Annotated in this window: 55 protein-coding genes, 2 tRNA genes and 1 other RNA gene (2 of these 58 cut by a window edge); 24 read left to right on the top strand and 34 right to left on the bottom strand. The window is 62.8% G+C overall.

Annotated features, from left to right (window positions below):
* Positions 1-1701: the 3' portion of a translation elongation factor 4 gene (gene lepA, locus ASE60_RS00850; RefSeq protein ID WP_057247851.1), read on the top strand. Its footprint begins 135 nt before the window's first position; the window shows 1701 of its 1836 coding nt (coding positions 136-1836); its start codon lies beyond the left edge, outside the window; it ends in the stop codon at positions 1699-1701.
* A gap of 77 nt (positions 1702-1778) precedes the next feature.
* On the opposite strand, the gene ASE60_RS00845 is transcribed toward lepA, so the two are convergent.
* Genes ASE60_RS00845 through ASE60_RS00830 form a run of 4 tightly spaced genes read right to left on the bottom strand, consistent with a single transcriptional unit; the run spans position 1779 to position 4116 of the window.
* A complete protein-coding gene (locus ASE60_RS00845; RefSeq protein ID WP_057247850.1) occupies positions 1779-2291 on the bottom strand; it encodes a GNAT family N-acetyltransferase in 513 nt (170 codons plus the stop codon).
* 33 nt (positions 2292-2324) lie between these two features.
* Positions 2325-2888: a sugar O-acetyltransferase gene (locus tag ASE60_RS00840; protein WP_057247849.1), complete on the bottom strand. Its 564-nt coding sequence runs from the start codon at positions 2886-2888 to the stop codon at positions 2325-2327.
* Positions 2885-3364, bottom strand: coding sequence for a GFA family protein (locus ASE60_RS00835; protein WP_057247848.1), 480 nt, complete (start codon positions 3362-3364; stop codon positions 2885-2887). The genes ASE60_RS00840 and ASE60_RS00835 overlap by 4 nt, the downstream gene beginning before the upstream one ends.
* Positions 3361-4116, bottom strand: coding sequence for a type 1 glutamine amidotransferase (locus ASE60_RS00830; RefSeq protein ID WP_057247847.1), 756 nt, complete (start codon positions 4114-4116; stop codon positions 3361-3363). Before ASE60_RS00830 ends, ASE60_RS00835 begins: the two co-directional genes overlap by 4 nt.
* Before the next feature lie 353 nt (positions 4117-4469).
* Here ASE60_RS00830 and rnk point away from each other — a divergent pair, with 353 nt between their 5' ends.
* A complete protein-coding gene (rnk, locus tag ASE60_RS00825; protein WP_057247846.1) occupies positions 4470-4883 on the top strand; it encodes a nucleoside diphosphate kinase regulator in 414 nt (137 codons plus the stop codon).
* Positions 4884-5012: 129 nt separating this feature from the next.
* Here rnk and ASE60_RS00820 read toward each other — a convergent pair whose 3' ends face one another.
* A complete protein-coding gene (locus ASE60_RS00820; RefSeq protein WP_057247845.1) occupies positions 5013-5468 on the bottom strand; it encodes a DoxX family protein in 456 nt (151 codons plus the stop codon).
* A gap of 220 nt (positions 5469-5688) precedes the next feature.
* On the opposite strand from ASE60_RS00820, the gene ASE60_RS00815 reads away from it, so the two are divergent.
* Positions 5689-5970, top strand: coding sequence for a SelT/SelW/SelH family protein (locus ASE60_RS00815; RefSeq protein WP_057247844.1), 282 nt, complete (start codon positions 5689-5691; stop codon positions 5968-5970).
* A 68-nt stretch (positions 5971-6038) separates the two neighbouring features.
* Positions 6039-6398 (top strand): YqaA family protein, encoded by a 360-nt coding sequence (locus tag ASE60_RS00810; protein WP_082615689.1) that lies wholly within the window; start codon positions 6039-6041, stop codon positions 6396-6398.
* Between the two features lie 35 nt (positions 6399-6433).
* On the opposite strand, the gene ASE60_RS00805 is transcribed toward ASE60_RS00810, so the two are convergent.
* On the bottom strand, positions 6434-7060 hold the full coding sequence (locus ASE60_RS00805) for a ribonuclease D (RefSeq protein WP_057248232.1): 627 nt from the start codon (positions 7058-7060) through the stop codon (positions 6434-6436).
* 108 nt (positions 7061-7168) lie between these two features.
* Here ASE60_RS00805 and ASE60_RS00800 point away from each other — a divergent pair, with 108 nt between their 5' ends.
* The 3 genes from ASE60_RS00800 (at position 7169) to ASE60_RS00790 (ending at position 10862) form a co-directional block, all read left to right on the top strand.
* A complete protein-coding gene (locus tag ASE60_RS00800; RefSeq protein ID WP_057247842.1) occupies positions 7169-7480 on the top strand; it encodes a hypothetical protein in 312 nt (103 codons plus the stop codon).
* Positions 7481-7677: 197 nt separating this feature from the next.
* Entirely contained in the window at positions 7678-8718 is a 1041-nt protein-coding gene (locus tag ASE60_RS00795; protein WP_057247841.1) for a hydroxyacid dehydrogenase, read from the top strand.
* A gap of 152 nt (positions 8719-8870) precedes the next feature.
* A complete protein-coding gene (locus tag ASE60_RS00790) occupies positions 8871-10862 on the top strand; it encodes an adenylate/guanylate cyclase domain-containing protein (RefSeq protein ID WP_057247840.1) in 1992 nt (663 codons plus the stop codon).
* Positions 10863-10868: 6 nt separating this feature from the next.
* Here the strand turns inward: ASE60_RS00790 and ASE60_RS00785 are convergent, their stop codons facing one another.
* The 3 genes from ASE60_RS00785 to ASE60_RS00775 all read right to left on the bottom strand — a co-directional run bounded on the left by ASE60_RS00785 (position 10869) and on the right by ASE60_RS00775 (position 13701).
* Entirely contained in the window at positions 10869-11825 is a 957-nt protein-coding gene (locus tag ASE60_RS00785; protein ID WP_057248231.1) for an adenylate/guanylate cyclase domain-containing protein, read from the bottom strand.
* A 278-nt stretch (positions 11826-12103) separates the two neighbouring features.
* Positions 12104-12190, bottom strand: a tRNA-Leu gene (locus ASE60_RS00780).
* A gap of 77 nt (positions 12191-12267) precedes the next feature.
* Positions 12268-13701, bottom strand: a complete 1434-nt coding sequence (locus ASE60_RS00775; RefSeq protein WP_057247839.1) for a phosphomannomutase — start codon at positions 13699-13701, stop codon at positions 12268-12270.
* A 214-nt stretch (positions 13702-13915) separates the two neighbouring features.
* Between ASE60_RS00775 and ASE60_RS00770 the strand changes: the two genes are divergently transcribed.
* Both ASE60_RS00770 and ASE60_RS00765 read left to right on the top strand, forming a co-directional pair.
* On the top strand, positions 13916-14470 hold the full coding sequence (locus ASE60_RS00770) for a BA14K family protein (protein WP_057247838.1): 555 nt from the start codon (positions 13916-13918) through the stop codon (positions 14468-14470).
* A 184-nt stretch (positions 14471-14654) separates the two neighbouring features.
* Positions 14655-15413, top strand: coding sequence for a hypothetical protein (locus ASE60_RS00765; protein WP_057247837.1), 759 nt, complete (start codon positions 14655-14657; stop codon positions 15411-15413).
* Here ASE60_RS00765 and ASE60_RS00760 read toward each other — a convergent pair whose 3' ends face one another.
* Positions 15414-15743: a DUF6665 family protein gene (locus ASE60_RS00760; RefSeq protein ID WP_057247836.1), complete on the bottom strand. Its 330-nt coding sequence runs from the start codon at positions 15741-15743 to the stop codon at positions 15414-15416.
* Positions 15744-16144: 401 nt separating this feature from the next.
* Between ASE60_RS00760 and ASE60_RS00755 the strand changes: the two genes are divergently transcribed.
* Complete coding sequence (locus ASE60_RS00755; protein WP_057247835.1) at positions 16145-17740, top strand: hypothetical protein; 1596 nt, start codon at positions 16145-16147, stop codon at positions 17738-17740.
* An 87-nt stretch (positions 17741-17827) separates the two neighbouring features.
* Here the strand turns inward: ASE60_RS00755 and rpsA are convergent, their stop codons facing one another.
* The 3 genes from rpsA to aroA all read right to left on the bottom strand — a co-directional run bounded on the left by rpsA (position 17828) and on the right by aroA (position 21832).
* Positions 17828-19552, bottom strand: a complete 1725-nt coding sequence (gene rpsA, locus ASE60_RS00750; RefSeq protein WP_082615707.1) for a 30S ribosomal protein S1 — start codon at positions 19550-19552, stop codon at positions 17828-17830.
* A gap of 147 nt (positions 19553-19699) precedes the next feature.
* Complete coding sequence (cmk, locus tag ASE60_RS00745) at positions 19700-20335, bottom strand: (d)CMP kinase (protein ID WP_057247833.1); 636 nt, start codon at positions 20333-20335, stop codon at positions 19700-19702.
* 150 nt (positions 20336-20485) lie between these two features.
* The gene (aroA, locus tag ASE60_RS00740) at positions 20486-21832 is read right to left on the bottom strand and encodes a 3-phosphoshikimate 1-carboxyvinyltransferase (protein ID WP_057247832.1); all 1347 of its coding nucleotides are present in this window, start codon (positions 21830-21832) and stop codon (positions 20486-20488) included.
* Between the two features lie 383 nt (positions 21833-22215).
* On the opposite strand from aroA, the gene ASE60_RS00735 reads away from it, so the two are divergent.
* Together ASE60_RS00735 and ASE60_RS00730 are read left to right on the top strand one after the other, a co-directional pair.
* Positions 22216-22605 (top strand): TIGR02300 family protein, encoded by a 390-nt coding sequence (locus tag ASE60_RS00735; protein WP_057247831.1) that lies wholly within the window; start codon positions 22216-22218, stop codon positions 22603-22605.
* Between the two features lie 200 nt (positions 22606-22805).
* Positions 22806-22881, top strand: a tRNA-Ala gene (locus ASE60_RS00730).
* Positions 22882-22913: 32 nt separating this feature from the next.
* Here the strand turns inward: ASE60_RS00730 and ASE60_RS00725 are convergent.
* Positions 22914-23228, bottom strand: a complete 315-nt coding sequence (locus tag ASE60_RS00725) for a hypothetical protein (RefSeq protein WP_057247830.1) — start codon at positions 23226-23228, stop codon at positions 22914-22916.
* Between the two features lie 202 nt (positions 23229-23430).
* Here ASE60_RS00725 and ASE60_RS00720 point away from each other — a divergent pair, with 202 nt between their 5' ends.
* Positions 23431-24222, top strand: a complete 792-nt coding sequence (locus ASE60_RS00720) for a YdcF family protein (protein WP_057247829.1) — start codon at positions 23431-23433, stop codon at positions 24220-24222.
* A gap of 67 nt (positions 24223-24289) precedes the next feature.
* Complete coding sequence (locus ASE60_RS00715; protein WP_057247828.1) at positions 24290-24925, top strand: trimeric intracellular cation channel family protein; 636 nt, start codon at positions 24290-24292, stop codon at positions 24923-24925.
* Between the two features lie 65 nt (positions 24926-24990).
* Here the strand turns inward: ASE60_RS00715 and irrA are convergent, their stop codons facing one another.
* On the bottom strand, positions 24991-25413 hold the full coding sequence (irrA, locus tag ASE60_RS00710; RefSeq protein WP_057247827.1) for an iron response transcriptional regulator IrrA: 423 nt from the start codon (positions 25411-25413) through the stop codon (positions 24991-24993).
* A 322-nt stretch (positions 25414-25735) separates the two neighbouring features.
* Here irrA and fabA point away from each other — a divergent pair, with 322 nt between their 5' ends.
* From fabA to fabI, 3 genes are read left to right on the top strand one after another with little or no spacing between them, the layout of a single operon-like run.
* The gene (gene fabA / locus ASE60_RS00705) at positions 25736-26251 is read left to right on the top strand and encodes a 3-hydroxyacyl-[acyl-carrier-protein] dehydratase FabA (RefSeq protein ID WP_029742379.1); all 516 of its coding nucleotides are present in this window, start codon (positions 25736-25738) and stop codon (positions 26249-26251) included.
* A gap of 45 nt (positions 26252-26296) precedes the next feature.
* Positions 26297-27520, top strand: coding sequence for a beta-ketoacyl-ACP synthase I (gene fabB, locus ASE60_RS00700; RefSeq protein ID WP_057247826.1), 1224 nt, complete (start codon positions 26297-26299; stop codon positions 27518-27520).
* A gap of 4 nt (positions 27521-27524) precedes the next feature.
* Positions 27525-28331 (top strand): enoyl-ACP reductase FabI, encoded by an 807-nt coding sequence (fabI, locus tag ASE60_RS00695; protein WP_057247825.1) that lies wholly within the window; start codon positions 27525-27527, stop codon positions 28329-28331.
* Positions 28332-28408: 77 nt separating this feature from the next.
* On the opposite strand, the gene ASE60_RS00690 is transcribed toward fabI, so the two are convergent.
* The 11 genes from ASE60_RS00690 to rimP all read right to left on the bottom strand — a co-directional run bounded on the left by ASE60_RS00690 (position 28409) and on the right by rimP (position 42145).
* A complete protein-coding gene (locus ASE60_RS00690) occupies positions 28409-28630 on the bottom strand; it encodes a hypothetical protein (protein ID WP_057247824.1) in 222 nt (73 codons plus the stop codon).
* Positions 28631-28894: 264 nt separating this feature from the next.
* The gene (locus tag ASE60_RS00685) at positions 28895-29911 is read right to left on the bottom strand and encodes a class I SAM-dependent methyltransferase (protein WP_057247823.1); all 1017 of its coding nucleotides are present in this window, start codon (positions 29909-29911) and stop codon (positions 28895-28897) included.
* A gap of 81 nt (positions 29912-29992) precedes the next feature.
* On the bottom strand, positions 29993-32143 hold the full coding sequence (gene pnp, locus ASE60_RS00680; RefSeq protein ID WP_057247822.1) for a polyribonucleotide nucleotidyltransferase: 2151 nt from the start codon (positions 32141-32143) through the stop codon (positions 29993-29995).
* A gap of 351 nt (positions 32144-32494) precedes the next feature.
* Entirely contained in the window at positions 32495-32764 is a 270-nt protein-coding gene (gene rpsO, locus ASE60_RS00675; RefSeq protein ID WP_029742369.1) for a 30S ribosomal protein S15, read from the bottom strand.
* Between the two features lie 260 nt (positions 32765-33024).
* Positions 33025-34725 (bottom strand): sensor histidine kinase, encoded by a 1701-nt coding sequence (locus ASE60_RS00670; RefSeq protein ID WP_244495497.1) that lies wholly within the window; start codon positions 34723-34725, stop codon positions 33025-33027.
* A gap of 192 nt (positions 34726-34917) precedes the next feature.
* Positions 34918-35853: a tRNA pseudouridine(55) synthase TruB gene (gene truB, locus ASE60_RS00665; RefSeq protein WP_057247820.1), complete on the bottom strand. Its 936-nt coding sequence runs from the start codon at positions 35851-35853 to the stop codon at positions 34918-34920.
* Between the two features lie 8 nt (positions 35854-35861).
* A complete protein-coding gene (gene rbfA, locus ASE60_RS00660) occupies positions 35862-36269 on the bottom strand; it encodes a 30S ribosome-binding factor RbfA (RefSeq protein ID WP_063893313.1) in 408 nt (135 codons plus the stop codon).
* 72 nt (positions 36270-36341) lie between these two features.
* A complete protein-coding gene (infB, locus tag ASE60_RS00655) occupies positions 36342-39041 on the bottom strand; it encodes a translation initiation factor IF-2 (RefSeq protein WP_057247818.1) in 2700 nt (899 codons plus the stop codon).
* Between the two features lie 105 nt (positions 39042-39146).
* The gene (locus ASE60_RS00650; RefSeq protein WP_057247817.1) at positions 39147-39854 is read right to left on the bottom strand and encodes an RNA-binding protein; all 708 of its coding nucleotides are present in this window, start codon (positions 39852-39854) and stop codon (positions 39147-39149) included.
* Between the two features lie 5 nt (positions 39855-39859).
* Positions 39860-41479 (bottom strand): transcription termination factor NusA, encoded by a 1620-nt coding sequence (gene nusA / locus ASE60_RS00645; protein WP_057247816.1) that lies wholly within the window; start codon positions 41477-41479, stop codon positions 39860-39862.
* 45 nt (positions 41480-41524) lie between these two features.
* Positions 41525-42145, bottom strand: a complete 621-nt coding sequence (rimP, locus tag ASE60_RS00640; protein ID WP_057247815.1) for a ribosome maturation factor RimP — start codon at positions 42143-42145, stop codon at positions 41525-41527.
* Between the two features lie 272 nt (positions 42146-42417).
* On the opposite strand from rimP, the gene ASE60_RS00635 reads away from it, so the two are divergent.
* Complete coding sequence (locus tag ASE60_RS00635) at positions 42418-44052, top strand: MFS transporter (RefSeq protein ID WP_057247814.1); 1635 nt, start codon at positions 42418-42420, stop codon at positions 44050-44052.
* 226 nt (positions 44053-44278) lie between these two features.
* Here ASE60_RS00635 and ASE60_RS00630 read toward each other — a convergent pair whose 3' ends face one another.
* Both ASE60_RS00630 and recR read right to left on the bottom strand, forming a co-directional pair.
* Entirely contained in the window at positions 44279-45517 is a 1239-nt protein-coding gene (locus ASE60_RS00630) for a lytic murein transglycosylase (protein WP_057247813.1), read from the bottom strand.
* Between the two features lie 42 nt (positions 45518-45559).
* Positions 45560-46165, bottom strand: coding sequence for a recombination mediator RecR (recR, locus tag ASE60_RS00625; RefSeq protein WP_057247812.1), 606 nt, complete (start codon positions 46163-46165; stop codon positions 45560-45562).
* 140 nt (positions 46166-46305) lie between these two features.
* Between recR and ASE60_RS00620 the strand changes: the two genes are divergently transcribed.
* The gene (locus tag ASE60_RS00620) at positions 46306-48132 is read left to right on the top strand and encodes a patatin-like phospholipase family protein (protein WP_057247811.1); all 1827 of its coding nucleotides are present in this window, start codon (positions 46306-46308) and stop codon (positions 48130-48132) included.
* Positions 48133-48196: 64 nt separating this feature from the next.
* Here ASE60_RS00620 and ASE60_RS00615 read toward each other — a convergent pair whose 3' ends face one another.
* The 3 genes from ASE60_RS00615 to ffs all read right to left on the bottom strand — a co-directional run bounded on the left by ASE60_RS00615 (position 48197) and on the right by ffs (position 50571).
* Complete coding sequence (locus tag ASE60_RS00615; protein WP_057247810.1) at positions 48197-48520, bottom strand: YbaB/EbfC family nucleoid-associated protein; 324 nt, start codon at positions 48518-48520, stop codon at positions 48197-48199.
* A gap of 39 nt (positions 48521-48559) precedes the next feature.
* Entirely contained in the window at positions 48560-50428 is a 1869-nt protein-coding gene (locus tag ASE60_RS00610; protein WP_057247809.1) for a DNA polymerase III subunit gamma/tau, read from the bottom strand.
* A 45-nt stretch (positions 50429-50473) separates the two neighbouring features.
* Positions 50474-50571: signal recognition particle sRNA small type (gene ffs, locus ASE60_RS33310), an RNA gene on the bottom strand.
* 64 nt (positions 50572-50635) lie between these two features.
* Here ffs and ASE60_RS00605 point away from each other — a divergent pair.
* From ASE60_RS00605 to ASE60_RS00590, 4 genes are all read left to right on the top strand, one after another.
* On the top strand, positions 50636-51085 hold the full coding sequence (locus tag ASE60_RS00605) for an HIT family protein (protein ID WP_057247808.1): 450 nt from the start codon (positions 50636-50638) through the stop codon (positions 51083-51085).
* Between the two features lie 2 nt (positions 51086-51087).
* Positions 51088-52068, top strand: coding sequence for an NAD(+) diphosphatase (gene nudC / locus ASE60_RS00600; protein ID WP_057247807.1), 981 nt, complete (start codon positions 51088-51090; stop codon positions 52066-52068).
* A 28-nt stretch (positions 52069-52096) separates the two neighbouring features.
* Positions 52097-52804, top strand: a complete 708-nt coding sequence (locus tag ASE60_RS00595) for a YafY family protein (RefSeq protein ID WP_057247806.1) — start codon at positions 52097-52099, stop codon at positions 52802-52804.
* 74 nt (positions 52805-52878) lie between these two features.
* The gene (locus ASE60_RS00590) at positions 52879-53247 is read left to right on the top strand and encodes a VOC family protein (RefSeq protein ID WP_057247805.1); all 369 of its coding nucleotides are present in this window, start codon (positions 52879-52881) and stop codon (positions 53245-53247) included.
* 162 nt (positions 53248-53409) lie between these two features.
* Here ASE60_RS00590 and ASE60_RS33305 read toward each other — a convergent pair whose 3' ends face one another.
* The gene (locus ASE60_RS33305) at positions 53410-53547 is read right to left on the bottom strand and encodes a DUF1127 domain-containing protein (protein WP_064817013.1); all 138 of its coding nucleotides are present in this window, start codon (positions 53545-53547) and stop codon (positions 53410-53412) included.
* Positions 53548-53787: 240 nt separating this feature from the next.
* Here ASE60_RS33305 and ASE60_RS00585 point away from each other — a divergent pair, with 240 nt between their 5' ends.
* Positions 53788-54024, top strand: a complete 237-nt coding sequence (locus ASE60_RS00585; RefSeq protein ID WP_057247804.1) for a hypothetical protein — start codon at positions 53788-53790, stop codon at positions 54022-54024.
* A gap of 8 nt (positions 54025-54032) precedes the next feature.
* Here ASE60_RS00585 and ASE60_RS00580 read toward each other — a convergent pair whose 3' ends face one another.
* On the bottom strand, positions 54033-54887 hold the full coding sequence (locus tag ASE60_RS00580; RefSeq protein ID WP_057247803.1) for a prephenate dehydratase: 855 nt from the start codon (positions 54885-54887) through the stop codon (positions 54033-54035).
* A 10-nt stretch (positions 54888-54897) separates the two neighbouring features.
* Positions 54898-55614, bottom strand: the 3' portion of a protein-coding gene (locus tag ASE60_RS00575; protein ID WP_057247802.1) for a 3-deoxy-manno-octulosonate cytidylyltransferase. The gene runs 42 nt beyond the window's last position; only the last 717 of its 759 coding nucleotides appear in the window; its start codon lies beyond the right edge, outside the window — the gene reads right to left on this strand; it ends in the stop codon at positions 54898-54900.

The raw sequence follows: 55614 nt of genomic DNA, 5'->3' as shown, positions 1-55614 counted from the left end.
CGCGAGATGTCCGAGCAGGTGCTCGACAGCATGGATATCGAACGCGAGCGCGGCATCACCATCAAGGCCCAGACGGTGCGTCTGCACTACAAGGCCAATGATGGCGAAACCTATGTGCTCAACCTGATCGACACGCCCGGCCACGTCGACTTCGCCTATGAAGTCTCGCGCTCGCTGTCGGCCTGCGAAGGCTCGTTGCTCGTCGTCGACGCCTCCCAGGGTGTGGAAGCCCAGACGCTCGCCAACGTCTACCAGGCGATAGACAACAACCACGAGCTCGTCACCGTGCTCAACAAGATCGACCTTCCCGCCGCCGAACCGGAGCGGATCAAGGAACAGATCGAGGAAGTGATCGGCATCGACGCGTCCGACGCCGTGCTGATTTCGGCCAAGACCGGCCTCGGCATTCCCGACGTGCTCGAAGCGATCGTCACCAAGCTGCCGGCGCCGAAGAGCGACGGCGGCGATGCGGCCCCCTTGAAGGCGCTGCTGGTCGACAGCTGGTACGACACCTATCTCGGCGTCATGGTTCTCGTGCGCATCATCGACGGCACGCTCAAGAAGGGCATGACCATCCGGATGATGGGCACCGACGCCAAGTACACGATCGAACGTGTCGGCGTGCTGACGCCGAAGATGGTCGCGATGGATGCGCTCGGCCCGGGCGAGATCGGCTTCATCACCGCCTCGATCAAGGAAGTGGCCGATACCCGCGTCGGCGACACCATCACCGAAGACAAGCGCCCGACCGCCAAGGCGCTGCCGGGCTTCAAGCCGGCACAGCCGGTGGTGTTCTGCGGCCTCTTCCCGGTTGACGCCGCCGATTTCGAGGACCTGCGTTCGGCCATGGGCAAGCTGCGCCTCAACGACGCGTCGTTCTCCTTCGAAATGGAATCGTCCGCAGCTCTCGGCTTCGGCTTCCGCTGCGGCTTCCTCGGTCTGCTGCACCTTGAAATCATCCAGGAACGGCTGGAGCGCGAGTTCGACCTCGACCTGATCGCGACGGCCCCTTCGGTCGTCTACAAGCTGTTCATGACCGACGGCTCGGAACGCGAGCTGCACAACCCGGCCGACATGCCCGACGTCGTCAAGATCGCCGAGATCCACGAGCCGTGGATCCGTGCGACGATCCTGACGCCCGACGACTATCTCGGTGGCATCCTGAAGCTCTGCCAGGACCGGCGCGGCATCCAGATCGAGCTGACCTATGTCGGCACCCGCGCGATGCTGACCTACGACCTGCCGCTCAACGAAGTCGTCTTCGACTTCTACGACCGCCTGAAATCGATCTCCAAGGGCTACGCCTCGTTCGACTACCAGATCACCGACCACAAGGAAGGCAACCTTGTGAAGATGTCGATCCTCGTCAACGGCGAGCCGGTCGACGCCCTGTCAATGATGGTACACCGGATGGCGGCGGAAAAGCGCGGTCGCGAGATGTGCGAGAAGCTCAAGGAACTGATCCCGAAGCACATGTTCAAGATCCCGATCCAGGCGGCAATCGGCGGCAATGTTATCGCCCGCGAAACCATCTCCGCGCTGCGCAAGGACGTGACGGCCAAGTGCTACGGCGGCGACGCCACCCGCAAGCGCAAGCTTCTGGAAAAGCAGAAGGCCGGCAAGAAGCGCATGCGCCAGTTCGGCAAGGTGGAGATCCCGCAGGAAGCGTTCATCGCCGCACTCAAGATGGGCGACGAGTAAGCGGCAGAACCGCATGCTTCTACGTTTGAAAAGGGCGGCCTCGGGTCGCCCTTTTTGGTTTGCCACTAAGACGCGCGTCAGTCCGCGTCGAGCAAATACCGCTTCGAAATCCGATCCACCAGCCGCCCGTCACTCAGCGGCACCGCCTTATCAATCTTGTAGTCTGTGAAGCCCATCCTGCCGTAATAGGTGAGGCCGCCCACGTTGTCGGCGCGGATGGTGGCGTTGAGCGCCTTGAAGCCGATGGAACGGGCGTGGTCGCGGGTGGCCTCGAAAAGCGCCGTGCCGGCGCCTTTGACCTTGTTGCCGGGGCGGGAGAAGGTGCCGATATCGGCCCAATCCTTGGGTATTCCGTCCGAGCGCTCCAGTCCCTGGAAAGCGCAAGGCTCACCATTCTCATCCTCCGCAACGAAGCAACTGACGAAGCCGGGACCTTCGAGATAGTGTTCCGCAAAGCTTTTTGGCGTGAACGGCGTCTGATGGGCGGTGGTGCCGCCGATCCGGATGATCTCGTTGAGGAAGGCGCACAGAACAGGCGCATCGTCCCGCCGCGCCGGGCGCACATGGATCGTTTTCGTCGCATCGACCATAAGAAAAACACTCCTTGAAAAGGTCTAAAGTATTCAGTTTCCTGCACGCGGCAGCGGGCGTGCCGGGTTTCCGGCGACGGTCGCCCCGGCGGGCACATCCTTCGTCACCACCGCGCCGGCGCCGACAATCGCACCATCGCCGATGGTCACACCGCCCAGGATGATGGCGCCGCCGCCGATCCAGACATCCGCGCCGATCGTCACCGGGCGGGCGACTTCGAGGCCCTGGCCACGCAGATCCGCGTCCTTGTGGTGCTCGGCACAATAGATCTGCACGCTCGGTCCCAGCATCGTGCCCTCGCCGATCGTCACCCGACCGCTGTCGAGGATCGTGCAGCCGGCGTTGAGATAGACGCGGGCGCCGAGACTTGTGTTGATGCCGTAGGAGCAATGGAACGGTGCTTCGATGAAGACGTCATCGGCAACCGCACCGAACAGTGCACGCAAAGCCGGCGCCATGCTTCCGCGCGCGGCCGGTGACATGGTGTTGTGCTGGTGGACCGCTTCGCGTGCCGTCAGCCGAAGCGCATCGAGCTCGGCATCGAGGCACGAGTACCATTCACCTGCGGCCATCTTGTCGCGTTCGCTGGCGGTCATGCTCTTGCCTTTGCTTCCGCCGCTTCGCGCCGGGCCAGGCTTTCGGCCGGCCACATCGTCTTCATGTCGTAATAGATCTCGAAGGCTGGAGCGCCGCCTTCGAGCGACAGCCACTCCACCTTGGAGCGAGTGAAAATGTGCGCATCCGGCGGGAAGTCCGAGGGACGGTCGAGGCTCGCAATGCGGAGGAAGGAGAGCCAGCTGCGCCGGCCATAGTCGCTCCAGAGCGCCGTCTGGCATTCGGCGCAGCGATAGACGTCGTGCGGGCGGCCGCTGTCGGTGGGGAGCGTGACGACGATGGGCTCGCCCTCGGTGAGCTCGATGTTTTCGCGCTCGATGACACCGTTGACGACGAAAGCGCTGCCGACCTGGCGCTGGCAATCGCTGCAATGGCAGCAATTGACGAACATCGGCGCGGCCTTCAGCCGGTATCGGATCCTGCCGCAGAAGCAACCGCCGTTTAGTGTCTCGCTCATCTGTCCATCTCCTCCAATACCGGATCCGCGATCGCGGCGGCGCCCACACGCCGACCGATCGTCGCCACCCAGGCGCGCGCCAGCGTCAGGCCGGCAGCATCGGCTTCCCGGCCATGGCGGGCGGCGTGCTCACGATAGCGGGCAAGCCAGGTGGGATCGAGCCGGTTGATCGTATCCGGGAACGCACGGTTCCAGTCCTCGACGAGATGGGTGTCCGCCTCGAAATGAAATTGGGTGCCATAGGCGGCGCGGCCGATGCGGAAGGCCTGATGGGTGGTGACGGCGTTTTCGGCGAGATGCACGGCGCCCTCGGGCAGGGTGAAGGTATCGCCGTGCCATTGGAAGATCGGGAAGCTCTCACCGACGCTGGACAGCACCGGGTCCTCAGCGCCTTCGCCGCGCACCTGGATCTGGCACCAGCCGAACTCTTTGGCGGCGCCCAGCAGATTTTCCCCGCCATAGGCGCGCGCAAGAAGCTGGCTTCCGAGGCAGATGCCAAGCACGGAGCGTCCGCTGTCCCCGAAGGCGCGCATCAGTGCGGCGAGTTCAGGCAAATAGGGATAGGTGGCATCGTCAAGCGCGCTCTGCTCGCCGCCAAGCACGACGAGCGCATCATAACCTTCGGGCGTTGCAGGAACGGTTTCGCCCAGATAGGCGCGGTGGATCTCGATCTGCGCCTTGACCTCGCGAAGCGCCGTGCCCACCTGGCCGAGCTCGGTCTTCGCCATGTTTTCAACCACCAATACCCGCATCGTCACCTTCCCTTCGCCGTCGCGAACCGAGATTGAACACGAGCGTGGCCGCTGTTCAAGAGGCGCGATGATCCGCCCTGCGCTTTGCGCTTCCGCCACGGGCCTTGACTTCCCGGTCAAACTTTCCGACCTTTGGGGCATCATGATGTCGACGATTTCTTCCTATCACTGCTTCCGGGTGTGCCCGATCGCAGGAACCTGACCCCAGCCCGGATGCTTGCGCTCTCCGGGTAAGGGGAGCCTTTCGCGTCGGCAGAAGAAATTTTAGACGCGGCTGAACGAGCGCCGAATTCCCAGAAAATTGATTCCGAGTGCGCCCGTGGGCGCCACGGCCGAACACGGCAGGTCACATCATGGCGGCATCCCGCAAGAAACTTCCCCCCATCATCATCAATGCCGACGATCACAAGCGGCTGACGGCGCTGGCGTCCTCCGCGCTCGACCGCGTGCCCGACGTGGCCGAAGCGCTGCTCTCAGAGCTCGACCGCGCCCGCATTGGCGCGCCAGAGGCGCTGCCTGCCGACAGCGTGCAGATGGGCTCCAGCGTTGCCTTCGAGGCGGACAACGGCTTTGCCAAGCAGGTGACGCTCGTCTACCCCGGCGAGGCCGATATCGAGACCGGACGCATCTCGGTGCTGACGCCTGTTGGAGCAGCCCTGATCGGTCTTTCCGTCGGCCAGTCGATCGACTGGCAGGACCGGTCGGGCAAGGTCCACCGCATGACCATTCGCAGCGTGACGCCCCAAGCAATTCCAGGAAAAGTGTGAAACGGTTTCCATCCGGAATCGCGTATTCTCTGAAGGCAGGCCGGCGGCGTGGGCGCTACGTGCCGCCAAACGAAAACGGGGAGGCCGGTCTTCACCGCCTCCCCGTTTCCCTAGTCAACGTTCGATCGATCAGAACTGCTTGCCGAGCTTTGCGTCGACCGACTGGCTGTTAGCGCCACGGATGGCGAAGAAGAACAGGATCGCTGCCCAGAGGATGGATTTCTCCGCGCCGAAGAGACCCTCGCCCTGCACGATGCCGTGGAAGTAGACTGTGACAAGCAGAACGATCATGCCGGCGAAAGCAGCCGGGCGCGTCAGCAGGCCGATCGCGATCAGGATGCCGCCGAAGAATTCGGTCGCAGCCAGCAGCGGTGACCAGAAGACACCGGGATAAAAGCCGAGGCCTTCAACCATGCCGATCGCGCCGAAGGGATCGGTGATCTTGCCGAAGCCGTGGACCGCGAGCAGGGCACCCGCCAGAACACGCAGCAGCGTCTCGGCTGATGTATCCAGCGGCAGATAAATTTTTTCCAGCGCCGGCAGGATGGTACGCGGGCGGGAACTGGAAGCGGTGACGTCGGTCATGAATGGCCTCTCCGGCGGTTGGGGTGCGACAATTTGTGCAATGCCGCATTGTCTCGCCGCGACGGCAGCGCAAAGCAAGCTATCCCCCGATAAAAACATGACTATATTTGTTGACAATTATGTGAGCAGGACGTGAGCATCTGAGGCGGAGCGACGCAGTTGTTTCCACCTGGCGCCGCCGGTATGGTCGCCGCCCCGACACACGTCAGAGACCAGGCCGATGGATCCGAAACCGCGTATCACCATCCTCTATTGCACCCAATGCAACTGGCTGCTGCGCGCCGGCTGGATGGCACAGGAACTGCTGCAGACCTTCGGGCAATCGCTCGGCGAAGTGGCGCTCATTCCCGGCACCGGCGGCAATTTCGAGATCCGCGTCGATGACGCGCTCGTCTGGGAACGCAAGCGCGACGGCGGCTTCCCCGGTCCCAAGGAACTGAAACAGCGCATCCGCGACATCATCGATCCGGAGCGCGATCTCGGCCATACGGACAGGAGCTGATCCTGGATTTCGGAATTCTTGCCGGCGTCTTTTCCGCTGCGTTCCTGTCGGCGACGCTGCTCTTTGGCATGTCGGAGGCTGCAGTCGTTGCTGCCGCCTTGCATGGAGAAACAAGCCGCCCTGCCCTGTTCGTTGCGGCAACGCTCGGCAACGTGCTCGGCGCCGTCGTCAACTTCGCGCTGGGGCGCTTCCTGATCCGCTTCGAAGGTCGACGCTGGTTTCCGGTTTCTCCGGCAAGCCGACAGAAGGCGGAGGCGCTCTTTGCCCGCTACGGCCAGCCGGTGCTGCTGCTTTCCTGGCTGCCCGTCATCGGCGACCCGCTGACGCTGGTCGCCGGCCTGTTGCGCATGAAGCTGCCGCTATTCCTGCTGTTCGTCGCCATCGGCAAGGCGGCACGTTATGCCGTCGTCCTGTACCTGACGCCCTGACGCCAAGCAAAGCGATCAGACGTTGCGATCACGGCTCAGCTGTGAGCGAAGATATCCGTCTCGTCCCAGCCCAGCAGATCAAGCTTGGAGCGCGTAGGCAGGAAGGCAAAGCAGGCGTCGGCATGCTCCATGCGGCCGTCGCGAAGCAGGCGGGCCGTCAGCTTGTCGCGCAGCGCATGCAGGTGCAGTACATCGGAAGCCGCATATTCGAGCTGCGCCGGCGAGAGGATGTCCGCCGCCCAATCGGACGACTGCTGCTGCTTGGAAATGTCGACGTCGAGCATTTCCTTGAGATTGTCCTTGAGGCCGTGGCGGTCGGTATAGGTCCGGGTCAGCCGCGAGGCGATCTTGGTGCAGAAAACCGGCGTCGTCGTCACTCCGAACGTGTGGAAGAGCACGGCGATATCGAAGCGGCCGAAGTGGAAAATCTTCTGGCGGGCCGGATCGGCGAGCATGGCGACGAGGTTCGGCGCTTGCCTCTGGCCGGCGGCGATGCGGATGACGTCGGCGGTGCCGTCGCCCGGCGAAAGCTGTACGACACAGAGACGGTCACGGCGGGGGATGAGACCAAGCGTTTCAGTGTCGATGGCGATCGCACCGGTATAGCGCGCAGCATCGGCTGCGGAAATGTCGCCTTCATGGACCCTTATTGCATTCGCCATCGAAAATCCCCAGATCAAACGAAGTGGTGTGGCCTATAGCGCAAGTTTGGCGCCGGCGATACCGTTACCGTATCCCGCCAGACGGTCGCCCGTTCGAAAGTCCTGACAATGACGTCTTTTCGCTCCGCTCTCGCCCTTTCGGCCCTCGCGCTGACTTTGGGGCTCTCCATCGTCCCGGCAACGGCACAGACCTACCGGGACCTGCCCGGCGTGCGCCAGATGGATCCGCTGAATGGCGGCGGAGACCATACCGTCTGCGAACAGACCTTCGTCGACCGCAACTATCCGTTCGAATCGACGGCCCGCGGCGGCCCCGTCTACGACACGATCTACAATTGCCGCCGCGGTGATGGACCGGTCTTCCAGGGCAGCGACCTGCCGCCGTCGCTCTATCGCCAGAAACGCGGCCTCGGCTATTGAAGCAGGCGTGCCTCGGCGCCCGTCGCGTTGCTCGCAAGCTTGCCTCCTCGACGACCACGCCGCTTGGCAAGGCGGGGATTTCTTCCTAGCCTGACGGTACGGAAGCGGGACTGCCTCCGCCTACAGCACTTTGAATTGCTGCATGTTTTCATCCTTGAATCGGTTACGATCAAAGGAAACATGCAGTGGGAGGAACCATGCCCGATATTATGGCCAACAATCGGCCGCTTGCCATCAGCGCGCCCGCTCCACGCACGCTTGACCTGATCTTCACGCCGCAGGCGCTGAAGGACCTGCACCAGCGTTACCGGATCGTCGAAGCCGAACCGGACGATATCGCCGGGCTTAGCGACGATATCCTGTCCGAAGCGCGCTACATCATCGGCCAGCCGCCGCTCGATCATGCAACGCTCCAGCGCATGGGACAACTCCGGGCGATCCTCAATGTCGAGAGCAACCTGATCAACAACATACCCTACGAGGTGCTGTTTGCGCGCGGCATCCATGTGGTGACCACCGGTCAGGTCTTTGCCGAACCGGTCGCCGAACTCGGCCTTGCCATGGCGCTCAACATCGCCCGCGGCATCGTCGACGCCGACCTTGCCTTCCGCGAAGGCCGTGAACTGTGGGGCGGCGACGGCAACCGATCGGCGCGGCTTCTCGCCGGCGCCGACATCGGCATCATCGGCTTCGGCGATCTCGGCAAGGCGCTGAACCGCGTGCTCTCCGGTTTCCGCGCCAGGATCCGCGTCTTCGATCCCTGGATGCCAGCCTCGATCCTGAGGGACAACGGCGTCGAGCCGGCATCGCTCGATACGGTCCTCGGCGACAGCGACTTCGTCTTCGTCGTCGCATCGGTCACCAGCGAGAACGAAGGCTTCCTCGGCGAAAAGGCCTTTGCCCGCATGCGCCCTGGCGCTGCCTTCATCCTCTTGAGCCGCGCCGGCGTCGTTGATTTCGATGCGCTGATGGCGGCGGTCGCACGCGGCCATATCGTGGCGGCCAGCGACGTCTTTCCGGAAGAGCCGCTACCGCTCGATCATCCGGTTCGCCGCCTGCCAGGTTTCCTGCGCTCCGCCCACCGCGCCGGCGCGCTCGACAGCGCCTTCAAGAAGATGGGCGACATGGTGCTCGAGGACATGGATCTGATGGACCGCAACCTGCCGCCGATGCGCTGCAAGCGGGCCGAGCGGGAAACCGTCGCGCGCATGCGCTCGAAACCGGTGACGGTGAACTGACCCAGCGATTTTTTGAGGCGGGTGTCGGCGGGGCGTGCATCCCGCCGGTTAACGTGTTTTATGGGAATCGCATTTAACTTTCCTTGCACATGCGACCATCCTTGCACGCTAAGGTCGTCGCCAGTTGATCGGTACGGAAGCAGAGAACCGCAATGGCAGACACGGCGTCCGGTGCTCGACAAGGCAGAACACGCGATGGCTGGAACAGCTCGCTGCGGTCGCTGTTCAGCCTGGTCATCGTCACCATGCTGATTGTCGTCTCGGCCACACTCGTCGGGCTCGATTATCATCGCTCGCGCAACGCCGCGATCGCCGACGCCGAGGCCAATATGCGCGGCTTCATGAACCGCCTCGTGGATCGACTGGGCGTGCTCTCGGGCGATACCTCGGCCCTCGTCAACCTCGTTTCCTCGGTCGCCAACTCCTTCCTCGTGCCGCCGCCGGAGCGCATGAACGACAAGGTGGCGGTGCTGCGCGAGGGCATCACCCGCTCGCCGCATATTGACGGGGTCTATGTCGGCTATCCCAACGGTGCTTTCTTTCAGGTGGTCGATCTCAAGCAGGTCGCCTGGCGCATGGCGCTGGACGCGCCACGTGGTGCTGCCATTGCCGTGCGCTCGATGGAAAAGGATGCGAGCGGCAAGTCTCTGCAGCGCGTGCTCTTCCTCGACAAGGACGGCACGCAGTTTTCCGAGCGGCGGCTGCCACCTACCGGCTTCGACCCGCGGACCAGGCCGTGGTATCGCGCGGCGGTCAACGGAAAGGCCGCGGTCTCGACCGGCCCTTATGAAAGTGCCACCACCGAAACGCTGGGCATGACGATCTCGCAAGCGCATCGGGGCAATCCGGAGATCGTCATCGGCGCGGACGTCATTCTCGATACGATCACCGATTTCCTGGCCCGCGAGCGGCTGACGGCCGGGTCCGTCTCCTTCATCCTCGATGCCGTCGGGCGTCCGATCATCCACTCGGACCTGGTGATGATGCGACGCATCATGGCGGCGAAGGACAAGGATAGCCCGATCGTGCAGGCCGAGAGCGATCCCTTGATCCAGAGCATCCGCCTCAATCCGCCTAAGCCCGGCAAGGCCGACTTCGTCGAGGTCGGAGACCGAACCTATCTCGTCATGGTGACGCCGCTCGAATCCGCGCTGCTTCTCTCCGGCAACCGCGCCGTGGTGGCGGCGCCGCTGGACGAACTGATGGCGGAGGCCAACCAGACGCTCGTGCAAGGGCTGGCGATTTCCGGATCGGTCGTGGCGCTCGCGGTGCTCGCTTCGCTGGTGCTTGCGCATTTGATCACCAAGGGGCTCAACCAGCTGACGGCCAGCGCCAACCGGCTGCAGGATCTCGACTTCACGACGCCCATCGACGTCTCGTCGCATGTCAGCGAGATCTCCACGCTCGGCGGGGCCATGAACCGGGCGCGAGACGCGATCTTCACCTTCGCGCTCTATGTGCCCAAGGAACTGGTGCGCAAGGGCATCGAGTCCGGTCAGTTCAGCGGACGCTCCGCCTGGCGACAGGAGGTGACGGCGCTCTTCACCGACATCTACGACTTCACCACGCTCAGCGAAAAATATCCGCCGGAAGATGTAGTGGCGATGCTGTCGGAGTATTTCGACATCTTCAGCGAGACCGTCGGAGAACACGACGGAACGATCATCCAGTTCCTCGGCGATTCGGTGTTCGCGATGTGGAACGCACCGGCGGCGGACGAAAAGCACGCAGAACATGCCTGTCGGTGCGCGCTGGCGGTCGAGGAACGCTTGCGTGTCTTCAACGAGGCGCAGCGTCAAAAGGGTCTTCCGGAGTTCCGCACCCGTTTCGGCATTCATACCGGCACCGCCGTCGTCGGCAATGTCGGCGCGAAGGAGCGACTGCAATATACGGCGATGGGCGATACGGTGAACGTCGCCTCCCGCCTGGAAGGCATGAACAAGAACTACGACACCACGATCATGGCGAGCGGCGCCGTCGTCGCCCATGCCGGCACCGCTATCCGCTTCCGGCCCCTCGGCTCGGCGCAGGCGAAGGGCCGCGCCTCTGCGTTGGAGATCTATGAGGTGCTGGGCGCAGAGCCGGCAGCCGCAGACATGCCGGCAACCAAGCCGGAAGGCACGCAAGGCGGGGAAAGCGTATAGGCGGCCTCAGTGACCAACACTGCGGCGCGATCGGGTGACCCAGCGGATACCGGCGACGACAGCAAAGGCGAGTAGCGGCCAGACGGCCCAGAACACTCCATGCCACGTCAGCACGTTGATCGTCAGGAGCACCAGCCCGGAAAGGGCCAGCACACCGATGCCGCGATCCACCCACGGGTTTGCCTTGAGCCACGCAAGGCCCGACAAAATGCCGAGCCCGAGCAATGGCCAAACGGACCAGAGCACCCCGTTCCAGGTGAGGAGGTTCAGCACGACCAGTCCTGCGGCGATGACGGCGAGCACGGGAAGAGATCCTCGCTTCGCCGCGGCGACCGCCCCGCCGCCCCCCTTTGCCTCAGCCCCTGATCGGCCGCCATTCCCGCTCGCTTGACCAGCGGAACGTCCGAAGCCTTGGATGCCGATTGCCGGGCGGGGATCGGCCGTGCCGATGCGCACGGCGTAGCTCGGAACACCACCATCGATGTTCTTCACCTCCAGCGGCCCCAGAAAATCGAACCCGACGGCGACCTTGTTGCGCACCTGGTCATAGACCGTATTCGAAATGACGATGCCACCGGCGGGTGCTGAAGCCTGCAGGCGCGCCGCGACATTGACGCCATCACCATAGAGGTCGTCGCCCTCGGCGATCACGTCGCCGAGATTGATGCCTATGCGAAACAGCATCTGCTCGTCCGAGGGGCATTTCTCGTTGCGACCGGCCAACTCGTTCTGCACGTCGATCGCCGCGCGCACGGCTTCGACGACGCTCGGAAACTCCGCGATGAGGCCATCGCCCCAGGTGTTGACGACACGGCCCTCATGCGCCTCGATGAGCCGTCCCATGGCATCGCGATAGCGCTTCAACGTGGCGAGCGTGCCCTCCTCGTCGGCACGCATCAGCCGGGTGTAGTCCTGAACATCCGCGGATAGGATAGTCGTCAGCTTGCGACGCGTCTCAGACATCGCCTCGTCCTCGCTCAGTTCCGCCGCCCCGGCGGACGATTGCATGGTGCCGCGTTCGTGCGGTCTGCACGCCACTTCGTTGCGAATAGAATATCAATGCTGCCGGTCAAAGCTTCAAGGCGCGTCGCGCGAAAATAACGGCGACGCGCAACCATATCGACGGAAAGAGCGCGCCGCGCGACAGGAAATCGCCTCGATTTGCGGGCAAACGCCAGAAACGAAAAAACCCCGGCTAACCGGGGTTTTTCAAAACCAAATCAAAGACTTGGTTGGGAATTTGGTGCCCAGAAGAGGACTCGAACCTCCACACCCTTGCGAGTACCAGCACCTGAAGCTGGCGCGTCTACCAATTCCGCCATCTGGGCGACGGGCTGGGGTGTAAAAGGCCCGAGCTGAAGTGTCAACAGGGTTTTTGAAGTTTTCGTGTCGGATTGCAAAAAACTCAGTTCGAAGCGGATTCTGCCCACCGGCGGATTGTGGATAGCCCCCTTGAGAGCAGCGCTTCGGCAGCCTCAGACGACTCCGCCTCGACGTAGCACCGCATCTCCGGCGCATTGCCCGAGGGTCGGAAATGGATGATCCGACCATCATCCAGCGTCACTCTCAGCCCATCGATGTCGCTCACCGCAGCGACGCCGCCGATCGGCGCCAGGAATTCCGCAAGATTTGCCTCGTCTCCGCGCAGATAGGCCATCAGCCGGGCGCTTGTTTCCACCGGGAAATTTTCGAGCCTATCGCTGAGCGCCACAGGCAACCGGTAGGAAGCGGCGAGCGCGGAAAGCGAAAGCTTGGCCTCAGCCGCCGCGGCCAGTGCCGCGACAATCGGCAGAAAGCTATCCCGGGTGGGTAGCGCTTCCAGCGTTGCGCCATTGATCTCAAAGGGGCTCGCGGTCAGCGTACCGCCATTGGCCTCGAAGCCGGCGACCTTCTGCGTACCCTCTTTCAGCGCCTGCTGCATGCCGGCGATCACGAAGGGCGAGCCGACGCGGGTGCGCAGGACGGAAAGCCCTTCCCTGCCCTCAAGGCCGGAATTCGACGTGACCGGAGTGACCGCAAGTCTGGCGCCGAGGAAACCGCAAGCCATCAGGCCCAGCAGGTCACCACGCAGGGGCAGCCCATTTTCGTCGGCGACGAGGGGCCGGTCGCCGTCCCCATCCGCCGACACGATCGCATCGAGGCGATGTTCGCGCGCCCAATCCTGAAGCCGCTCGATCGTCTCCGCCGAAACCGCCTCGGTATCAACAGGAATGAAGTGTTCCGAGCGCCCAAGGGCCACGACATCGGCACCAGAGTGGGTCAGCAGGTCGGCGATCAGGTCGCGGGCGACGGTGCTATGCTGGTAGACACCGACCTTGAGCCCGGACAGCGCCCCGGCCGCCAGCAATTGCCGGTTCCGTTCCATGAAGAGGGCGGCGGCCCTGGCCGCGTGGTCCTCACCGGTTCCGGCATCGGCGACCGGTGCGATCTGGTTTGCAATGCCGTCGGCGATGCGGCTGATCGCCACCTCGTCCGCCTTGTCGATCTCGCCATCCGGGCGATAAAACTTGATGCCGTTGCGATCGGCCGGAATATGGGAGCCGGTGATCATCAAGCCCGCTGCCCCGTTGGCGAGGCCGTAGAGCGCCAGTGCGGGCGTCGGCACCGTGCCGCAGTCAAAAACGCGCAGCCCCTCGCGCGACAGCGCCGCGGCGCAAACGGCCGCGATCTCCGGGCTCGAATCGCGAAAATCGCGGGCGATGAGGATGGGATCGCCAGGCTTGCTGTGCCCGGACTCCACAAGATGCCGGGCGAAGGCCGTCGCATAGCGGGCGGAGGGTTCGCCCTTCAGTTCCTCGGAGAGGCCGCGCAAACCACTGGTGCCAAACTTCAATTGCATCGTGTACCTCGCTGACGACGGGAAGGGACCGGACAAGAACCACAGTGACACGACCGACGGATAGGCGCATCGTACTGAAGAGAGCAACGGGCGGAAATCCAGTGGTTCCCGCAACCACACACAGCGTCCGGCGCCATGAATAAACCAAGAAAAACAAACGTAATACAGGCAGGGACACAAACGGAAGGCATGGCCTTCTGAAAGTGAGGATAAAATGACGGGATTTCGCAATTTCGTTATCGGCTGCAGCTTGGCCGCCACCTCCCTGATCACCCCCATCGGACCTGTCGAGGCAATGCCGATCCAGGCGCCCGATCTCCAGATCAAGGCACAGGGCGACGTCCAGAATGTGCAGTATTACCACCGGCGCTACGGCGGATATGGCGGGTACGGCTGGCGTCGCGGATGGGGTCCAGGATGGGGAGGAGGGCCTTACTACCGGCGAGGATGGGGTGGCCCATATTATGGTGGTTCGGGCCTGAGCTTCTACTTCGGCTCCGGCGGCTATTATGGCGGCGGCTACGGCAGCTACTATGGCGGTGGATACTATCCCCGTTACTATGGCGGCTACTATCCGCGTCGCTACTACGGTAACCGCTATTACGGTAATAGCTACTACGGTAATAACTACTATTATCGGGACCAGTATGTTCGCGGCGGCTCACATGTGAGCTGGTGCATGTCGCGCTACCGCTCCTACAATCCGGCGACCAACCGGTTCCTAAGCTACGGTGGTGCCTACAGGGTCTGCTACTCGCCTTACCGATAGGCGAGACTGACGCGCCGCCGCGCAAAGGCGATGCTGCCTCACGCATTTCTCCGTGCGCAATCGCGGAGCAGATGGCTTCGTCTGCCCGATCGGTCCCGATTTGTGGGAAACGTCGGTTAAGCCGGCATTAACCGCGACGACCTACCTTTTCGGAAAGCTCCACGATGCTGTCCGGGGATCATACATGCTGCTTCCGACCCAGCAATCGACCGCCACCGCAACGACCAGCCTGGTCGGCTCGATCCTCAAGGACATCGAAAAGCGGCAGGCGGAAGAAGAAGAAAAGGCCAAGGGCACCAAGGACGACAAGGTCCTGAAGGCGCAGGTCCAGTCCGACGATGCCCGTAGGGCGGCCAACGACAAGATCAACGCGCACTTCTTCGATCGCACCCAGAACGACCCCAACAGCAATCGCGCGGCTCTCGTTCGCCAAGTCGGAGCGTTCTTCGACCTCGACCGCGAGACGTTCACATCCGACGCCGCCTTCGCCAGAGCGCTCGAGAACCAGATCAAGGATCTGGATCCGAGCGATATCGCCAAGGTCGAGGAGCAGCTTGGGCTGGATAGACTCGGCCTCTCCCTCACCGAACTGGCTGAGGCACTCAAGAATCCGGGCGGGCGGGAAAACGAGACACTGAAGGCAGCGCTTGGAGAGACGAGCGGCAAGAGTTCTCAAAGCCAGGCACAGGCTGCCAAGGCGGTGGATCGGCTGAAGAGCACAGCGGAATCCGGTTGGCTCGAGGAAGCCCAAGTCGACAGCTTGCGCAGCGATCCCACGCGCAGAACCGACAAGCAGTCGCTGGTCGAACAAAACGAGCAGCTTCGTGCGCTCCAACTCAAGGACGAGATGGAAAATGTCGCCGAGCGCCGCGAAGCCGAGCTGCAAAACCTGGTCCGTTTCGACGAGAACGGCCTGTACAGCCTGACGGCGCAAAGCTTCTGATCATTTCCTCCGCACGATACCGAGCCTTGCCATGACCTCCTTGGGAATGCAGTAGCGGCGAACGGCATCGCGACTGTCACGCAGCCCGCAGATCTCGCGCTGGATGAAAAACGCCCAGACGGCATCGGCTGCTTCATCGAGAAGCCGCTCGCGCAAATCCGGGGCCGCCTCCGCCTTCAGTTCCGACAGTGCGGCAAGCGCCTTTTCCACCTTCAGCCCATGCCGGCCGAGCGCATCGGCCCGCTCGGACATGAGTTCATATTCGAGCACGTTGAAGGCGCCGGTGGTCGAGAAGGTCGGGCTCAGGGCTTTTGGGGGACGAACGCTCATCCGAAACTCCTCAGAAGTCCTGAAGATGGCGCTGTCGAAGCCCGCAGGCAAGGGCGGGCGGCTGCCGCAGCGATCGAAACTTGGTTAAGATTTCATAAACCTCTTTCACCTAGCCTCAGTGATCATGCCGATTCCCTTATCCGCGACCTGGTCGCGGCTGTCCGGCCATTGGACCCCTGCATGTTTCTTTAAAAAACATGCAGCAACTCAAAGTGCTACAGCGACCTTTGCGCGTCTCATAGACCCGCGGCGCTGTAGACGCGCATGAGGCGCCAACCCGTAAGTGACAAAGAAAACAGTTCGCACGCGAGCCGGAAATCGGTCCGTGTCCAAGCGTGCACTCGCGTTTCGTCGGTCAACGACGATTGGTCAACCTGAGGTCAAGCGAGATGGAGACCAGAATGCTGATACCCATCCAGACGGCCCGAGCCGCGGCCGCTACCGCAGAAGACACGAACACCAAAGCGCAGCAGCCGGCAGCGCTGTTGCCCGCCGGCCAACGCGGCGAAGCCATTCAAAAGATCCTGGACGCCCTGACCCGACACCTCTCGGGCCGGGAAATCCTCTCCAAGGACGCTTTGGTGCGGCTGATGGAGGATCTGGCGCGCATCCTGAAGTTCCCACCCCTGCCTCAGGAAGGCGGGCGCGATTTCGTTCGGCGCCTGGTGGCCTTCCTCGAAACGATGCCTGCATCCGATCGGCTGTTGCTCGAGCGCCAGCTCGGCGGGCGCAGCCTCGCCGTCCGGGTCGGCCTGCTTGCCGAACTGCCCGCGATCCGCAATGGCACGAGTGCCCCGAGCAGCACCGTCACTCCGATGCCCACTCAAGCGCGCGACGTCATCCTGCGTAACCCCTCTCTCCAGCCGGCAATGCCTTTCAACCCGGTTGCTGCGCGTACCCCGGTTGCCGGCGAAGTCGCGCTGCTGCAGGCGGTGCTGCGCAAGACCTTTGGGGTCGGCAACGACACCGACGCGCTCGAACCGCGGGGTGATGACCTGGACCAGGCCGGAACGACAGAGGCGCCCTCAAAAGCCCGAAACGCCGCACCGGAGCGAAGCGAAACGCGTGCGAGCACAGGCAAGCCCACGCCACAGGAAAGCACGCCGGTCGAAACCGCCGCCGCCCTGCTGGCAGGCGAAGGCGAAGTCGAGGAAGCGCCGCAAACGGCCCTCGGGCCTGAGCCTGAGGAAACCGGGCCGCCGCCCGATGGCGGGCATGCCGAAACCGAGGTCCCGGCCAGCGAGAGCACGGCGGCGCCGGCCGAAGCCGACGCGACTGCCGAAACCGCTGAGGACGCCGACCCCGATGGCACCTATGGCCCAATGCCTGATGCGGAGGAGAAGGACGCCAAGACAGCAACGGCGACCGGCCGCGGCAATCCTGAGGCCCGGCCGGTGCGGGTGCTCTTCGAGGCGATCAAGACGCTCATTCGCGACAGCGTAACCCTGCCCGGAAGCGCGGCCGGCGCCGAGACCAAGCCGGCGGCTGAGCACGCCAATGGTACCGACGCGCCGGCGCCGGTCCCGTCAAAAGAAACCGTCACACTGGTGCGCGCAAACGACGCCGCGGCGCGCCAGCGCGAGGCCCCGGACGGCGGCAACGCCCTGCCGTCCTTGCTCGACGACCGGGCCGAGGACACGAAGGCTGCCCAGCGCCTGCCTGTGGACATGCGGCCGCAGCGCGCAACCGATGAACAGACGATGCAGCAGGTCATCGCCAGGCTGGTCGAAAACGGCCTGCCGCGCGAAGCCATTCCCTTTGCCATGATCCCCTACCCGCCGGCCGCCAACGACACGGCGGAGACCGAAAATCTCAGCCACGAAATGCCTGGCGGATCGGAAGATGAAGCATCGGACGAAGAGCAGGGCGCAGAAGAAGGCGACGGCCACGATCAAGGGGATGGAGCAGAGCCAACGGACGAAGCCATGCTCGAGGGCGAGACGCCGGAAGCACCCGACGCCTATGATCTTTATCGCAGGCTCGGCGGCCTCGGCTGAGGGCGCGACCCGAGCAAGAATTCGGCCAAAGAAAAACCCGCGGAGATCGCTCTCCGCGGGTTTTTCAGTTCAGGTGTCAGGCAACGATTACTCGTTGTTCTGGCGGTTCTTCAGAGCCGCACCAAGGATGTCGCCGAGCGAAGCGCCCGAGTCGGACGAACCGAACTGAGCAACGGCTTCCTTCTCTTCAGCGATTTCCAGAGCCTTGATCGACAGCTGGATCTTGCGGTCCTTCTTGGAGAAGTTGGTGACGCGGGCGTCGACAACCTGACCAACCGAGAAACGCTCCGGACGCTGTTCGTCGCGGTCGCGCGCGAGGTCAGCGCGGCGGATGAACGAGGTGATGTCTTCGTGGTTGACGAGCTTCACTTCGATGCCACCATCGTTGATCGCGATGATTTCGGCCGAAACAACGGCGTTCTTGCGCAGTTCGCCGGAAGCAGCGGCGTCGCCGACTGCATCCTTGCCGAGCTGCTTGATGCCGAGCGAGATGCGCTCCTTGTCGACGTCGACGTCGAGAACAACGGCGCGAACAACGTCGCCCTTGTTGAACTCTTCGATGACCTGCTCGCCCGGACGGTTCCAGTCGAGGTCGGAAAGGTGCACCATGCCGTCAACATCGCCGTCGAGGCCGATGAACAGGCCGAATTCGGTCTTGTTCTTGACTTCGCCTTCGACTTCGGTGCCAGCCGGATGGCTATGCGCGAATGCCTGCCACGGGTTCTCGAGCGTCTGCTTGAGGCCGAGCGAGATGCGACGCTTGGTCGGATCGACTTCGAGAACGACAACGTCGACTTCCTGGCTCGTGGACAGGATCTTGCCGGGGTGTACGTTCTTCTTGGTCCAGGACATTTCGGAGATGTGGATCAGGCCTTCGATGCCCGGCTCCAGCTCGACGAACGCACCGTAGTCGGTGATGTTCGTGACGGTACCGGAGATCTTCTTGCCGACCGGGTACTTCGCACCGATGCCATCCCACGGATCCGACTCGAGCTGCTTCATGCCGAGCGAGATGCGGTGGGTTTCCTGGTTGATGCGGATGATCTGAACCTTGACCTGCTGGCCAATGTTCAGGATCTCCGACGGATGGTTCACGCGACGCCATGCCATGTCGGTGACATGGAGCAGACCGTCGATGCCGCCGAGGTCGACGAACGCACCGTAGTCGGTGATGTTCTTGACGACGCCTTCGACAACCTGGCCTTCTTCAAGGTTCTGAACGATTTCAGAACGCTGTTCGGCGCGGGACTCTTCCAGAACCGTACGACGCGATACGACGATGTTGCCACGGCGCTTGTCCATCTTGAGGATTTCGAAGGGCTGCGGGTTGTGCATCAGCGGGGTGACGTCGCGGATCGGACGGATGTCGACCTGCGAGCGCGGAAGGAAGGCAACGGCGCCGTCGAGATCGACGGTGAAGCCACCCTTGACCTGATTGAAGATGATGCCTTCGACGCGTTCGCCGGCTTCGAACTTCACTTCCAGGCGCATCCAGCTTTCTTCGCGGCGAGCCTTCTCGCGCGACAGAACAGCTTCGCCGAGCGCGTTTTCGATGCGCTCAACGTAGACTTCGACTTCGTCGCCGACCTTGAGCGAGCCGTCCTTGGCCTTCGCGCCGAATTCCTTCAGAGCGATGCGGCCTTCGACCTTCAGACCGACGTCGACAACGGCGACGTCCTTTTCGATGGCCGTAACGATGCCCTTGGCAACATAGCCTTCGGCGAGATCGGTCTTCGCGAAGGATTCTTCGAGAAGAGCGGCGAAATCGTCACGGGTAGGATTGGTAGCAGACATGGAATCTCCTGCATGCATCTCATTCGAGACGCACATGCGCCGGGGGCTGGTGTTGAACAGGCCTGAACCCAGTCCGCCCCATCGAAGGGGCAATCCGGCGCGTGGACGGAATTTCAGGCTATGCAAGAAGAGCGTTTCAAACGAGGGTTGTGAAAGGGCTCTTCTTCAGATCTTCTTGATCAGGGCCGCATCGATCAAAGTCTTCGCGGCCTGAAACGCCGCCTCTATACTCATTTCAGACGTATCAAGCAAGTGCGCGTCTTCGGCCGGCCGCAAAGGACTGTCGGCGCGGCCCATATCGCGCTCGTCGCGCTTCTTCACATCCTCGAATATCGCCGCATAGTCGGCCGGCTGACCGCTGCCGATGATCTCGTCGTAACGGCGTCTCGCCCGTACTTCCGGCGACGCAGTGACATAGAGTTTTACCGGCGCACCCGGGCAGACAACCGTGCCGATGTCGCGTCCGTCGAGCACCGTTCCGGGCTCGCGCAGCGAAAAGGCGCGCTGCGCCTCGACCAGTGCCCGGCGCACCGCCGGCATGACGGCGATCTTCGATGCCGCCTCGCCGATCGCGTGGGCGGAAAGCACCGACCGATCAAGCCCGGCGAGCTCGACCTCGCGCGCCATCTTCTCGGCGACCGCCTCGTCATCGAGCGGCAGCCCGCTATCCAGCAGCGCCTTGGCGGTGGCACGATAGGTCAGCCCCGTATCGAGATGATGAAAGCCGTATTCCTCGGCGATCCGGCGCGAGAGCGTGCCCTTGCCGGCCGCTGCCGGCCCGTCGATGGCGATGGTGATCATAAGTTTCCTGCAATCGATGTTGTTACTGGCCTGTAACTGAAAGCGATGCTGGCTTCCATGCTTGAACAGCGACTATCTTAATCCACACAATCAAAGAAGCATCCTCCGCCGACGAACCTGAGCGGATATCGGCCGGTTCGCCCGTCGGCTTCACGCGATCCTCGCCCCGAGCCCCGCCATCAGATCAATGTACCCCGGAAAGCTCGTCGCAATCATCGTCGAGTCATCCACCTTGACGGGGTGCTCCGCGGCAAGACCCAGGACAAGGAAGCTCATGGCGATACGGTGGTCGAGATGGGTCTTCACCACTCCGCCTGAGGCATTTCCGAGGCCCTTGCCGCCGCGGCGACCGCGCACGACGAGCGAGGATCTGCCCTCCTCGCAGTCGACACCGTTGAGCTTCAGGCCCGCGGCGATGGCGGCGAGGCGATCGGACTCCTTCACGCGCAGCTCATCGAGACCATGCATGATGGTCGCGCCTTCGGCAAAGGCGGCGGCGATGGCGAGAATGGGATACTCATCGATCATCGAGGCGGCACGCTCTTCGGGGACCGTAACGCCTTTCAGTTCGGAATGGCGTACCCTCAGATCCGCCACGTCTTCTCCGCCGACCTGCCCGATGTCGATCACCTCGATGTCGCCGCCCATCTCCTGCAAGGTCAGGATCAGCCCCGTACGGGTCGGGTTCATCAGCACGTTCCGGATGGTGATGTCAGAACCCGGAACGACGAGCGCCGCGACCAGCGGGAAAGCCGTCGAGGACGGATCGCCGGGCACATCGATCTCCTGGGCGACGAGCCTGCCGCGGCCTTCGAGCCGGATGGTGCGGACACCGGTGGCATCGGTTTCCACCGAGAGTTCGGCGCCGAATCCGCGCAGCATGCGCTCCGTGTGGTCACGGGTGATCGCCGGTTCGATGACGGTGGTGATACCGGGCGCATTGAGACCGGCGAAGAGCACCGCCGATTTCACCTGGGCGGACGCGACCGGCACGCGGTAGGTGACCGGCGTCGGCGTCTTCGGTCCGCGAAGGGTCACCGGCAGCCGGTCACCCGTAGCAGCCTCTACCTGCACGCCCATCTCACGCAAGGGATCAAGCACGCGCGCCATCGGCCGCCGGCTGAGCGAGGCATCACCGATGAAGGTCGTTTCGAAATCATAGACGCCGACGAGACCCATGATGAGGCGGCAACCGGTGCCGGCGTTGCCGAAATCGAGCGGCGCTTCCGGCGCAAGCAACGCACCATTGCCGACGCCGTTGACGATCCAGGTGTCGCCCTCCTTGCGGATCCTGGCACCTATCGCCTGCATGGCCCGGCCGGTGGCGATCACATCCGCGCCTTGGAGCAGGCCGGTGATACGCGTTTCGCCGGCGGCAAGCCCGCCCAGCATCAGCGACCGATGCGAGATCGACTTGTCGCCGGGAATTCGGACCGTCCCCTTAAGGCCGTCTGATTTGCGGGCGGTGGCAGGGCTTTGGCCCAATCCTTGCGACATGCGGAATCCTCGAAACATGCAAGACAGTGTCGCGCGCTCAAGACGCGCCAAAGTCGCGGCGGCAGCTGAATGACTGACTGTTTTTATCCTTAGACCGGATAGGATTGAAGAAGACAATGCAACTCGTAAGGCGTCTTGCAGGCCGGCCTGCTATCGGCAGCACTCCTGCCACAACCCCTGCTGCATGCTTCCTTGAATCGCGGCGCGCGGCCATGCTTGCGCGCGCCGGAACGCCCGTGACACAGGGCCTTGCAAGTTTTGCCTTTGACAGATGCGGTCAAGATGATTATGGGGACCGGCTAATCATCATAGGCTTGATACCCTTTCCACCCGCCGGTTTTCGGCAAGAGCCGGCTCGGCCGGCCATTCAAGAGGCTTTGACAGTGGCAAAACCGGAACTTGGAACAAAGCGCATCGACCCGGAAACCGGGCGCAAATTCTACGATCTGAACCGTGATCCGATCGTTTCGCCTTACACCGGCAAGTCCTATCCGCTGAACTTCTTCGAAGAAACCTCGGTCGCCAAGGTGCTCGAGAAGGAAGAAGAAGAAGACGTCACGGAAGTCGATGCAGAGAACACCGAAGTCGAACTCGTTTCGCTCGAGGATGCCGATGATGAGGCAGCGGGCGGCGACGACCTGCCGGATCTCGGCGACGACGATGTCGAGATCGACGGTGACGACGACGACACCTTCCTCGAAGCCGACGAAGACGAAGACGACGACGACATGAGCGGCCTCATCGGCGTCTCCGACGACGAAGAAGACGTCTAAGCGCTTCAAATGACATGGGAATGCTCCCGTCCTCGGCCTATAGGGCCCGGACGGGAGAAAATCGGCCCGGACTGGAAATAAATCCACAGGCCACGCATTTTTCGGCTTGCCATCCTCAAAAAGGGGAAGTAATAAGCCGCCACTCGCCGGACACAACAGCCCGACGAATTTCCCGGACCGGCCTAGCCGGAACCCGATATGGGGCTATAGCTCAGCTGGGAGAGCGCTTGCATGGCATGCAAGAGGTCAGCGGTTCGATCCCGCTTAGCTCCACCAAACTTCTTCTTCGATTGATGACCGATGGACCTTCAAGGTCCGTCACTGCTTTCCAATTCGTCCAGCGAATCCAGGATCATCGTCAGTAGCCGGATGATGTCGGCCGACTCGAGCAGGGCGTTGCGGATTTCGCGCTCCGAGCGAGTGGGCACGGAAGCGGCGATGTTCAGCAGGACATTGGTGACATCGGGTGCATCGGTGTTGGGTTCCATGCCGGTCTGTTCGCGCATGCAGCGGATCAGCGCCACTGCGCCTTCGAGCAGCCGTTGTGCCTGCACCGGGGTGAGTTCATGGACCTCATTGGCGGCACGAAACAGCTGGGATCTGAAGCCCGATATCGTGGTCATCTCCCAGATGATACTCCTTTCGGCTTCAAATGAAAGTGGTGCCCGGACCCACCCGTGCAACGTTCGGATGAACAGGCTACGCGAGCGACCTTGCGCGAAGGCGAACAAGGCGACCAAGCTGCACAGTCAACGCATCGGTGCAGCCGGCCCCTCCAGCGCGCGTTTATAATTTGTTAAGCATCGGAACGCAGAAGCTGATGCCATGTTCCTGATCTCGAAAATCTTCTGGCTGGCCGCACAGCCGCTGTCGTTCTCGTTCTTCGCCGCCTTTGCCGGGCTGCTGGCGACGGCGGCGGGCCTGCGCCGCATCGGCGGCTTCCTTGGCGGGCTTGGCGCGCTGGTGCTCTTCATCAGCCTGTTCACCACCGCGGGGCCCTACGCGCTCCAGACGCTCGAAGATCGTTTCACACGCCCCTCGCCATCACCTGCAACGCTCTCCTGCATCATCGTGCTCGGCGGCGCCTTCGAGAACGAGGTGATGGCAGGCCGCGGCGGCATGGAATTCAACCAGGCGGCGGACCGTTTCATCGAGACGGTGGCGCTCGCAAAACGCTACCCCGAGGCGCGTATTCTGGTTTCCGGCGGTGACGGCTCCTTCAGCGGCGCCTATGCCGGCGACGCCGAGGCTTCGCAGGGCTTCCTCGCCGCGTTCGGCGTCGGCGGCGAACGGCTGATTCGCGAAGAACAGTCGCGCACGACGTTCGAGAACGCCCGCAACACCAAGGATCTGCTGGCTGCGAATGGGCTCTCGAATTGCGCACTCGTCACCTCCGCCTTCCATATGCCCCGTTCGGTCGGGCTCTTCCGCGCGCTCGACATCCCGGTCATTCCCTGGCCGACGGATTACCGCACCAGCGGCAAGCTTGGCCTTAGCTTCGACTTCACCCAGCCGTCGCTCAACGCACAATTGACGACGACGGCGGTGCGCGAATGGATCGGCCTCCTCGCCTATCACCTTGCCGGCCGGACACCCTCGATCCTGCCGGCGCCCTGAGAGTTGACGGCGGGGCCCGAGATAGCCCAGCTTCAAAGCGAACCGCCGAATCTTGCCCGGAGCACCCATGCCGATCCTCGAAATTCTCGACTACGCCGGTGTGGCCGTCTTCGCAGCGACCGGAGCGCTGTCGGCGTCACGCAAGCAGCTCGACATCATCGGCTATCTCTTCCTCGCCTCGGTGACCGGGATCGGCGGCGGCACGATGCGCGATGTCGTTTTGGGCGCGACACCGGTCTTCTGGGTCACCAACCCGACCTATCTTCTGGTCTGCGCCACCGTGGCGGTCATCCTCTTCTTCACCGCCCATCTCTTCGGCTCGCGCTACCGGGTGCTCGTCTGGCTCGATGCGATCGGCCTTTCAGCCTATTGCGTCATGGGCGCTGCGAAGGGGTATGCTGCCACCGGCTCGGCGACGGTGGCACTTGTCACCGGCATGCTGACCGCCACCTTCGGCGGGGTCTTACGCGATATGCTCGCCGGCGAGCCTTCCGTGCTTCTGAGGCCGGAAATCTATGTTACGGCGGCGCTCGTCGGCGCCGGCGCCTTCGTGCTTGCAACGGTCGCGGGCCTGCCGCTTGTGGCAACGTCGACACTGGGTGTTCTCTCCGCCTTTGCCGTGCGCGGCGGCGCGCTCAAGTTTGGCTGGACCCTGCCGACGGGCAAGGCGTTGCCGGGTCGCGATCCCGACGACGTGATGTGAAGGCTCACACGCCGACAGACGCAAGATCTGCAATCAATTTATCTTGATGATCGACCTCGGTCGGATCAGCGGCCGTTCTTGCGGCGCAGGCGGATCACCACGTCGACATGCGCAATCTCCATGCCCTCGGGCGGTTCCGGGAGATTGTCGATCTGGATGTTGCTGACGGGGATATCGAGTACCTCGTTCTGGCCCTCGACGAAGAAATGATGGTGATCCGACACGTTGGTGTCGAAATAGGTCTTGGCGCTTTCCACCGCCAGGACACGGATCATGCCGGCCTCGGTGAACTGGTGCAGCGTATTGTAGACGGTTGCGAGCGAAACAGGCACCCCGGCCATGACAGCCTCCTCGTGCAGTTCCTCGACGGTCAGGTGACGGTCACCCTTGGCAAAGATCAGATCGGCGAGGGCAACGCGCTGACGGGTCGGACGCAGGCCTGAGTGACGCAGCCTTTCTTCCGAACTCACTTCTGTTGCTTTCGTCATCAAGGGTCGTTCCATGTATCCCGGCGAAATTCACAATACTTCCGTTGCGATATAACTTTTGCGCCCCGCGCTTTCAATAGATTCTCGGTCAAACATGCGTTGCAAAGCCCGAAAAACCGGTCAAACTCGGGGAAGGCTGGCAATTAACTCTGGTCGCGCCCACATTGATCCTGTAAGCGACGGCGGAACGAAAATGCCATCTGAGGCGGCGGTAACCTGGCCGGAAACGAGAAGGTTCGGGTTCGCCACGCTTCATTTCAAGCCGAACTTGCTCTAAAGCAGATCGGACAACACGTTAAGTCATTCGGGGAAGCATCCATTCATGACCACCAGACAATCCAGCTTCAGCTACGAGGAAATCCTGGCCTGCGGCCGTGGCGAGTTGTTTGGCCCTGGCAACGCGCAGCTGCCGCTGCCGCCGATGCTGATGGTTCATCGCATCACCGAGATTTCCGAAACGGGTGGTGCCTTTGACAAGGGTTATCTGCGCGCCGAATACGACGTGCGCCCCGATGACTGGTATTTTCCCTGCCACTTCCAGGGCAATCCGATCATGCCGGGCTGCCTCGGCCTCGACGGCATGTGGCAATTGACCGGCTTCTACCTGGGCTGGCTCGGCGAGCCTGGCCGCGGCATGGCGCTTTCCACCGGCGAAGTGAAGTTCAAGGGCATGGTTCGTCCCCACACCAAGCTTCTCGAATACGGCATCGACTTCAAGCGCGTCATGCGCGGCCGGCTCGTGCTTGGCACCGCCGACGGCTGGCTGAAGGCCGATGGAGAGACTATCTATCAGGCAACCGACCTGCGCGTCGGTCTGTCCAAGGATAAGGCCGAGTAGTCCAGGCCTGCCTGCACCGAACGAAATAAAGAAAAGGTCAGTATCATGAGACGGGTTGTTGTCACGGGCCTCGGCATCGTTTCCTCGATCGGAAACAACGCGGACGAAGTCACGGCGTCGCTGCGCGATGCAAAGTCGGGCATCACGTTTTCTCCCGATTTCGCGGAGAACGGCTTCAAGTGCCAGGTCTGGGGCGCCCCGTCGCTCGATCCGACCGAGCTCGTCGACCGTCGCGCCATGCGCTTCCTGTCGCAGGGCGGCGCCTGGAACCACGTGGCGATGAAACAGGCAATCGCCGACTCCGGCCTCGAAGAAACCGTCGTTGCCCGCAACGAACGCACCGGCATCATCATGGGCTCGGGCGGTCCGTCCACCCGCACGATCGTCGAAGCGGCCGACATCACCCGCAAGAATGTGAGCCCGAAGCGCATCGGCCCGTTCGCCGTTCCGAAGGCGATGTCGTCCACGGCATCCGCAACGCTCGCCACCTGGTTCCAGATCCACGGCGTCAACTACTCGATCTCCTCGGCCTGCTCGACCTCGGCGCACTGCATCGGCAACGCCGCTGAGATGATCCAGTGGGGCAAGCAGGACGTGATGTTTGCCGGCGGCCATGAAGATCTTGACTGGACGATGTCCAACCTCTTCGACGCCATGGGCGCCATGTCCTCGAAATACAACGAGACGCCGGCGACCGCGTCCCGTGCCTATGACGTCAACCGCGACGGTTTCGTCATTGCCGGCGGTGCCGGCGTTCTCGTTCTCGAAGAACTGGAACACGCCAAGGCCCGCGGTGCGAAGATCTACGCCGAAATCGTCGGCTACGGCGCGACCTCCGACGGCTACGACATGGTGGCTCCCTCGGGCGAAGGCGCAATCCGCTGCATGCGCCAGGCGCTTTCGACGGTGAAGGGCGATGTCGACTACATCAACACGCACGGCACCTCGACGCCGGTTGGCGACAGCAAGGAAATCGGCGCGATCCGCGAAGTGTTCGGCAGCAAGATGCCGCACATCCAGTCGACCAAGTCGCTGACCGGCCACTCGCTGGGTGCTGCCGGCGTGCAGGAATCGATCTACGGCCTCCTGATGATGCAGGCCGGCTTCATCGGCGAAAGCGCGCATATCACCGAACTCGACCCCGAATTCGACGGCGTTCCGATCGTTCGCAAACGCATCGACAATGCCAAGATCGATACGGTTCTGTCGAACTCCTTCGGCTTCGGCGGCACCAATGCGACGCTCGTCTTCCAGCGCTACAACGGATAACACCATGACGGGACTGATGACCGGAAAGCGTGGCCTCATCATGGGTGTGGCCAACAGCCATTCCATTGCCTGGGGCATTTCCAAGGCGCTTGCGGCGCAAGGGGCGGAACTCGCCTTCACCTACCAGGGCGAGGCGCTGGGCAAGCGTGTCAAGCCGCTCGCCGCCGAGCTCGGCTCGGACTTCCTGCTGCCTTGCGATGTCGAAGACATTGCGTCCGTCGATGCCGTGATCGATGCGATCAAGGAACGCTGGGGCAATCTCGACTTCATCGTGCATGCCATCGGCTTTTCGGACAAGAACGAGCTGAAGGGCCTCTATGCCGACACCTCGCGCGACAATTTCAGCCGCACGATGGTGATCTCCTGCTTCTCCTTCACCGAAATCGCCAAGCGTGCTGCCGAGCTGATGAATGATGGCGGCTCGATGCTGACGCTGACCTATGGCGGCTCGATGCGCGTCATGCCGAACTACAACGTCATGGGCGTTGCCAAGGCGGCGCTCGAGGCTTCCGTGCGTTACCTCGCGGCCGACTACGGCGTGCGCGGCATTCGCGTCAACGCGATCTCCGCCGGCCCGATCCGCACCCTTGCCGGCGCCGGTATTTCCGACGCCCGGGCGATGCTCTCCTGGCAGCAGAAGAATTCGCCGCTGCGTCGTACTGTCACCATCGACGACGTCGGCAATTCCGCGCTCTACCTGCTCTCGGACCTGTCGCGCGGCGTCACCGGCGAAATCCACTACGTCGATTCCGGCTACAACATCACCTCGATGCCGGCGCTCGACACGTTGCGGACGGCCGACGTCGAGTAACACCCTCAACCGACCGGAAAACGGAACAAAGCCCGCGGATCGGCCTCGATCCGCGGGCTTTGTCATTCATGAGCCGCTCAGGGAAATAGAAAGAGTGCGAGCACGGCGACGACGATCGCCAGCGCGATGAACCCCGTATGCGTGCGCCGCCCCGGCTCCAGCGGCAGGTGATAGAGGCTCTTCAGGAACGACATGGGTACCTCGGAGGTCGCTCCATGTCCCTCGGCATGCTTTATGTCCTTGGCAACAGCCTCGGCCGCATCCTCGGTCAAAGGCGGCCTGTTCACTCCCCACGTCATGGCACTCATCCTCCGACGAGAAATACCGACGGCGTCATGGTGAGCCCGAACAGGGGCGATGGCAACAGGCAAACTGTCGCTGCCCGTTGGCCGGGGCGCTACTGCATGTCTCCTTAAATCGACCTCGATTTAAGGACGAAGACATGCAGAAAATCAAAGTGCTACAGCGACCTTTGCGCGTCTGATAAGACGCGCGGCGCTGTAGACCCGGAACGAAAAAAGCCGGGCGATTGGCCCGGCTCCTTGCTTAATCCTTGATGGTCTTCAGCGCTTCGCCCAGAGCACCTTGAAGCGGGCGTTGCGGCAGGTTTCGCCGTATTCCTTGGAATTCTCGGCCAGTACCTGCTCGTAGGGCAGGCCGCGGTTGGCGACCAGCATCAGCTTTCCGCCCTGCTTCAGCGCCTTCAGCGCCGTCTTGATGATGGCAATGCCAAGCGCCGGCTCGGCGGCGTGGGCCTCATGGAAGGGCGGATTCATGACGATGAGATCATACTTGTCGCGCGGCTCTTCGCTCGTCAGGTCGAACCAGTGGAAGCGCGCCGGCGTCGACGGCACGTTTGCCATCATGTTGACGCGGGCAGCTTCGAGCGACTCATGGTCGGCTTCGAAGAGATCGACGCCCTTGAGGCCCGGCGAGGCTTCAGCGAGCTTGACGGCGAGATAGCCCCAGCCGGCTCCGAAATCGGCGGCATGGCCGTGGAAGTCGTTCGGCAGACGCGAAGCGAGCAGTTCCGAACCCGCGTCGATGCGGTCGTGTGAGAACATGCCCGGCGAAGCCTCGAACAGGCCATCGACGCGCACCGGCACCTTGGCGAGCTTGTGCACCGCGTCGGTGACGTCTTCGGGACGGGTGAACCAGAAGGCGACGCCGTGATATTTCGGCAGATGATCGCCGTCCCATTCGAACTTGGCGATCCGCTTCTTCAGCGACTGGATGCCGTCTTCCTTGCCGCCGGCAACGACGATCAGGCCGCCCTCGCGGGTGCGCTTCAGCGCCTCGGCGATCCGGTCCTCATTCTCGCCCTTATGCTTGCCACAGAGCACCAGCGTGACGTCGTAGTCCTCGCCGGTGATCTCAGGCGTCACATCGGCGCGCATGGCCTCCAGGGCGCGATAGAGCGGCCGCAGCGGCTGAACGGCGGCGATCGAGGCTTCGAAGCCCTTGGGCAGCCTGTAGCCCGCCTCGGCGCCGAGAAAGAGAACACGCTCGCCTTCGCCCGGCGGGTCGATCACACCGCTATCGAACGGGTAAAACAGGGTCTTCAACGCATCTCGGCTCATCGGTCTATCCGTCATCTTCCTACAAGAAAGGGGCGCGGAGCGTTCCGCCCCGCGCCCCGAATGCATTCGGGTGAAGCTCGCTTATTCGGCGGCTTCGCCGTCGCCCTTCTTCTCAGACTTCTCGGCAGCGACTTCTTTGCCGGTGGCCTGGTCGACAACCTTCATCGACAGGCGAACCTTGCCGCGCTCGTCGAAGCCCATGAGCTTGACCCAGACCTTGTCGCCTTCCTTGACGACGTCGGTCGTCTTGGCAACGCGCTCGGAAGCGAGCTGCGAGATGTGGACGAGGCCATCGCGGGCGCCGAAGAAGTTGACGAAGGCGCCGAAGTCGGCGGTCTTCACAACGGTACCTTCATAGATCTGGCCAACTTCCGGCTCGGCGACGATCGAGTGGATCCACTTGCGGGCCGCTTCGATTTCCTTGCCGGACGAGGAGGCGATCTTCACGGTGCCGTCGTCTTCGATGTTGATCTTCGCGCCGGTCTTCTCGACGATTTCGCGGATGACCTTGCCGCCGGAGCCGATGACTTCACGGATCTTGTCGACCGGGATGTTCATGACTTCGATGCGCGGAGCGAACTCGCCGAGCTGGCCACGGCTTTCGGAAATGGCCTTGGCCATTTCGCCGAGGATGTGGAGACGGCCACCCTTGGCCTGGTTGAGCGCAATGCCCATGATCTCTTCGGTGATGCCCTCGATCTTGATGTCCATCTGGAGCGAGGTGATACCAGCGTCGGTACCGGCGACCTTGAAGTCCATGTCGCCGAGGTGGTCTTCGTCGCCGAGGATGTCGGAGAGAACGGCGAAGCGCTCATCTTCCTTGATCAGGCCCATGGCGATACCGGCAACCGGCTTTGCCAGCGGAACGCCGGCGTCCATGAGAGCGAGCGAGGTGCCGCAAACCGTCGCCATCGACGACGAGCCGTTGGATTCGGTGATCTCGGATACGACACGCAGTGTGTAGGGGAACTGCTCGGCCTCCGGCAGCATCGGGCGAATAGCGCGCCAGGCGAGCTTGCCGTGACCGATTTCGCGACGGCCCGGGGAGCCCATGCGACCGGTTTCGCCGACCGAGAAGGGCGGGAAGTTGTAGTGCAGCATGAAGCGTTCTTTGTACATGCCGGTCAGGCTGTCGACATACTGTTCGTCTTCACCGGTGCCGAGCGTGGCAACGACGATCGCCTGCGTCTCACCGCGGGTGAAGAGCGCCGAACCGTGGGTACGCGGCAGAAGGCCGACTTCCGAGACGATCGGACGAACGGTTTCCAGATCGCGGCCGTCGATACGGCTCTTGGTGTCGAGGATGTTCCAGCGAACGATCTTGGCCTGCAGGTGCTTGAAGACGGCGCCGATGACTTCAGCGGTGTACTTGGGCTCCGCACCTTCCGGGAAGAAGTGTGCCTTTACCTTCGCCTTGACGGCATCGACGGCAGCGTAGCGGGCAGCCTTTTCGGTGATCTTGTAGGCGTCGCGCAGTTCGGCTTCGGCCATGCCGAGCATTTCGGCTTCCAGCGCGGAATGATCTTCCGGTTCGAATTCGCGCGGCTCCTTGGCAGCGACTTCAGCGAGCTTGATGATCGCGTCGATGACCGGCTGGAAGCCCTTCTGACCGAAGACGACGGCGCCGAGCATGACGTCTTCAGCCAGTTCCTTGGCTTCCGATTCGACCATCAGCACCGCTTCCTGGGTGCCGGCGACAACGAGGTCGAGCGTCGATTCGTCCATCTCGTCGAGATGCGGGTTCAGCACGTACTGGCCGTTGATGTAGCCGACGCGCGCGCCGCCGATCGGGCCCATGAACGGGACGCCCGACAGCGTCAGCGCTGCGGAAGCGGCAACCATCGACAGAACGTCGGGGTTGTTTTCGAGGTCATGCTGCATGACCGTGACGATGACCTGGGTATCGTTCTTGTAGCCATCGGGGAAAAGCGGACGGATCGGACGGTCGATCAGGCGCGAAACGAGCGTTTCGTTCTCGCTCGGACGGCCTTCGCGCTTGAAGTAACCACCCGGGATCTTGCCGGCAGCGTAGGTCTTTTCCTGGTAGTTGACGGTCAGCGGGAAGAAGTCCTGGCCCGGCTTCGGCGACTTGGCCGAAACGACGGTGGCGAGAACGACGGTTTCGCCGTAGGTGGCGATGACGGCGCCGTCAGCCTGACGGGCGACCTTGCCGGTTTCGAGCTTGAGCGGACGCCCAGCCCATTCGATTTCAACCTTGTGGGTATCGAACATGTTCTGTCCTTCATGTGCGGCGGACCTTTCCGCGGCTGTTGCAGCGCGGGTGGTCGAGGGGCCGCATGAAATGGCGCATCACGGGCAAGACAACGGGAGGCTTCACGCTTGAAATCGGCTTGTTTCCGCTTCACCGCGCCGCTTATCTGCGGCGTTCCGGCAAGCAGAGCCGAAGCATCCTGCAATCCTGCCCCATGACGGGCCATCGGTTGATCCGCGATACCGGCCCATCCGGTTCGCTGGATTCTCTCCTGGTACCACGCTTCCTAAGCGGCCGGAGAGATCATTGCTTGAGCGTTGAACGCTCCATAAAAAAGCCGGCGGGCCGCAAAGACCCGCCGGATAAGTCGCTTAGCGACGGATGCCCAGGGCACCGATCAGCTTGGTGTAGCGCGCTTCGTCTTTCTTCTTCAGATAGTCGAGGAGCGAACGACGGCTGGAAACCATTGCGAGCAGACCACGGCGGGAATGGTTATCCTTCTTGTGGCCCTTGAAGTGTTCGGTCAGGTTGTTGATCCGTTCCGTCAGGATAGCAACCTGGACTTCCGGAGAACCGGTGTCGCCTTCAACGGTTGCAAATTCCTTGATGAGCTGAGCCTTACGCTCTGCAGCAATCGACATCGGATGATCCTTTCGATTTCGAGGATTTAGGGACGCCGTCAGCCGGGATGTCGTCCAGCTGCGGCCGTGAATGCAACGGGCATGCGCCTTTTGCTGGCGTGCCTATAAACGAATTGGATGAAAAAGGAAAGGGTCATGGACCTGCACCCCGATGGGCTTCCGGAGGGCCTCGGAAGCTTGTCGGTCGCGGCCGATTTCCGACGGTCGCGATCGACGCTCCGGCCGACCTTCGCGCCGTTTTTAAAGGGGCCCATCCGCATTCACGAATCTTCGTCCTTCGCCTCGCGCGGAATGGTGATCCGCCACTCGATGCCATCGGCATGCATCACCCGCTCCAGCGCGGCGTTCAGCGCCATGCCGAGCATGCGCTCCAGCACCAGTGTTCCGAAGCCCTTGCGGATCGGATCGGAGGGCTTGTCGGCGAGATCCGCGCCCTCCTCCCGCCAGCGAATGGCAATGCCTTCATCCTCCAGCGACCAGCTCAGCTTGACGACCCCGGTGGTGTTGGCGAGCGCGCCGTATTTGGTGGCGTTGGTTGCGAGTTCGTGCAGGGCCATGCCGAGGGTCTGGGCGATCTGCGTGTCGAGCCTCAGAGCCGGGCCGGAGAAGATCACGCGCTTCGGGTCGTCAGGTGTAAACGGCTGCAACTGGTTCTGGGCGAGCTCGCGGAAATCGACCCCTTGCGCGGCGTTGGTGATCATCAGGTCGGTGGAGCGCGCGAGCCCGGCAATGCGCTTGCGGAAGCTGTCGGCGAAGTCCGACGCGCTCTCGGCCGAATAGACCGATTGGTTGAGCATCGACTGGATCACCGTCAGTTGGTTCTTCGAGCGATGCGCCACCTCGCGCATGAGGAAGCGGATCTCGTTTTCGGCCTTGCCGCGCGCCGCCGCTGCCCGTGCGAGCGCTGCCGAGACCTGCTCGACCTCCGAGATCATGTGCGGGCGCGATTCGATCCGTTCGCCGGCGCCGAGACGGCGGGCATCCTGCGCCACGAGCTTGACGCCCTGCGACAACAGCCGCGCAATCGCCAGCGAGCCGGCAATCGCGATGCCCGCGAAAAGGATGCCGCCGAGCGACAGCCACAGGAACGACCAGACGGCCGGTGCATCGACGGTCGCGCTAGGCGCCCAGGCGATGATCCGCCATCCCGTGACGACGGAAAACTCGGTCGCGACGCGATATTTAGTGCCGTTTTCCTTGATGTTGCGGACACCGATGCTGATCGCCGGCACCTTGTCGAGGAAGAATGGTTCCCCGGCCTTGACGGCCGCATCCGACGAGATGATGACCTTGCCTGCGCCATCGACGAGTGCCGCGTTCCAACCGGGAGAAAGCGTGTCGCGGTTGACGGCCTTGGCCATGTTCTCGGCGTTTTGCGTCAGCGTCAGCAGATACTCCTCACCGGTCGCCAATTTCGCCGGCAGATAGACGTTGAAAACCCACTTTCCCGCGGTCTGGCCAAAGAAGACGTTGGAAACGAGCGGCGCACCATTGTTGGTGAAGGCCCGCTCGACCGAGCCCGTATCCGAGGCTTTGCTGAGTTGCGCACCGAAAGGCACCCTGGTGTTGAGCCGCTGGTTGTGCTTGCGGTCGATGACGATCAGGTAGGAGTCCGTTTCGGCGAGCGCCGTGGCGGCCCTGCGGTAGAAGGCCTCCATATTGCCGTCTTCGATCTCTTGTGATGTCGACAGCACCTTGAGCGTCGTCAGCATGCCCTCGATGTCACGTTCGACGATGCGCGTCACCGACCCGGTCGAAGCCTGCAGCAGCGCCGTGATCACCTGTTCCTGCTGGTCGACGCTGCGCTTCAGCACCACGAGCGAAAAGATGAAGGCCGGAACGATGGCCACCAGGAGCAGCGACGTCAGATAAAAACTGAACGGCCGGGTCAGGCGATGACGAACGAGATCGACGATCGTCGCCAGACCGTTCGCAGCCTTCCGCTTTTCTTCGTCCAGCACGCCCGTCACCTCAGTCGCCCTTCTTCGTTCCGCGCCGGCACACAGCCGCTTTCGGCGCGCGCCGCAAGAGTCGGTGCGATCGGCAGTCGGCTCCGGAGCACGGGACGGAAACGGAATCACCTCGGATGGATTGGAAGCCCATGCCGGGGATCATGCGTCAAGGATGGGGCAAAGGCAAACGCTTCCGGGCGCTTAGCCGGTGGCGAAAACACGCTTCGGGCGGAACTCACCCTCGGCGATCTCACCGATGGCGACCAGCTTGCCGCGTGCCGTCGCATAGGCTTCAGGCGTCGCAAGCGGCGCATCGCGCCCGCGCAGGATGATGGGATTGCCCATTCTCAGGCGGTGCGCCTGATCATCGTTGACGGCAACATGCGGAAGGTTGGAAAGCGCTTCACCGGTCTCGATCAGATAGGCGTCGAGCGCCGCCAGGCGTTCTTCGTCGCTCTCGATTTTCTCCAGCGCCACCAGATCGGCGAGCGGCACCATGTCCTCTTCACCAAACGGTGCGACAAAGGTGCGGCGCAGCGAGGCGATGTGGCCGAAACAACCGAGATCGCGGCCCATGTCACGCGCGAGCGAACGCACATAGGTGCCCTTGCCGCACTCGATTTCGAAATGCGCGAGATTGGGAGCGGCACCCAAGAGCGTCAGCCGGTGCACCTCGACTTCACGAGCCGGAATTTCGACCGTTTCGCCATCGCGGGCGAGGTCGTAGGCACGCTCGCCATCGATCTTGATCGCAGAGAACTGCGGCGGCACCTGGCTGATGACGCCGGTATATTTCGGCAGCAGCGCGCGGATCGCCTCTTCGTTCGGTCGTTCGGTCGAGGAATGCGTAACCTCGCCTTCGAGATCGTCGGTCGAGCGTTCCTCGCCCCAGGCAACGGTGAATTCGTAGATCTTGCGGCCGTCCATCACGTAAGGAACGGTCTTCGTCGCATCACCGAGTGCAATCGGCAGCATACCGGAGGCCAACGGGTCGAGCGTGCCGGCATGGCCGGCCTTTTGGGCCTTGAACAGCCACTTGATCTTCGAGACGGCTTCAGTGGAGCCGAAGTCGAGCGGCTTGTCGAGGATCAGCCAGCCCGAGATCGGGCGGCCCTTGGGCTTACGCGGTTTGGACATGAAATCTACTATTCTTCGTCTTCGCTGGACTGGTCGAGATCGCGGCTGACTTCCGGCGAACGCAGCAGCTCATCGATCTTCTTGTAGTTGTCGAAGCTCGTATCGTCGCGGAAACGAACGTCGGGCATGTATTTCATCTGCCGAAGCTGGGGGCCGAGGCGGCCGCGGATGTACTTGGCATTGCGGTTCAGCGCGTCGATGACTTCGTCATGGTTGGGCACGCCGAGCGGCGTGACATAGGCCGTGGCGATCTTCAGATCCGGCGACATGCGCACTTCCGAGATCGCGATGACGGTCTTCTCGATCACGGGATCGCGGACCTCGCCGCGCTGCAGAACCTGGGTGATGGCAGCGCGCACCTGTTCGCCGACGCGCAGCATGCGCTGTGAAGGGGCAGAGGATGTGGCTTTGGTCATGGACGGTACCTCAAAAAAATGCGAGCGCCGAAGGACAACCCGGCGCCCGCATAATCTCTAATCGGACGGTTCTTAAAGCGTCCGCGTGATGTGCTCTACGCGGAAGCACTCGATCGTATCGCCGGCGCGGATGTCTTCGTAGTTCTCGAAGGCCATACCGCACTCCTGACCGACGTTGACTTCCGAGACTTCGTCCTTGAAGCGCTTGAGGGTCTTGAGCTTGCCTTCGTGGATAACGACGTTGTCGCGAACCAGACGGACGCCGACGCCACGCTCGACCTTGCCTTCGGTGACGCGGCAACCCGCGACCTTGCCGACCTTGGTGATGTTGAACACCTCCAGGATCTCGGCGTTGCCGAGGAAGGTTTCGCGGCGCTCCGGCGAGAGCAGACCCGACATCGCCGCCTTCACGTCATCCACCAGATCGTAGATGATGTTGTAGTAGCGGATCTCGATGCCGGCGCGCTCGGCGGCCGAACGGGCCTGCGCGTTGGCGCGGACGTTGAAGCCGATGATCGCTGCGTTCGACGCCTCGGCGAGCGAGATGTCGGACTCGGTGATACCACCGGCACCCGAATGCACGATGCGGGCACGCACTTCGTCGGTTCCGAGCTTGTCGAGAGCACCGGCGATCGCTTCGATCGAACCCTGCACGTCGCCCTTGATGACCAGCGGGAACTCCTTGAGACCGGAGGTCTGGAGCTGGGTCATCATCTGCTCGAGCGAGCCGCGCGAGCCGGACTGACGGGCAACCTGCTTCTCACGGGCGAGCCGCTGGCGGTACTCGGAGATCTCGCGGGCGCGGCTTTCGTTCTCGACGACGGCGAACTTGTCGCCGGCAGCCGGTGTTCCGGACAGGCCGAGAACCTCGACCGGCATCGACGGACCGGCTTCCTTGACGTGTTCACCCTTGTCGTTGACCAGAGCGCGCACACGGCCCCACTGGTCGCCGGCGACGATGATCTGGCCAGGACGCAGCGTGCCCTTCTGGACGAGGACGGTTGCAACCGCACCGCGACCACGGTCAAGCTCGGCTTCAACCACCGTACCTTCGGCCGTCCGGTTCGGATTGGCGCGCAAGTCGAGGATTTCGGACTGCAGCAGGATCGCTTCCAGCAGCTTGTCGAGGTTGGTGCCGTTCTTCGCGGAGACTTCCACGTCGAGGACTTCACCGCCCATGGATTCGACAAAGACTTCGTGCTGCAGCAGCTCGGTGCGAACCTTCTGCGGATTTGCCGACGGCTTGTCGACCTTGTTGATCGCCACGATGATCGGAACACCGGCCGCCTTGGCGTGGTTGATCGATTCGATCGTCTGCGGCATCACGCTGTCGTCGGCCGCAACCACCAGGATCGCGATGTCGGTCGCCTGGGCACCGCGGGCACGCATGGCGGTGAACGCCGCGTGGCCGGGGGTGTCGATGAAGGTGATCTTGTTGCCGTTCTGCTCGACCTGATAGGCGCCGATGTGCTGGGTGATGCCACCAGCTTCGCCGGCCACCACGTTGGCGTGGCGGATCGCATCGAGCAGCGAGGTCTTGCCGTGGTCGACGTGCCCCATGATCGTGACGATCGGCGGACGCGGCAGCAGTTCCTCGTCGGAATCGGTCACGTTGAAGATGCCTTCCTCGACGTCGGATTCCGAGACGCGCTTGACCGTGTGGCCGAATTCGCCGGCGATGAGTTCAGCCATATCGGCGTCGATCAGATCGCCGGGCTTCATCATCTGGCCTTCCTTCATCAGGTACTTGATGACGTCGACGGCGCGTTCAGACATGCGCTGCGACAGTTCCTGAATGGTGATGGTCTCAGGCAGGATGACTTCGCGCGAGATCTTCTCGCGGGTTTCCTGCATCTGGCTGCGCTTAAACTTCTCCTGGCGGCGACGCATGGCCGACAGCGAACGGGCGCGCTGGCCGCCATCCTCGTCGACGGCAGCGGTCAGCGTCAGCTTGCCCTGGCGACGACCGTCGTCGGCCTTCGGGCGGGCAGGAACCTTGGCAGGCTCGGGACGCACGACCTTGCCGCGTGCCGGGCCTGCGCCCGAACGCGGACCACGATCGTCATCCTTTTCGTTGTCGACCTTACGGCCGCGCAGAGCGCCGGCCGGAGCCGGGGTCGGAAGTCCAGTTGCCGCTTCAGCAGGCCGTGCAGCCTGCGGGCGGTTGTCGACGCGACGCTCAGTGGAAGCCGGTGCGCGAGCTGCCACGGGGCGCTCTTCGACAACCTCTTCGGCCTTTGCTTCAGGCTCGACAGCCGGGCGGGCCGCTTCTTCAGCGGCGCGGCGTGCGGCCTCTTCCTTCTCCTGAAGGAGACGGGCTTCTTCCTCGCGCTTGCGGCGTGCTTCGTTCTCGGCGCGGATGACCGCTTCTTCGGCATCGCGGATCTGCGCTTCGGCGAGAGCACGGCGGCGCGCATCGATCTCACCGGCGGAAAGCTGGTTCAGAACGACACCCACACGCGGACGGTTGGCCTGATTGGCTTCCTGGCGCGTCGAGTGCTGCTGCGGCTGCGGGGCCGGGCGGCCGGAAGGCTGCGGCTGAGCCGGACGCTGTTCGACCGGGCGTGCTGCGGGAGCCGCGGCGACCGGCGTGATCGGACGCTCGTCCTTGGGGCGATGGAAGGGGCGTTTCTTGGTTTCGACCACGACCGCCTTGGTGCGGCCACGGCCCATGTCCTGACGCACGGTCCCCTGCGAAACCCCGTGGGGTTTCAGGGTCAGCGTCTTCTTGCCTGCTGCGCTGCCTGTCTTGTCGTCGTTGTTGTCGGTCATTCCGTTCCGTTCCTAGCGATCAGGGCCGGATGCGTATCACCTGACCCTGTCTTCCAAATTGTCTCAAACAATGTACGCGATGCCAGACTGTGCTGGTGACGCGGGTCATTGCTGTGGCTTGCCAGCGCCGCCGTCGGCCCGGACCGGGACGGATCCTCGGTACTTTTCGAGCATGATTGCGCGCTTCACTACACCCTCACCCGCCTGCCCTGCAAGCGCTGCGGCATGGATAAAAGCATTACTTCCTAAAAGGCCCTCCATTTCCGCCCCGGTGAAGGGACGGAACGAAGGTATTTCCATTTCATCGTCGGCCACGAAGCTCATCGCCTTGCGGGCCTGGTCTATCTTCCGCACACCGTCGGCTGCAGCATCGGCCGCATGGAACACGGCAAGCGCTGCAAGACCGCGCACGGCCTGCTCCGTCTTCGTCGCGCCGGAGATGAACTGGGCCGCCTTGCGCGCCATGTTCATCATGCCGGCCAACTGCTCGGCGAGCAGCCGGTCGACGTCGTCGGCGAGCGTCGCGTCGGCCTTGACGTCCGCCTTCAGGGCGCGGGCGAAGAACTTCTTCGCCACCGCCTTTTCAACGAGCGCCCGCTCGGCCTTCACCCAGCAGCCGCGTCCCGGAAGCTGACGCTTCAGATCGGGAACGACGCGACCGTCGGGCCCGGCAACGAAGCGGATCAACTCATCCGGCGAACCGCTTTCGCGGGTGACGATGCACGTCCGCGTGCTGCCGCTCCGATCCTTCGGGCCCCCATCCAAGGGCAATGTGTCCGAAGGCAGGCTGTCGGCATCATCAGAGGCGGTCATCGTCCTTAAGCGTCCTGCTCGGCGCCTTCGGCAACGTCGATCGGCTCTTCGCCTTCGACCTCATCGCTTGCCAGGTCCTCTTCCGTGATCCAGCCGGCCGCGAGGCGGGCCTGAACGATCATGGCTTCGGCTTCGGCGCGCGAAACGTCGAACTTCGAGAAGGTGCCCTCGAAGCGCTTGGTCTCGCCGTCCTTGCGTTCGCTCCAGCCGACGAGGTCGTCAGCGGCGCAGCCGGCAAAGTCTTCGATCGTCTTGATGCCTTCTTCGCCGAGCGCAACGAGCATCTGGCTCGTCAGGCCGTCGATCGAGCGCAGCTCGTCGGCAACGCCGAGTTCCTTGCGCTTGGCATCCATTTCCGCTTCGAGCTTGTCGAGGAATTCGCGCGCACGGGTCTGGATTTCGGTAGCGGTCTCCTCGTCGAAGCCGTCGATCGACGAGATTTCGTCGAGGTCGACATAGGCAAGCTCCTCGACGGCGGCAAAGCCTTCGGACGCCAGAACCTGGCCGACCATTTCGTCGACGTCGAGCGCGTCCATGAACAGGTTGGTGCGCTCGGTGAATTCCTTCTGGCGACGCTCGCTCTCTTCCTGTTCGGTGAGGATGTCGATGTCCCAGCCGGTCAGCTGCGAGGCGAGGCGAACGTTCTGGCCGCGACGGCCGATGGCGAGCGAAAGCTGCTCGTCCGGAACGACCACTTCGATGCGCTCCGCATCTTCGTCGAGAACGACCTTGGCCACTTCCGCCGGCTGCAGCGCGTTGACGATGAACGATGCCGGATCCTGCGACCACGGAATGATGTCGATCTTTTCGCCCTGCAGTTCGCCGACGACGGCCTGAACGCGCGAACCGCGCATACCGACGCAGGCGCCGACCGGGTCGATCGACGAGTCGTTGGAGACAACGGCGATCTTGGCGCGCGAACCCGGGTCACGGGCAACCGACTTGATCTGGATGATGCCGTCGTAGATCTCAGGCACTTCCATGGTGAAGAGCTTCACCATGAACTGCGGATGGGTACGCGACAGGAAGATCTGCGGGCCGCGCTGTTCGCGGCGAACGTCGTAGACGAAGGCGCGGACGCGGTCGCCGTAGCGCATGTTTTCGCGCGGGATCATCTCGTCGCGGCGGATGATGCCTTCGCCACGGCCGAGGTCGACGATGACGTTGCCGTATTCGACGCGCTTGACCGTGCCGTTGACGATCTCGCCGACGCGATCCTTGAATTCGTCGAACTGGCGATCACGCTCGGCTTCGCGAACCTTCTGGACGATGACCTGCTTGGCAGACTGGGCGGCGATGCGGCCGAAGTCCATCGGCGGCAGCGGGTCGGCGATGAAATCGCCGAGCTTGGCGTCCGGATTGCGATCGCGAGCAAGCTCGAGCGGGATCTGCGTGGAATAGTCGTCAGCCTTTTCGACCACTTCCAGAAGACGCTGCAGGCGGATTTCACCGGTCTTCGAGTTGATGTCGGCGCGGATGTTCGATTCCGACCCATAGCGCGAGCGGGCGGCCTTCTGGATCGCATCGGCCATTGCGGCCAGAACGATCTCGCGGTCGATCACCTTTTCACGCGCGACGGCATCCGCGATCTGCAGAAGCTCGAGCCGGTTAGCACTGACTGCCATGTCTTATCTCCGTTGGGTTGCAGGGGGCTTCACGCTCCGCCCGACTTATTCCTCAATAGGTGAATCTTCGTCTTCGAAATTCTCGTTCGCGGCGCGCTCGGCCTTCGCCTTCTTGTCGGCCGTCAGCGCATCACGGATCAGATCGTCGGTCAGGATCAGCCGCGCTTCGGCAAGCGTGGTGAACGGGATGACGACGACAGGTTCCTCGCCGTACGCGGGCTGGTCGCGCTCAAGCCGGAAACCATCGTCATCGACGGAAACGATCTTGCCGCGGAACCGCTTGCGGCCATCGACCAGAACCGACGTCTCGCATTTCAGCAGGTGCCCCTGCCAGCGGAAGAAGTCGGACTTGCGCACCATGGGACGGTCGATGCCGGCCGACGACACTTCGAGATGATACGCCTTGTCGATCGGATCTTCCACATCGAGCACCGGCGAAATGGCCTTGGAGATCTCTTCGCAGTCTTCGACGGTCATGGTGCCGTCGTTGCGCTCGGCCATGATCTGCAACGTCAGGCCGTTCTGGCCGGACATGCGCACGCGCACCAGGCGGTAACCCATCGGCACGATGACCGGCTCGATGATGTCGGCGATGCGCTGGTCGAGACCGGTTTCGGTGATCAGGCGCGGTTCATTTGCATTTTCAGCCGTTGTCGTATCGGACAAACGATCATCTCCTCATCGGACCGGCTAATAAAAAAGAGCGGGTCCTGACGGGCCCACTCTTCATCTACCGATCAAGAATTTGAGGCTCATATACGCTTCATCGCCGCAAATTGCAAGGCATTGGGCCGTGCGCTCCAAATGCGCCGATCCGCTCGCAGACGACGATCTTCGACAACAAGGTCAATTTCAGCGGGTGGCACTTCGCGTCCTCGGGCCTATAACAGGGATAGAACCGCTTCGAGACGACAATCAAGGACAAGAGAGAAGACGAGGTGCCCCACCGTAATTCGCCGCTTGCACCCTTTAAGCACGACATCTTCCGCACGATCTGGATCGCGAGCCTCGCATCCAACTTCGGCGGCCTCATCCAATCGGTCGGCGCCGCCTGGCTGATGACCTCGATCTCACCGTCGGCAAACATGGTGGCACTGGTGCAGGCCTCGACCTCGCTGCCGATCATGCTCTTCTCGCTCATCTCGGGCGCGCTTGCCGATAATTTCGATCGGCGGCGGATCATGCTGGTGGCGCAGTGTTTCATGCTCTCCGTCTCGGCGCTTCTGACCATCTGCGCCTATGTCGGACTGATCACGCCCTGGCTGCTCCTGCTCTTCACCTTCCTCATCGGCTGCGGCACGGCGCTCAACAACCCATCCTGGCAGGCCTCGGTCGGCGACATGGTCCCGCGCGACGACCTGCCGGCGGCAGTCGCGCTCAACAGCATGGGCTTCAACATCACCCGCAGCGTCGGCCCGGCGATCGGCGGCGCGATCGTCGCCGCGGCGGGGGCTGCCGCCGCCTTCTTCGCCAATACGCTCAGCTATTTCGCGATCCTCTTTGCGCTGGTGCGCTGGCGGCGGGAAGTGCCGACGAACACCTTGCCGCGTGAGACGCTCGGCCGCGCCATATCCGCGGGCCTGCGCTATGTCGCGATGTCGCCGAACATCGGCAAGGTTCTGCTGCGCGGTTTTCTCTTCGGTCTTTCGGCAAGCGCGATCCTCGCACTCTTGCCGCTCGTCGCCCGCGACCTCGTTCAAGGCGGGCCGCTCACCTACGGCCTGATGCTCGGCGCCTTCGGCCTCGGCGCGATCGGCGGGGCGCTGCTCAGTGCGCGATTGAGGGAGAAGCTGTCGAGCGAGGCGATCGTGCGCATCGCCTTCACCGGTTTTGCCGCCAGCGCCGCGATCACGGCCTGGAGCACCTATGCGTGGCTCAGCTGTCTCGTGCTGCTCGTCTCCGGCGCCTGTTGGGTGCTGGCGCTGTCGCTGTTCAACACGACAGTACAGCTCTCGACACCGCGCTGGGTCGTTGGCCGGGCGCTATCGCTCTACCAGACTATGACCTTCGGCGGCATTGCTGGCGGCAGCTGGCTCTGGGGCACGGCGGCCGAACAATATGGTGCCGCCAATGCGCTGATGGGCTCCTGTCTGCTGATGTTCGCTGGCGTCGTGGTCGGCTTCCGGCTGCCCCTGCCGGAGTTCACTTCGCTCAATCTTGATCCGCTCAACCGCTTCAACGAACCGCCGCTCGAACTGGACCTGAAGCCGCGCAGCGGCCCCATCGTCATCATGATCGATTACGAGATCGCGGACGACGATATCCCCGAGTTCCTCACGACCATGGCGGAACGCCGGCGCATCCGCATCCGCGACGGTGCGGGCCACTGGGCGCTGATGCGCGACCTCGAGAACCCGACGACCTGGACCGAGACCTATCACGTGCCGACCTGGGTCGAATATGTGCGCCACAACCAGCGGCGCACCCAGGCCGACGCCGCCGTCGGCGACAAGCTGACGGCACTGCACAGCGGTGCGGCACCACCGCGCGTGCACCGGATGATCGAACGCCAGACGATCGTGCCGACGCATTACGAGCGCTACAAACGCCAGGTCGATGTCGACATGCACTAGATCATTTCATTGTTTCATCGAAACACTGAAGTGATCTAAGTCTTTGAAATTACGCAATTCCGGACGGAAAGCCGTTTCACACTTTTCCTGGAATTGCTCTAAATGCCGTTGTCGCCCCCAACGCTGACATCGACCAATGCAACGAAAGAGGCCCCGTCACGCAGGGCCTCTTTCGGTTCAGCGGTTCAGCTTGAGAGAGCGTCGACGCCTCTGGTTGGAAATTGCCTTAGCGCAGCTTCGCCTTCAGCGAGGCATCGGGGAAGCAGGTGGCGGCAAGCCCGCTCTTTGCCTGCCAGTCGCCAAGCGAGCGGCGCGTCTTGTAGCCGGGAAGGCCGTCGACCTTGCCGACGTCATAGCCCTTGGCGACGAGCGCCTTCTGCATGGCGAGAACGTCCGAGCGCAGCATGTTGCCGACGTCGCCCCAGCTCCCGCGGAACGCACCGCCGCCGGTGGCGATGCGGTCGGCGAGATTGCCGATGAACAGCGCATAGAGGTCGGAGTTGTTGTATTCCTTGAGTACATAGAAGTTCGGCGTGACGATGAATTCCGGCCCATGCCGGCCGGCCGGCACCAGCATCATCGACGACGCCGACAGTTCATGCGACGGGAAGGCCTTGCCGGAAATCCGCGTGATGCCCTTGTTGGCCCAGTCCGAAATCGGCCGTGCGAGGTCCGGGCCTTCCTGTGCGCAGGAGACAGCGTCGGGAATCGACACCTCGAAGCCCCAGTCGCGGCCGCGCTGCCAGCCCTTCTTGACGAGATAGTTGGCGATCGACGCCAGGCTGTCCGGCACCGAATTCCAGATGTCGCGGCGGCCGTCGCCGTCGAAATCGACCGCATATTGCAGGAAGCTCGACGGCATGAACTGCGGCTGGCCCATGGCGCCGGCCCAGGAACCGCGCATCGCCGTCTCGTCGACGTCGCCGCTGTCGAGAATGTGCAGCGCCGCGATCAGCTCGCGTCTGAAAAGGTCGGGGCGCGACGACATGAAGGCCTTGGTCGCCAGCACATCAACGACCGGATAGGGGATCTTGGCACGGCCGAAGCCGGACTCACGGCCCCAGATCGCCACGACCACCGAGGCCGGAACGCCATAGGTGCGTTCGATCTTCTTCAGGGTCGACGCATGGGTGGAGGCAAGGCTGCGGCCGGTTGCCGCCAGTCCTTGCAGGCGCTTCTCCGAGAAGTAGCTGCCGGGCGAGGAAAACTCCGCCTGGCTCTGCTTCTGCTCTTTCGGCTTCGGGAAGCCGGGAGGCGCCAGATCCGGCAGGTCCCAGTTGAGCTTCACGTCGGCGAAGGCGGCCTTGAATGAACCGGCGGAAATGCCAGCCTTCTGCGCTTCCGGCCAGAGATCGCTCTGGAGCCAGGCGCGAAACTCCGCCTCGACATCCGCCTTCGTCGCGGCATGCGCGAACCCCAGCCAGCCACAGAGCAACAAGGTCGAAAGTGAAAGAAGTCTCAGCATAAGGCTTCCCTATCGGTTGGATCGCGGCGTTCGAAAATAGCGTCAGATCGACGTGCGGGCGCGAAGGGCGGCGGCCAGCGTGCCCTCGTCGAGATAGTCGAGTTCACCGCCAACAGGCACGCCATGGGCAAGCCGGGTGATCTTCACTTCCATGCCCTCGAGCTGGTCGGTGATGTAGTGCGCCGTGGTCTGGCCCTCGACCGTCGCATTCACGGCGATGATCAGTTCGCGGACGCCGCCATTGGCGACGCGCTGGACAAGTCCTTTGATGTTGAGGTCTTCAGGACCGACACCGTCGAGCGGGGAGAGCGTGCCGCCAAGCACGTGATAGGCGGCGTTCATCGCGCCGGCGCGCTCCAGCGCCCAGAGGTCGGAAACATCCTCGACGACGATGATGACCGACTGGTCGCGACGCTCGTCGGAGCAGACGGTGCAGGGATCGATCGTATCGACATTGCCGCAGCAGGAGCAAATACGGACCTTGCGGTGCGCCTCGCCCATCGCGTCGGCGAGCGGCCCCAGCAACTGGTCCTTCTTCTTGACGAGATGGAGGGCGGCGCGCCGTGCCGAACGCGGCCCGAGCCCCGGGACTTTTGCCAGGAGCTGGATGAGTTTTTCGATTTCGGGGCCGGTGACTCGTTTTGCCATGCGGCGCTTTTAGCCCATATCGAGCCCGAACGGAATCGACTTCGCACACTGCAGTGGGCCATCGCAAAGGGCACAGGAGAAATCGGCGTGCATTCGAGCAAGGCGCAATCTATTGTTGATTGCAGCAGATGGAGGCTCCGATGACCAATACGCCTTTCCGCTATGCAGCCCCCAGCGATGAATGCGATCTGATCATGAAAGGCGGCATCACCTCCGGTGTGGTCTTCCCGCGCGCCATTACCGAACTCGCGACCCGCTACCGCTTCATGCACATCGGCGGCACATCGGCCGGTGCGATTGCCGCCGTCATGACAGCGGCCGCCGAATACCGACGCCAAAGTGCCGCAACGGCGGACGAAAAGAACGCTGGCTTCGCGCTGATCGATGCGATGCCGAAGGAGCTGGCTGCCAATCTCCCGACCTTCTTCCAGCCATCGGCGGAAACAGCGCCGCTCTTTCGCGTCGGGATGGCGATGGTGCGAACGCAGGGAAACAAGGTGGTGGCGGCAGCTCTGGAGACCCTCAGGGTTTTTCACCTGGCGTTGCTTCTTGCCGCCCTCCCCGGCCTCGCGCTGATCGTCGCCGGCATCGCCGCGACCGACTGGGCGCTTGGCATCCTGGGGGCGCTCGTCGTCCTGATCGGCGCGATGGCGATGTTGACCTATCAGCTCTATCGCGCGGTCGCGGTGGTGTTGCCGGCCCACGACTTCGGCCTATGCAGCGGCCTGACCCAACCGGGCGCGAAGAAACCTGCATTCACCAACTGGATTGCCGAGCGGATCGAAGCCATTGCCGGCCCGGTTCGCTCCGACGGAGAAGCGCGGCCTTTGACGATCGGCGATCTCGATCGCTACGAGATCACGTTGAAGAGCGTCACCACCGATCTCTCTTCGCGGCGGCCTTACGAGCTACCCTTTGGCGACCGGGTGCACAATTACCGCAAGTCGGAATTCGAAAGGCTGTTTCCGCCGTCCATCATGAGCTACCTCCTGAAGGAGAGCAAACCACGCGACATCGTAGGGCCGGACGGCGTGCGGGATTACTACCAGCTACCGCCGGCAAGGAAGCTGCCGGTGGCGATCATCGCCCGCATGAGTCTCAGCTTCCCCGGATTGATCCGCGGCGTTCCACTCTATCGCTACGATTATTCCCTGCGCGCGGCAGCCCGGCGCGATCCGTCGACCCATATCCGCTGCCTGTTTTCCGATGGCGGCATCACCAGCAATTTCCCGATCCATTTGTTCGACGGACTACTGCCCGGTCGCCCGACCTTCGGTATTTCGCTGGCGAGTTACGATCCGAGGCGCCATGGAGAGGATGAGGACGGATCAGGTGGCAGCCGCGTCCACCTGCCGCGCCGGACGGCCGAGGGCAAGGCAACGCCAGTCTATCCGGTCAAGGGGCTCCTGGGGTTCGTCGGCGCTATCCTCGACACAGCCCGCAACTGGCAGGACACGCTACAGAGCCAACTCCATGGCTACAGCGAACGCATTGTCGAGGTGAGGCTCGACGATGCCAAGGAAGGCGGGCTCAATCTCGACATGGATGGAGAAACCGTGAATTTCCTGAGCATGCTCGGCGGCAAGGCCGGCGACGTCGTGCTCAAGAATTTCGACTTCAACGAACATCGATGGCGCCGGGCGATGACGATGCTGCCGACACTTTCCGAGTCGCTGCGCAAGCTGTCCAATCGTTACATGGAACCGGCGACCGAGCGCAGGATCGACTATCCGGCGATCCTGACGGAATACGATCCGACCGGCCTCGTCGGCGTTACAATGGCTGATCGCCTAGCGCTGAACGAGCTTACCCAGAAGCTCGCAGCCATAGGCGCCGAACTCGATCGGCGCCCGATTCCTCCACCTTCCAGCCAGAAGGTGGATCTCAGGATCACCGCCAGCATGGATACCAATCCACGCGGGGCGAACCCTCCGCGGCCGGACACGCCACCGGCGCCCAATCAATAGAGCGGGATGCGGAATAATGCGTGCGGTTTTCCGAACGCACCGCGCTCCAACTCGTTCAAACCGGTCAGAACGGCAGCTTCATGCCGGGCGGGATCGGCAGGCCGGCGGTCAGTTCGGCGGTCTTTTCCGCCTGGACGGCTTCGGCCTTGTCCTTGGCGTCCTTGTGGGCGGCGACGATCAGGTCTTCGAGGATCTCGACGTCGTCTTCCTTGAAGAGCGAAGGATCGATCTTCAGGCTCTTGAGGGTGCCCTTGCCGTCGAGGCGGACGGTCACCAGACCACCGCCGGACGTGCCGTCGACTTCGAGTGCGGCGATCTCCGCCTGCATCTTCTCCATCTTGGCCTGCATTTCCTTGACCTTGCCCATCATCCCCATGATGTCGCGCATCGTCGTCTCCTGTTTTTCTGTTTCTGCTCGCAGACGGGACTATTCGATGTCGTCGCCAGGGACGATATCGCCGTCGGCGGATTCGGCTGTAGCCGGAGCAACACTCTCGGCCTCTTCCTCGACGGCGCGAATGCGCACGTCGGTGATCTTGGCACCCGGAAAGCGGGCAAGAATGGCAGCGACATCGGGGTCCTGCCGTGCGTCGTTGACGCGCTGTTCCTGCGCCCGCTGTTCGGCCTCGATCAGCGTCGGCTCGCCGCGCTCGCGGCTGTAGCTGACGATCCAATGGATGCCGGTCCATTCCTTGAGCTTGACCGCGACTTCACCAAGCAGCGTCTTCGGCGCATCGTCGGAAACATTGACGTCGAGACGACCGGCCTCGATATGCACCAGCCGCAGGAAGCCGCGCACCAGCGTCTTCAGCTTGATGTCGCGGTTCTTGGCGCAAAGTTCGGCGATATCTGCGATCGAATTGACCGGAACCGACGGCTGCGGCTTGGCAGCTGGGGCCACCGCGGGTCGCTCCTCGATACGGCCGACGGTGACCGGCTGGGGTGCTGCATCCGGCACGGCGCGCAGCATCGTCGCGCCGTTGCTCGTCGGGCGCTGCACCGGCATCGCCTGCGTTGCCTGCGCCGAAATCGATCCTGAGGCGGAGGCCTGTGCCCCGCCGCCATTGCCGCCAACCGGCCCGGAACGGGCGCCGCCGCCTTCACCGCCGGAAAGCTCAAGCACGCGTCGCGCAGCCTCTTCCGGCGCCGGCAGGTGTGCGGCATGCGCCAGCCGGATCAGCACCATTTCGGCAGCTCCCGCCGGGCGCGACGAGCTTTCCGCTTCCGGAATGCCCTTGAGCAGCATCTGCCAGATACGCGAGAGTGCCGTGACCGCAACGCTTTCGGCGAAGACGGCACCGCGGGTGCGCTCGATCTCGCTCAGCGACTGATCGTTGACCGCCTCCGGCACATATTTCATGCGAGTGACAAGATGGGTGAAATCGGCGAGATCGGTCAGAACGACCGTCGGATTGGCGCCGGCTTCGTATTGCGCGGTAAATTCCTGGAGTGCGGCCGCAACATCGCCTTTGACGACATGGTCGAAGAGATCGACGATGCGGGCGCGGTCGGCAAGGCCGAGCATCGAGCGCACGGTCTCGACCTCGACCGCACCGCCGCCGTGCGCAATCGCCTGGTCGAGCAGCGACAGGCCGTCACGCGCCGAGCCTTCGGCAGCACGGGCGACCATGGCGAGCGCTTCCGGATCGAAGGAAACGCCTTCCTTGCCGAGGATCGTCGAAAACAGGCCGACGAGATCAGACGCGCTGATGCGGCGCAGATCGAAGCGCTGGCAGCGCGACAGAACCGTGATCGGAACCTTGCGGATTTCGGTGGTGGCGAAGATGAACTTCACATGTTCCGGCGGCTCTTCGAGCGTTTTCAACAGGCCGTTGAAGGCCTGGGTCGAGAGCATGTGCACTTCGTCGATGATGTAGACTTTATAGCGCGCCGATACCGGGCGGTAGCGAACCTGTTCGATAATCTCTCTGATGTCATCGATACCGGTATGCGAGGCGGCGTCCATTTCGATGACGTCGACATGGCGGCCATCCATGATCGCCTGGCAGTGTTCGCCCGGCACACGAAGGTCGATCGTCGGCCTGTCGGTCTCAGCGGTCTTGTAGTTCAGCGCACGGGCGAGGATGCGGGCGGTGGTGGTCTTGCCGACCCCGCGCACACCGGTCAGCATATAGGCCTGCGCGATGCGACCCGTTTCAAAAGCGTTGGTGAGCGTGCGCACCATCGGTTCCTGGCCGACCATCAGGTCGGAGAAATCCTTGGGGCGATACTTGCGCGCCAGAACACGGTAGGCGGCCGGTTTCTCAACGGATGAAATGGACGTGTCGTCGCTCATCGACCCTGCCGCTGTTCGAACTCTTGTCCCGACAGGACGGAAAAGGTGGGAGGCTGGCACGATGACCCGTGCCGGGGCTCGTTAGGGCTGCTTCCTTCCGGACCTGACCCGGTTGGCGAGTGGCTCGTCCACCACCAACCTCCCGGCTTCCATATCGGCAATATCGAAAGCAAATGCAAGCCAAGCCATCAAAAAACTGATATCGATATGCAAAACAAGGTGAATCCGTTGTCTTTGCCTGAGGAGAATGACTTGGCGACCTTCACTCTTGACGAGCGGCTCGAACGCGACGGCATCCCGATCGCCTCGATCGGCCTGTGTCAGATGCGGCTGATGAACGACCGCCGCTGGCCCTGGCTCGTGCTCATTCCGCAGCGTGAAGGCATTTCGGAAATCTTCGACCTGACCCCACTCGACCAGACGATGCTGACCTTCGAGACGACCATGGCGGCAACCGCCCTGAAGACGGTCACCGGCGCTCAAAAGATCAATGTCGGCGCATTGGGCAATATCGTTCGGCAACTACATGTGCATATCATCGCCCGCAACGACGGCGACCCGAACTGGCCGGGGCCGGTCTGGGGCTTCGGCAAGCCGGAGCCGTGGGACGAGAAAGAACATCGGGACTTCGCAGCGCGCATTCTGGAAAACCTCTGAACATGACGAAATCGATCTTTGACCTTCGTAGCCCGCATCCGGAGCCAAGCACTCTCGTCGCCTTTTCCGAAAACCATCTGGACCGCCAGTCGGAGCACCGCAGCGACGATTGCGTCGAGTTGGCGCTCAAGCACCCGGGCGCCCATTTCCTGGCCTTCTCGGGACCGAAGCTGATCGTCAAGCACGACGAGAAGATCATCGACCCGCTGTTTGCCCCTTACGAACTCGAAGGGCTCGAACCCGTGCTCGACGAGACCATCCTGCTCGGCTACCTGCCGAACGGCGAGCCACGGCTTGCCGTGCCGACGGGCTTGACCGAAGAGACGATCACTGAACCCTTCAAGATCGCCGATGGCCGCACGCTCTACCGGCAGCAGATGCTGCCGGAGGAACTGCTCGGCCAATTCGCCCAGGCCTCGAGCCTCATTACCTGGAACGCCAACAACCGCTTCTGCGGCCGCTGCGCCGGGCCGATGGAAGGCACGGCCGGCGGCTATCGCCGGGTCTGCACCGCCTGCGGCCACATGGTCTTTCCGCGAACAGATCCGGTCGTCATCATGATGACGATCGACCTTGAGCGCGACCTCTGCCTGCTTGGCCGCAGCCCACATTTCGCGCCGGGCATGTATTCCTGCCTTGCCGGTTTCGTCGAGCCGGGGGAGACGATCGAAAATGCCGTGCGCCGGGAAACGCACGAGGAGTCCGGCATCCACATCGGCCGGGTGCGTTACCATGCCTCGCAGCCCTGGCCGATGCCGCACACGCTGATGATCGGTTGTTACGCCGAGGCGAAATCGACCGTCATCAAGCGCGACGAGCAGGAGCTGGAAGACGTGCGCTGGTTCACCCGCGAGGAAACGATCGCGATGCTCGAACGCTCGACCGGCGTTGCCAATACCGGCGACGAGCATATTCCGCCGCCGAAGGGCGCGATCGCGCACCAGCTGATGCGCGACTGGCTCGCCTGGGACGAGCGGGCCTGAGGGCGACGGGTTACGAGGAGGGCCGACCGTGTCCCGCTCCGAACGGCTGCTGGATCTTCTGCAGGTGCTCCGGCGCTACCGCCAGCCGGTGAGCGGCCAGCGGCTGGCGGAAGAGACCGGTGTCAGCCTCCGAACGCTCTATCGCGATATCGCCAGTCTGCAGGCTCAGGGCGCCCATATCGAGGGCGAACCGGGGCTCGGCTATGTGCTGAAACCCGGCTTCATGCTGCCGCCGATGATGTTTTCCGCGGAGGAAATCGAGGCACTGGTGCTCGGATCGCGCTGGGTTTCAAAGCGTACCGACGACGATCTCGCAGGTGCTGCAGCAAACGCCCTTGCCAAGATCGCCGCGGTGCTTCCGGCCGAGCTTCGCGAGGAGCTGGACAGCTCGACCCTGCTCGTCGGGCCGAGCCCGCCGGCCACCAACGGCATCGACATTGCCGCACTCAGGCGGGCGATCCGCAACGAGCGCAAGGTGGAACTCGACTACGTGGACAATGATGGCAGTGCAACGCAGCGCACGATCTGGCCCTTTGCGCTCGGCTTCTTCGAGAACGTCCGCATGGTCATGGCGTGGTGTGAACTGCGCCTGGACTTCCGGCACTTCCGCGCTGACCGCATGCGCCGGATGACCGTGACCGAAGCGCGCTATCCTCGTCGCCGCCAGGTACTGATGAAGGATTGGCGCGCCAGCCAGGACATCGCCGCATCCAAGCGCCAGACGGTCGGCTCCTGACAACTCTCGATGCTGACAGAAGTTGGCAGCCACCACGCCTAGCCTGCAATTCCCCGCAACAAGGAGGAAACAACATGGCCAAGGCAAATCTCATCGTTCTTTATGTCAAGGACCCGCTGGCGAGCGTGGCGTTCTACCGGGATGTCCTCGCGCAGGAACCAAGCGTCACCTACCAGACCTTTTCGTCCTTCGAACTGCCCGGCGGCTTCACCCTCGGGCTCTGGGCCGAACATACGGTCGCGCCGGAGCCGACGGCATCAGGCCATCGCTCGGAACTGGCGTTCATGGTGGAGGATGAGGGCGCAGTGCGCGCGCACTACGAGAAATGGAAGGCGGAAGGGCTGCAGATTGCGCAGGAATTGACCGAGATGGATTTCGGTCCGACCTTCGTCGCGCTCGATCCGGATGGTCACCGGCTGCGCGTCCGCCTCTTCGATTCGTGATCGAGAGGACAGCGGCGCGTATCCCGCCAGCCCTACAGCGCCGCACGTCTTAGCAGACGTGCAAAGGTCGCTGCAGCACTTACATTGCCGCATATTTTTGTCCTTTGATCGGAACGATCAAAGGACACATGCAGACGCGGCGGGATACGCGAATGATGCGGATTAGCGGCCGTAAACGGCGGCCTGGATCTGCGAACGGGACAGACCGATATCGCTCAGTGCGTGATCGTCGAGAGCGTTCAGCTCGCGGATCGCACGGCGGGTCTTCGCATATTCCATGATCTTCTGACGGATCTTCATCTTTAACACTCCTTACGTGAACGAGCGTTAGATAGGCATTTGCCTAAAATTTGTGTACCGCCGCGATTGCAGATTAGGCATGCGCCAGACGCGTAGCCGGTTAACGAATTTTTGCCACTTTCTTACGTCGCGACACGATCGTTAAGCTGATGATTCCCGTTGCAAAACCGCGTTGGATCACGGCCGGAACGAAGGGGTGTTGCCACAGCCAATTCTATTAGCCAGGCTTGATAAACGAAGATGACGACATGCGAATGGGAGAAGATCGCAGCCTTTCAGATGCCGCCGGAATTCGATCGCTTCGAGCGCTGGATTGCAGATCAGGTGGGCGCGGGGATCGCCCTGGAGGTCCCGGTGAGGACATCTCGCGCGGGGAGCTTACCGGACGAAAAGTGGTATCGGCACCTTGCGTCCGGTGAGGTGTGGCGGCTCGTCTCGCCCGACTTTCCCTTTCGAGGAACTTTCGAGCAGGTCTGAGCCAAGCGTCAGAGCACGCCGCGCATCGGGTGCGCCTTGTAGGTGCCAAGGATGCGGACCTTCTCGGAGAAGAAACGCAGCTCGTCCATGGCGTGGCGCACGCCGATATCGTCGGGATGGCCTTCGATATCGGCGTAGAACTGCGTCGCCACGAACTTGCCGCCGAGCTGATAGCTCTCGAGCTTGGTCATGTTGATGCCGTTGGTCGCGAAACCGCCCATCGCCTTGTAGAGGGCCGCAGGAATGTTGCGGACATTGAAGACGAAGGTGGTGATGATCAACTCGTCGTCCGCGGAACGCCCTATGCGCTGTTCTTCACGGGAAAGCACGACGAAGCGGGTGACGTTGCTTTCGGTGTCCTCGACGTTCTCGGCGATGATCTCCAGACCATAGAGATCGGCGGCAAGCCGCGGTGCAAGCGCCGCCATCGAGCGGTCGCCCTTTTCGGAAACAAGCTTCGCCGCGCCGGCGGTATCGCCGGCGACGACCGGCTTCCAGCCATTGGAACGCACGATCTTGCGGCACTGGCCGAGCGCGTGGATGTGGCTGTGCACGGTGCGGATTTCGTCACGCGTGACGCCGGGCAGCACCATCAGCTGGAAACGGATCGGCATGAAGTATTCGCCGACGATGTGCAGCCGCGATTCCGGCAGCAGATGATGGATATCGGCGACGCGGCCGGCGATCGTGTTCTCGATCGGGATCATCGCGAGATCGGCGTCACCGTTCTCGACGGCGACGAAGGCATCCTCGAATGTCTGGCAGGGCAGCGGCTCCATCGACGGAAACATGTCGCGGCAGGCCATGTCGGAGTTGGCGCCGTAGTCGCCCTGAAAGGAAATCCTGTTGGTCTTGACGGTCACGGTAGCTTCCTTATTCGGGATGGCGGGCGGAAAGGATACGGCGGGCTTTTTCCAGCTCCACCGGCGTATCGACGCCGAGCGGAACCGAATCGACGATCTCGACGTCGATGCGCATGCCGGCCTCGAGCGCGCGCAGTTGCTCAAGCGATTCGCGGCGTTCGAGCACGGAGGGCTTTAGCGATACGAAGCGCTCCAGCGCCTGGCGGCGATAGGCGTAGAGACCGATGTGATGGTAGAGCGGCCCCTGGCCGTAGGGCGCGGTCGCGCGGGTAAAGTAAAGTGCGCGCAGGCGCGTGTCCGAAAGCGGCGAACCAACGACCTTGACGATGTTCGGATTGGTCTTTTCGCTCTCTTCGGCGATCGCCACCGTCAGCGTCGCGATATCCGTGCTGGCGTTTTCAAGCGGGTTCAGTGCGGCACGGATCGATGCCGGCTCGACCGTCGGCAGATCGCCCTGCACGTTGATGACGATCTCCGCTTCGCCGGTCGGGTCGGCCTTCTGCAGCGCTTCATAGATCCGGTCGGATCCGGACTGGTGATCGATGCGGGTCATGATCGCTTCGAAGCCGGCCTCCCGCACCACGTCGAAGACCTGCTGGTCGTCGACGGCGACGACCACGCGGCCGACGTCCGCTTCCTCGGCGCGTTTCGCCACCTGGACGATCATTGGCAGGCCGCAAATGTCGGCGAGCGGCTTTCCGGGCAGGCGAGTCGAGGCCATGCGCGC

Origin of the sequence: Ensifer sp. Root278, from assembly GCF_001429285.1 — a bacterium.
GTDB lineage: Bacteria > Pseudomonadota > Alphaproteobacteria > Rhizobiales > Rhizobiaceae > Ensifer.
The sequence above is the reverse complement of the archived record's forward strand: the minus strand, read 5'-3'. Positions and strand labels throughout refer to the sequence as shown.

Excerpts from the sequence above, each read along its gene's own strand:
- aroA (WP_057247832.1), bottom strand. The coding sequence starts at position 21,832 with ATGTCGCAAGGATTGGGCCAAAGCCCTGCCACCGCCCGCAAATCAGAC.
- ASE60_RS00845 (WP_057247850.1), bottom strand. The coding sequence starts at position 2,291 with ATGGTCGATGCGACGAAAACGATCCATGTGCGCCCGGCGCGGCGGGAC.
- ASE60_RS00755 (WP_057247835.1), top strand. The coding sequence starts at position 16,145 with ATGCTGATACCCATCCAGACGGCCCGAGCCGCGGCCGCTACCGCAGAA.
- ASE60_RS00775 (WP_057247839.1), bottom strand. The coding sequence starts at position 13,701 with ATGCAATTGAAGTTTGGCACCAGTGGTTTGCGCGGCCTCTCCGAGGAA.
- fabB (WP_057247826.1), top strand. The coding sequence starts at position 26,297 with ATGAGACGGGTTGTTGTCACGGGCCTCGGCATCGTTTCCTCGATCGGA.
- ASE60_RS00840 (WP_057247849.1), bottom strand. The coding sequence starts at position 2,888 with ATGACCGCCAGCGAACGCGACAAGATGGCCGCAGGTGAATGGTACTCG.
- ASE60_RS00725 (WP_057247830.1), bottom strand. The coding sequence starts at position 23,228 with ATGACCACGATATCGGGCTTCAGATCCCAGCTGTTTCGTGCCGCCAAT.
- ASE60_RS00685 (WP_057247823.1), bottom strand. The coding sequence starts at position 29,911 with ATGAGCCGAGATGCGTTGAAGACCCTGTTTTACCCGTTCGATAGCGGT.
- fabI (WP_057247825.1), top strand. The coding sequence starts at position 27,525 with ATGACGGGACTGATGACCGGAAAGCGTGGCCTCATCATGGGTGTGGCC.
- ASE60_RS00590 (WP_057247805.1), top strand. The coding sequence starts at position 52,879 with ATGGCCAAGGCAAATCTCATCGTTCTTTATGTCAAGGACCCGCTGGCG.
- ASE60_RS33305 (WP_064817013.1), bottom strand. The coding sequence starts at position 53,547 with ATGAAGATCCGTCAGAAGATCATGGAATATGCGAAGACCCGCCGTGCG.
- cmk (WP_057247833.1), bottom strand. The coding sequence starts at position 20,335 with ATGATCACCATCGCCATCGACGGGCCGGCAGCGGCCGGCAAGGGCACG.
- ASE60_RS00605 (WP_057247808.1), top strand. The coding sequence starts at position 50,636 with ATGCAAAACAAGGTGAATCCGTTGTCTTTGCCTGAGGAGAATGACTTG.
- ASE60_RS00720 (WP_057247829.1), top strand. The coding sequence starts at position 23,431 with ATGTTCCTGATCTCGAAAATCTTCTGGCTGGCCGCACAGCCGCTGTCG.
- ASE60_RS00795 (WP_057247841.1), top strand. The coding sequence starts at position 7,678 with ATGCCCGATATTATGGCCAACAATCGGCCGCTTGCCATCAGCGCGCCC.
- ASE60_RS00690 (WP_057247824.1), bottom strand. The coding sequence starts at position 28,630 with ATGACGTGGGGAGTGAACAGGCCGCCTTTGACCGAGGATGCGGCCGAG.
- ASE60_RS00585 (WP_057247804.1), top strand. The coding sequence starts at position 53,788 with ATGACGACATGCGAATGGGAGAAGATCGCAGCCTTTCAGATGCCGCCG.
- ASE60_RS00790 (WP_057247840.1), top strand. The coding sequence starts at position 8,871 with ATGGCAGACACGGCGTCCGGTGCTCGACAAGGCAGAACACGCGATGGC.
- irrA (WP_057247827.1), bottom strand. The coding sequence starts at position 25,413 with ATGACGAAAGCAACAGAAGTGAGTTCGGAAGAAAGGCTGCGTCACTCA.
- ASE60_RS00765 (WP_057247837.1), top strand. The coding sequence starts at position 14,655 with ATGCTGCTTCCGACCCAGCAATCGACCGCCACCGCAACGACCAGCCTG.
- recR (WP_057247812.1), bottom strand. The coding sequence starts at position 46,165 with ATGGCAAAACGAGTCACCGGCCCCGAAATCGAAAAACTCATCCAGCTC.
- nudC (WP_057247807.1), top strand. The coding sequence starts at position 51,088 with ATGACGAAATCGATCTTTGACCTTCGTAGCCCGCATCCGGAGCCAAGC.
- nusA (WP_057247816.1), bottom strand. The coding sequence starts at position 41,479 with ATGGCAGTCAGTGCTAACCGGCTCGAGCTTCTGCAGATCGCGGATGCC.
- ASE60_RS00620 (WP_057247811.1), top strand. The coding sequence starts at position 46,306 with ATGACCAATACGCCTTTCCGCTATGCAGCCCCCAGCGATGAATGCGAT.
- ASE60_RS00770 (WP_057247838.1), top strand. The coding sequence starts at position 13,916 with ATGACGGGATTTCGCAATTTCGTTATCGGCTGCAGCTTGGCCGCCACC.
- rbfA (WP_063893313.1), bottom strand. The coding sequence starts at position 36,269 with ATGACCAAAGCCACATCCTCTGCCCCTTCACAGCGCATGCTGCGCGTC.
- infB (WP_057247818.1), bottom strand. The coding sequence starts at position 39,041 with ATGACCGACAACAACGACGACAAGACAGGCAGCGCAGCAGGCAAGAAG.
- ASE60_RS00715 (WP_057247828.1), top strand. The coding sequence starts at position 24,290 with ATGCCGATCCTCGAAATTCTCGACTACGCCGGTGTGGCCGTCTTCGCA.
- ASE60_RS00800 (WP_057247842.1), top strand. The coding sequence starts at position 7,169 with ATGACGTCTTTTCGCTCCGCTCTCGCCCTTTCGGCCCTCGCGCTGACT.
- ASE60_RS00650 (WP_057247817.1), bottom strand. The coding sequence starts at position 39,854 with ATGACCGCCTCTGATGATGCCGACAGCCTGCCTTCGGACACATTGCCC.
- ASE60_RS00615 (WP_057247810.1), bottom strand. The coding sequence starts at position 48,520 with ATGCGCGACATCATGGGGATGATGGGCAAGGTCAAGGAAATGCAGGCC.
- ASE60_RS00820 (WP_057247845.1), bottom strand. The coding sequence starts at position 5,468 with ATGACCGACGTCACCGCTTCCAGTTCCCGCCCGCGTACCATCCTGCCG.
- ASE60_RS00630 (WP_057247813.1), bottom strand. The coding sequence starts at position 45,517 with ATGCTGAGACTTCTTTCACTTTCGACCTTGTTGCTCTGTGGCTGGCTG.
- rpsA (WP_082615707.1), bottom strand. The coding sequence starts at position 19,552 with ATGCATGCAGGAGATTCCATGTCTGCTACCAATCCTACCCGTGACGAT.
- ASE60_RS00760 (WP_057247836.1), bottom strand. The coding sequence starts at position 15,743 with ATGAGCGTTCGTCCCCCAAAAGCCCTGAGCCCGACCTTCTCGACCACC.
- ASE60_RS00805 (WP_057248232.1), bottom strand. The coding sequence starts at position 7,060 with ATGGCGAATGCAATAAGGGTCCATGAAGGCGACATTTCCGCAGCCGAT.
- ASE60_RS00815 (WP_057247844.1), top strand. The coding sequence starts at position 5,689 with ATGGATCCGAAACCGCGTATCACCATCCTCTATTGCACCCAATGCAAC.
- ASE60_RS00810 (WP_082615689.1), top strand. The coding sequence starts at position 6,039 with ATGTCGGAGGCTGCAGTCGTTGCTGCCGCCTTGCATGGAGAAACAAGC.
- ASE60_RS00830 (WP_057247847.1), bottom strand. The coding sequence starts at position 4,116 with ATGCGGGTATTGGTGGTTGAAAACATGGCGAAGACCGAGCTCGGCCAG.
- rpsO (WP_029742369.1), bottom strand. The coding sequence starts at position 32,764 with ATGTCGATTGCTGCAGAGCGTAAGGCTCAGCTCATCAAGGAATTTGCA.
- ASE60_RS00610 (WP_057247809.1), bottom strand. The coding sequence starts at position 50,428 with ATGAGCGACGACACGTCCATTTCATCCGTTGAGAAACCGGCCGCCTAC.
- ASE60_RS00835 (WP_057247848.1), bottom strand. The coding sequence starts at position 3,364 with ATGAGCGAGACACTAAACGGCGGTTGCTTCTGCGGCAGGATCCGATAC.
- pnp (WP_057247822.1), bottom strand. The coding sequence starts at position 32,143 with ATGTTCGATACCCACAAGGTTGAAATCGAATGGGCTGGGCGTCCGCTC.
- ASE60_RS00785 (WP_057248231.1), bottom strand. The coding sequence starts at position 11,825 with ATGTCTGAGACGCGTCGCAAGCTGACGACTATCCTATCCGCGGATGTT.
- rnk (WP_057247846.1), top strand. The coding sequence starts at position 4,470 with ATGGCGGCATCCCGCAAGAAACTTCCCCCCATCATCATCAATGCCGAC.
- truB (WP_057247820.1), bottom strand. The coding sequence starts at position 35,853 with ATGTCCAAACCGCGTAAGCCCAAGGGCCGCCCGATCTCGGGCTGGCTG.
- fabA (WP_029742379.1), top strand. The coding sequence starts at position 25,736 with ATGACCACCAGACAATCCAGCTTCAGCTACGAGGAAATCCTGGCCTGC.